55 protein-coding genes and 1 pseudogene (2 of these 56 running past the window's edge) are annotated in these 56,290 nt (G+C 62.6%); 32 read left to right on the forward strand and 24 right to left on the reverse strand.

The annotated features are described in order from the left end of the window. Positions 1-849: the 5' portion of an NAD-dependent epimerase/dehydratase family protein gene (locus QQ977_RS11800; RefSeq protein ID WP_285925956.1), read on the reverse strand. Its footprint begins 75 nt before the window's first position; only the first 849 of its 924 coding nucleotides appear in the window; it begins with the start codon at positions 847-849; its stop codon lies off the left edge, out of view. A 107-nt stretch (positions 850-956) separates the two neighbouring features. On the opposite strand from QQ977_RS11800, the gene QQ977_RS11805 reads away from it, so the two are divergent. Continuing rightward, positions 957-2,132 carry a glycosyltransferase gene (locus QQ977_RS11805; protein ID WP_285925957.1) on the forward strand — a complete coding sequence of 392 codons (1,176 nt, stop codon included), beginning with the start codon at positions 957-959 and terminating at the stop codon, positions 2,130-2,132. 43 nt (positions 2,133-2,175) lie between these two features. Here QQ977_RS11805 and QQ977_RS11810 read toward each other — a convergent pair whose 3' ends face one another. From QQ977_RS11810 to QQ977_RS11820, 3 genes are all read right to left on the reverse strand, one after another. After that, positions 2,176-3,429, reverse strand: coding sequence for a polysaccharide pyruvyl transferase family protein (locus QQ977_RS11810; RefSeq protein WP_285925958.1), 1,254 nt, complete (start codon positions 3,427-3,429; stop codon positions 2,176-2,178). A gap of 58 nt (positions 3,430-3,487) precedes the next feature. Beyond that, positions 3,488-4,621: a hypothetical protein gene (locus tag QQ977_RS11815; RefSeq protein WP_285925959.1), complete on the reverse strand. Its 1,134-nt coding sequence runs from the start codon at positions 4,619-4,621 to the stop codon at positions 3,488-3,490. A gap of 92 nt (positions 4,622-4,713) precedes the next feature. Next, the gene (locus QQ977_RS11820) at positions 4,714-4,896 is read right to left on the reverse strand and encodes a hypothetical protein (protein ID WP_285925960.1); all 183 of its coding nucleotides are present in this window, start codon (positions 4,894-4,896) and stop codon (positions 4,714-4,716) included. 781 nt (positions 4,897-5,677) lie between these two features. Here QQ977_RS11820 and QQ977_RS11825 point away from each other — a divergent pair. Further along, positions 5,678-6,412, forward strand: a complete 735-nt coding sequence (locus QQ977_RS11825) for a hypothetical protein (RefSeq protein ID WP_285925961.1) — start codon at positions 5,678-5,680, stop codon at positions 6,410-6,412. Between the two features lie 9 nt (positions 6,413-6,421). On the opposite strand, the gene QQ977_RS11830 is transcribed toward QQ977_RS11825, so the two are convergent. Further along, positions 6,422-7,297, reverse strand: coding sequence for a glycosyltransferase family 61 protein (locus QQ977_RS11830; protein ID WP_285925962.1), 876 nt, complete (start codon positions 7,295-7,297; stop codon positions 6,422-6,424). A gap of 440 nt (positions 7,298-7,737) precedes the next feature. Between QQ977_RS11830 and QQ977_RS11835 the strand changes: the two genes are divergently transcribed. Next, the gene (locus QQ977_RS11835) at positions 7,738-8,556 is read left to right on the forward strand and encodes a hypothetical protein (protein ID WP_285925963.1); all 819 of its coding nucleotides are present in this window, start codon (positions 7,738-7,740) and stop codon (positions 8,554-8,556) included. A gap of 57 nt (positions 8,557-8,613) precedes the next feature. Beyond that, positions 8,614-10,053 (forward strand): flippase, encoded by a 1,440-nt coding sequence (locus QQ977_RS11840; protein ID WP_285925964.1) that lies wholly within the window; start codon positions 8,614-8,616, stop codon positions 10,051-10,053. A gap of 2 nt (positions 10,054-10,055) precedes the next feature. Here QQ977_RS11840 and QQ977_RS17280 read toward each other — a convergent pair whose 3' ends face one another. Then, positions 10,056-10,226, reverse strand: a complete 171-nt coding sequence (locus tag QQ977_RS17280) for an HVO_A0556 family zinc finger protein (RefSeq protein ID WP_345783334.1) — start codon at positions 10,224-10,226, stop codon at positions 10,056-10,058. Between the two features lie 123 nt (positions 10,227-10,349). After that, positions 10,350-10,757: a hypothetical protein gene (locus tag QQ977_RS11845; protein ID WP_285925965.1), complete on the reverse strand. Its 408-nt coding sequence runs from the start codon at positions 10,755-10,757 to the stop codon at positions 10,350-10,352. A gap of 90 nt (positions 10,758-10,847) precedes the next feature. On the opposite strand from QQ977_RS11845, the gene QQ977_RS11850 reads away from it, so the two are divergent. The 3 genes from QQ977_RS11850 (at position 10,848) to QQ977_RS11860 (ending at position 13,020) form a co-directional block, all read left to right on the forward strand. Then, positions 10,848-11,099 carry an AbrB/MazE/SpoVT family DNA-binding domain-containing protein gene (locus QQ977_RS11850; protein ID WP_285925966.1) on the forward strand — a complete coding sequence of 84 codons (252 nt, stop codon included), beginning with the start codon at positions 10,848-10,850 and terminating at the stop codon, positions 11,097-11,099. Beyond that, complete coding sequence (locus QQ977_RS11855; protein ID WP_285925967.1) at positions 11,100-11,534, forward strand: PIN domain-containing protein; 435 nt, start codon at positions 11,100-11,102, stop codon at positions 11,532-11,534. 100 nt (positions 11,535-11,634) lie between these two features. Further along, positions 11,635-13,020: an ATP-binding protein gene (locus QQ977_RS11860; RefSeq protein ID WP_285928706.1), complete on the forward strand. Its 1,386-nt coding sequence runs from the start codon at positions 11,635-11,637 to the stop codon at positions 13,018-13,020. Between the two features lie 170 nt (positions 13,021-13,190). Here the strand turns inward: QQ977_RS11860 and QQ977_RS11865 are convergent, their stop codons facing one another. Then, positions 13,191-14,042, reverse strand: a complete 852-nt coding sequence (locus tag QQ977_RS11865; RefSeq protein WP_285925968.1) for an RNA ligase family protein — start codon at positions 14,040-14,042, stop codon at positions 13,191-13,193. An 86-nt stretch (positions 14,043-14,128) separates the two neighbouring features. Beyond that, complete coding sequence (locus QQ977_RS11870; RefSeq protein ID WP_285925970.1) at positions 14,129-15,064, reverse strand: hypothetical protein; 936 nt, start codon at positions 15,062-15,064, stop codon at positions 14,129-14,131. 209 nt (positions 15,065-15,273) lie between these two features. On the opposite strand from QQ977_RS11870, the gene QQ977_RS11875 reads away from it, so the two are divergent. The 3 genes from QQ977_RS11875 (at position 15,274) to QQ977_RS11885 (ending at position 20,132) form a co-directional block, all read left to right on the forward strand. After that, the gene (locus QQ977_RS11875) at positions 15,274-16,101 is read left to right on the forward strand and encodes a pantoate kinase (RefSeq protein WP_285925971.1); all 828 of its coding nucleotides are present in this window, start codon (positions 15,274-15,276) and stop codon (positions 16,099-16,101) included. A 333-nt stretch (positions 16,102-16,434) separates the two neighbouring features. Further along, positions 16,435-19,266, forward strand: a complete 2,832-nt coding sequence (locus tag QQ977_RS11880; protein WP_285925972.1) for a DUF1508 domain-containing protein — start codon at positions 16,435-16,437, stop codon at positions 19,264-19,266. 74 nt (positions 19,267-19,340) lie between these two features. Next, on the forward strand, positions 19,341-20,132 hold the full coding sequence (locus QQ977_RS11885) for a phosphopantothenate/pantothenate synthetase (RefSeq protein WP_285925973.1): 792 nt from the start codon (positions 19,341-19,343) through the stop codon (positions 20,130-20,132). Positions 20,133-20,146: 14 nt separating this feature from the next. Here QQ977_RS11885 and QQ977_RS11890 read toward each other — a convergent pair whose 3' ends face one another. From QQ977_RS11890 to QQ977_RS11910, 5 genes are all read right to left on the reverse strand, one after another. Then, the gene (locus QQ977_RS11890; protein ID WP_285925974.1) at positions 20,147-21,268 is read right to left on the reverse strand and encodes an ABC transporter substrate-binding protein; all 1,122 of its coding nucleotides are present in this window, start codon (positions 21,266-21,268) and stop codon (positions 20,147-20,149) included. A 240-nt stretch (positions 21,269-21,508) separates the two neighbouring features. Continuing rightward, positions 21,509-23,797, reverse strand: a complete 2,289-nt coding sequence (locus tag QQ977_RS11895) for an amino acid permease (protein WP_285925975.1) — start codon at positions 23,795-23,797, stop codon at positions 21,509-21,511. Between the two features lie 342 nt (positions 23,798-24,139). Further along, complete coding sequence (locus QQ977_RS11900; RefSeq protein ID WP_285925977.1) at positions 24,140-24,802, reverse strand: protein-L-isoaspartate(D-aspartate) O-methyltransferase; 663 nt, start codon at positions 24,800-24,802, stop codon at positions 24,140-24,142. Positions 24,803-24,809: 7 nt separating this feature from the next. Continuing rightward, the gene (locus QQ977_RS11905; protein ID WP_285925978.1) at positions 24,810-25,460 is read right to left on the reverse strand and encodes an HVO_0476 family zinc finger protein; all 651 of its coding nucleotides are present in this window, start codon (positions 25,458-25,460) and stop codon (positions 24,810-24,812) included. Between the two features lie 57 nt (positions 25,461-25,517). Further along, positions 25,518-26,372 carry a polymer-forming cytoskeletal protein gene (locus QQ977_RS11910; RefSeq protein WP_285925980.1) on the reverse strand — a complete coding sequence of 285 codons (855 nt, stop codon included), beginning with the start codon at positions 26,370-26,372 and terminating at the stop codon, positions 25,518-25,520. 116 nt (positions 26,373-26,488) lie between these two features. Between QQ977_RS11910 and QQ977_RS11915 the strand changes: the two genes are divergently transcribed. The 3 genes from QQ977_RS11915 (at position 26,489) to QQ977_RS11925 (ending at position 29,455) form a co-directional block, all read left to right on the forward strand. Next, complete coding sequence (locus QQ977_RS11915) at positions 26,489-26,686, forward strand: DUF5800 family protein (RefSeq protein WP_285925981.1); 198 nt, start codon at positions 26,489-26,491, stop codon at positions 26,684-26,686. A 103-nt stretch (positions 26,687-26,789) separates the two neighbouring features. Next, the gene (locus tag QQ977_RS11920; protein ID WP_285925982.1) at positions 26,790-28,376 is read left to right on the forward strand and encodes a succinic semialdehyde dehydrogenase; all 1,587 of its coding nucleotides are present in this window, start codon (positions 26,790-26,792) and stop codon (positions 28,374-28,376) included. Continuing rightward, complete coding sequence (locus tag QQ977_RS11925) at positions 28,364-29,455, forward strand: SDR family oxidoreductase (RefSeq protein WP_285925983.1); 1,092 nt, start codon at positions 28,364-28,366, stop codon at positions 29,453-29,455. Before QQ977_RS11920 ends, QQ977_RS11925 begins: the two co-directional genes overlap by 13 nt. 3 nt (positions 29,456-29,458) lie before the next feature. On the opposite strand, the gene QQ977_RS11930 is transcribed toward QQ977_RS11925, so the two are convergent. Beyond that, complete coding sequence (locus QQ977_RS11930) at positions 29,459-30,256, reverse strand: carbon-nitrogen hydrolase family protein (protein WP_285925984.1); 798 nt, start codon at positions 30,254-30,256, stop codon at positions 29,459-29,461. 120 nt (positions 30,257-30,376) lie between these two features. Here QQ977_RS11930 and QQ977_RS11935 point away from each other — a divergent pair, with 120 nt between their 5' ends. The 3 genes from QQ977_RS11935 to QQ977_RS11945 all read left to right on the forward strand — a co-directional run bounded on the left by QQ977_RS11935 (position 30,377) and on the right by QQ977_RS11945 (position 35,002). Then, complete coding sequence (locus QQ977_RS11935) at positions 30,377-33,238, forward strand: FAD-binding and (Fe-S)-binding domain-containing protein (protein ID WP_285925986.1); 2,862 nt, start codon at positions 30,377-30,379, stop codon at positions 33,236-33,238. Next, positions 33,235-34,110, forward strand: a complete 876-nt coding sequence (locus QQ977_RS11940; RefSeq protein WP_285925988.1) for a DUF6282 family protein — start codon at positions 33,235-33,237, stop codon at positions 34,108-34,110. Before QQ977_RS11935 ends, QQ977_RS11940 begins: the two co-directional genes overlap by 4 nt. Positions 34,111-34,186: 76 nt before the next feature. Next, positions 34,187-35,002, forward strand: a complete 816-nt coding sequence (locus QQ977_RS11945; RefSeq protein WP_285925990.1) for an amidohydrolase family protein — start codon at positions 34,187-34,189, stop codon at positions 35,000-35,002. Between the two features lie 173 nt (positions 35,003-35,175). Here the strand turns inward: QQ977_RS11945 and QQ977_RS11950 are convergent, their stop codons facing one another. After that, positions 35,176-36,660 (reverse strand): geranylgeranyl reductase family protein, encoded by a 1,485-nt coding sequence (locus tag QQ977_RS11950; RefSeq protein ID WP_285925991.1) that lies wholly within the window; start codon positions 36,658-36,660, stop codon positions 35,176-35,178. Between the two features lie 112 nt (positions 36,661-36,772). Between QQ977_RS11950 and QQ977_RS11955 the strand changes: the two genes are divergently transcribed. The 9 genes from QQ977_RS11955 to hpt all read left to right on the forward strand — a co-directional run bounded on the left by QQ977_RS11955 (position 36,773) and on the right by hpt (position 44,552). Next, entirely contained in the window at positions 36,773-37,471 is a 699-nt protein-coding gene (locus tag QQ977_RS11955; RefSeq protein WP_285925993.1) for a helix-turn-helix domain-containing protein, read from the forward strand. Positions 37,472-37,528: 57 nt separating this feature from the next. Then, on the forward strand, positions 37,529-37,981 hold the full coding sequence (locus QQ977_RS11960; protein ID WP_285925995.1) for a universal stress protein: 453 nt from the start codon (positions 37,529-37,531) through the stop codon (positions 37,979-37,981). A 136-nt stretch (positions 37,982-38,117) separates the two neighbouring features. After that, entirely contained in the window at positions 38,118-39,251 is a 1,134-nt protein-coding gene (locus tag QQ977_RS11965; protein WP_285925996.1) for an iron-containing alcohol dehydrogenase family protein, read from the forward strand. Between the two features lie 113 nt (positions 39,252-39,364). Continuing rightward, positions 39,365-40,327 (forward strand): glycine betaine ABC transporter substrate-binding protein, encoded by a 963-nt coding sequence (locus QQ977_RS11970; protein WP_285925997.1) that lies wholly within the window; start codon positions 39,365-39,367, stop codon positions 40,325-40,327. A 2-nt stretch (positions 40,328-40,329) separates the two neighbouring features. Then, positions 40,330-41,073: an ABC transporter permease gene (locus QQ977_RS11975; protein WP_285925998.1), complete on the forward strand. Its 744-nt coding sequence runs from the start codon at positions 40,330-40,332 to the stop codon at positions 41,071-41,073. Further along, the gene (locus tag QQ977_RS11980) at positions 41,070-42,074 is read left to right on the forward strand and encodes an ABC transporter ATP-binding protein (RefSeq protein WP_285926000.1); all 1,005 of its coding nucleotides are present in this window, start codon (positions 41,070-41,072) and stop codon (positions 42,072-42,074) included. Before QQ977_RS11975 ends, QQ977_RS11980 begins: the two co-directional genes overlap by 4 nt. A 50-nt stretch (positions 42,075-42,124) precedes the next feature. After that, positions 42,125-42,739, forward strand: coding sequence for an ABC transporter permease (locus tag QQ977_RS11985; RefSeq protein ID WP_345783362.1), 615 nt, complete (start codon positions 42,125-42,127; stop codon positions 42,737-42,739). Between the two features lie 210 nt (positions 42,740-42,949). Further along, complete coding sequence (gene hemB / locus QQ977_RS11990) at positions 42,950-43,942, forward strand: porphobilinogen synthase (RefSeq protein ID WP_285926004.1); 993 nt, start codon at positions 42,950-42,952, stop codon at positions 43,940-43,942. Between the two features lie 52 nt (positions 43,943-43,994). Further along, entirely contained in the window at positions 43,995-44,552 is a 558-nt protein-coding gene (gene hpt / locus QQ977_RS11995; protein ID WP_285926005.1) for a hypoxanthine/guanine phosphoribosyltransferase, read from the forward strand. An 83-nt stretch (positions 44,553-44,635) separates the two neighbouring features. Here hpt and QQ977_RS12000 read toward each other — a convergent pair whose 3' ends face one another. Beyond that, entirely contained in the window at positions 44,636-44,983 is a 348-nt protein-coding gene (locus QQ977_RS12000; RefSeq protein WP_345783335.1) for a DUF192 domain-containing protein, read from the reverse strand. A 97-nt stretch (positions 44,984-45,080) separates the two neighbouring features. Between QQ977_RS12000 and QQ977_RS12005 the strand changes: the two genes are divergently transcribed. The 3 genes and pseudogenes from QQ977_RS12005 to QQ977_RS12015 all read left to right on the forward strand — a co-directional run bounded on the left by QQ977_RS12005 (position 45,081) and on the right by QQ977_RS12015 (position 46,903). Further along, positions 45,081-45,623, forward strand: coding sequence for a hypothetical protein (locus tag QQ977_RS12005; protein ID WP_285926008.1), 543 nt, complete (start codon positions 45,081-45,083; stop codon positions 45,621-45,623). A 45-nt stretch (positions 45,624-45,668) separates the two neighbouring features. After that, a pseudogene (locus tag QQ977_RS12010) lies at positions 45,669-45,979 on the forward strand (IS6 family transposase); the annotation flags it as partial. Positions 45,980-46,495: 516 nt separating this feature from the next. Beyond that, positions 46,496-46,903 (forward strand): hypothetical protein, encoded by a 408-nt coding sequence (locus tag QQ977_RS12015; RefSeq protein ID WP_285926010.1) that lies wholly within the window; start codon positions 46,496-46,498, stop codon positions 46,901-46,903. 238 nt (positions 46,904-47,141) lie between these two features. Here QQ977_RS12015 and QQ977_RS12020 read toward each other — a convergent pair whose 3' ends face one another. After that, positions 47,142-47,549, reverse strand: a complete 408-nt coding sequence (locus QQ977_RS12020; RefSeq protein ID WP_285926011.1) for a hypothetical protein — start codon at positions 47,547-47,549, stop codon at positions 47,142-47,144. Positions 47,550-47,872: 323 nt separating this feature from the next. Between QQ977_RS12020 and QQ977_RS12025 the strand changes: the two genes are divergently transcribed. Beyond that, a complete protein-coding gene (locus QQ977_RS12025) occupies positions 47,873-48,427 on the forward strand; it encodes a DUF7097 family protein (RefSeq protein ID WP_285926013.1) in 555 nt (184 codons plus the stop codon). On the opposite strand, the gene QQ977_RS12030 is transcribed toward QQ977_RS12025, so the two are convergent. Next, the gene (locus tag QQ977_RS12030) at positions 48,424-50,607 is read right to left on the reverse strand and encodes a (Fe-S)-binding protein (protein ID WP_285926014.1); all 2,184 of its coding nucleotides are present in this window, start codon (positions 50,605-50,607) and stop codon (positions 48,424-48,426) included. The two genes, QQ977_RS12025 and QQ977_RS12030, sit on opposite strands and share 4 nt — an antisense overlap. A 208-nt stretch (positions 50,608-50,815) precedes the next feature. Between QQ977_RS12030 and QQ977_RS12035 the strand changes: the two genes are divergently transcribed. After that, positions 50,816-51,403: a conditioned medium-induced protein 4 gene (locus QQ977_RS12035; protein ID WP_285926015.1), complete on the forward strand. Its 588-nt coding sequence runs from the start codon at positions 50,816-50,818 to the stop codon at positions 51,401-51,403. A gap of 36 nt (positions 51,404-51,439) precedes the next feature. Next, complete coding sequence (locus QQ977_RS12040; protein WP_285926016.1) at positions 51,440-52,114, forward strand: CRISPR-associated protein Cas4; 675 nt, start codon at positions 51,440-51,442, stop codon at positions 52,112-52,114. A 9-nt stretch (positions 52,115-52,123) separates the two neighbouring features. Here QQ977_RS12040 and QQ977_RS12045 read toward each other — a convergent pair whose 3' ends face one another. Next, positions 52,124-52,468 carry a glutaredoxin family protein gene (locus tag QQ977_RS12045; protein WP_285926017.1) on the reverse strand — a complete coding sequence of 115 codons (345 nt, stop codon included), beginning with the start codon at positions 52,466-52,468 and terminating at the stop codon, positions 52,124-52,126. A 134-nt stretch (positions 52,469-52,602) separates the two neighbouring features. Here QQ977_RS12045 and QQ977_RS12050 point away from each other — a divergent pair, with 134 nt between their 5' ends. Further along, positions 52,603-53,133, forward strand: a complete 531-nt coding sequence (locus QQ977_RS12050; RefSeq protein WP_285926018.1) for an FKBP-type peptidyl-prolyl cis-trans isomerase — start codon at positions 52,603-52,605, stop codon at positions 53,131-53,133. Between the two features lie 54 nt (positions 53,134-53,187). On the opposite strand, the gene QQ977_RS12055 is transcribed toward QQ977_RS12050, so the two are convergent. The 4 genes from QQ977_RS12055 to QQ977_RS12070 all read right to left on the reverse strand — a co-directional run. Continuing rightward, positions 53,188-54,555, reverse strand: a complete 1,368-nt coding sequence (locus QQ977_RS12055; protein ID WP_285926019.1) for a molybdopterin-dependent oxidoreductase — start codon at positions 54,553-54,555, stop codon at positions 53,188-53,190. Between the two features lie 119 nt (positions 54,556-54,674). Next, the gene (locus tag QQ977_RS12060) at positions 54,675-55,184 is read right to left on the reverse strand and encodes a cupredoxin domain-containing protein (RefSeq protein ID WP_285926020.1); all 510 of its coding nucleotides are present in this window, start codon (positions 55,182-55,184) and stop codon (positions 54,675-54,677) included. Between the two features lie 199 nt (positions 55,185-55,383). Continuing rightward, positions 55,384-56,031, reverse strand: coding sequence for a transcriptional regulator GfcR (gene gfcR, locus QQ977_RS12065; RefSeq protein WP_285926021.1), 648 nt, complete (start codon positions 56,029-56,031; stop codon positions 55,384-55,386). Next, a protein-coding gene (locus QQ977_RS12070; protein WP_285926022.1) for a glucose 1-dehydrogenase crosses the window boundary here: on the reverse strand, positions 56,028-56,290 show its 3' end. Its footprint extends 805 nt past the window's final position; 263 of the gene's 1,068 nt are visible here — the last part of the coding sequence; its start codon lies off the right edge, out of view — the gene reads right to left on this strand; the stop codon is at positions 56,028-56,030. The genes gfcR and QQ977_RS12070 overlap by 4 nt, the downstream gene beginning before the upstream one ends.

Below are 56,290 nucleotides of genomic sequence, written 5' to 3' on the forward strand. Positions count from 1 at the left end.
GAGCGCAGAGGCCTTCTCAATCGAGAGGCGCATTTTCGGCACGTCACCTGTCCATCCTCGGTCTCCCCCTGTATATTGATACTCGGGATCACAATCCAGTTCCTCACTGACGATATCGGCGATTCTGTTTACAGAAGTCGTCGTTCGCGTCCCGAGGTTATATATATTCATCGGCTCGTCCGCTTGTTCAAAGACAGTGAGCATTCCCTCAATACAGTCGTCGATGTGCAAATACGACTTTTTCTGTCGACCGTTCCCAAGTATCTCTAGTTGCTCGGGGTCCCGTGTGAGTTTCTCGATAAAGTCTGGGATGACCGCGCCACGAAGCCGAGGGCCGACGACGTTAGCGAACCGGAATGCGTAGACGGATAGGTCGTGGGAGTGGCCATACGCCGAACACAGTCCCTCGTTAGCCAGTTTCGAGGAACCGTACAAACTGATCGGTTCGAGCGGGGCATAATCTTCGGGCGTCGGTCGAGGCGCTTCGCCGTATACCGTCGAAGAAGAGGTATAAACGAGTTCACCGACGTCATGTTCCCGCATAGCTTCGAGGATGTTGTACGTGATCTTCGTGTTGAATTCGAATTGTTTGCGCGGCTGATCTGAATTGACTGCCTTCGATGCGGCCAGGTGGAAGACGACGTCGAATCCCGACGAGAGGACATCCGACACAACAGTTTGATCACGGAGATCACCCCGGACCAGAGTCGCGTCGTCGGAAACCCAGTTCGCCTGTCCAGACGAGCAGTCATCGACGACAGTGACCTCGTTCGATTTGACCAGCCGTTCAACGAGGTGTGAGCCGACGAACCCCGCCCCACCGGTTACAAGTATGCGTTTATGTTTCATACGATCTTTCTCACCACTACGATAGCAAAGCGAACTATTGCGATTGAGAAAACAGTTATTATATCCCCGGAGTCAAATCGGTAACCCAGAGTGGAGAGAACGAAGCCGTGAACGTATTGTACTATCTCGACTGGTTTCCCAAGCTCTCGCAGAGTTTTGTCCTCAACGAGATCCACTACCTCGTCCAGAATGGACACAACGTCGCCGTATTCTCGCTAAACGAACCCGACACAGACGTCGAACACGACGAGTTGAACGACATTGATATCGAGGTTGTGTACGCTGACGAACCGTCGGTAACGTCCGTTCCCAAGACGCTCTCCCGGAGCATCGTCGACGATCGTGTCTCGTACGAACCGTTCTTTCGCCGTCCGCGGCGACGGTTCGGAACTCGATATCTCACGAAGCAGTGTCTGGACTTCATCGAGACACTTCCGTACGACATCGATCACGTCCACTCGCACTTCGCTCGGTGGAACAAGATTCCTGCCGCACTGGTTGCCGACGCCGGCGGCGCAACCTCGAGTCTTACGACGCACGCGTACGACCTTTACGCCTCGCCGGACGAGGAGGCATTGAAGTTCACGTGTGACGCGTTCGACTCAGTTTTCACGATCTCTGAATACAACAAACAATTTATTGACGCTGAAATTGATCCAGACGCCACTGTCGAAGTCGTCCGAATGGGAATTCGAACCGAAAAGTTCCAGCCGACAGAGACGCCGGACGAACCCCGACTCCTGACAATCGCACGGTTCGTGGAAAAGAAGGGAATCGAGTACGCGCTCTACGCGGTCGCCGCCGTCGTTGATGACTACCCGGAACTAGACTACCGAATCATCGGCTCGGGTCCTCGAAAGCAGCGATACCAGGAGATTATCGCGGAAGAGGGAATTGAGGACAACGTGACATTTCTCGGCTCGGTGAGTGATGACCAGTTAATCGACGAGCTTGACCGGGCAAAGGCATTTCTCCTCCCTTGTATCGTTGCCAAGGACGGTGACCGAGATGGGATCCCGGTTGTGCTTATGGAAGCAATGGCTATGAAGACACCCCCGATCACGACGAACGTTTCAGGAATTCCTGAACTAGTTAGTGACTCTGAAAATGGCTTCCTTGTTAATCCGAGAGATACTCATGCTATATCTTCGAAGATTTATACTGTACTACGTGGGGATGAAGAAATAAATAAAATCAGACGGAAGTCTAGAAAAACTATAGAAGAAACATACGACATCTATACCAAGGAAAAAGATCTTGGAAGATTATTTATGGCTACTTAACTGACGCCAACAATCATGTAAAACACATAGTTTCGAATTATAATCACGTCAATTCATTCAAGTACGAAGTGTTCTCTTTGGAAAGATTTGCAAGTTCCTTTGATCGGGGGCCCACATGATTGAAATCCGATTTGTCACAAATGTATTTCTCTGAAAGATCGATGATCGAATCAAGGTCATCTTTAATTTTGAATGGGTCGAATATGTCTATATCTAGGTTTAATAATTCCAAAACACCTTCTATCTTATGCGTATTTGCACGGAACGGTATTATCGGAACTCCCCCTTTGGCTGCGAATATAGTTGGGTGATATCTTCCACCGATATACACAGAAGCGTTCGACACGAGCGAAATTGTATGTGGGATTGATGTATTCAAACCAACTATATCTATACCTAACTGTTCCGCAACCGGTGTCAGTAACTCTTCGTCTGACTCTGCAGATACCACTAATAGGATATTTGGAACGACTTTCTGAAGCCGTTTACACAGATGAATGTATGATTCAACATCATATCTGGATTTAGTTGGATATATAGAGTTGCCAGCTACACATATGTACTGGCGTCTAGGATCAAAGCACTGGCTTGAATATGGTCGAATATTCACTTTGTCTGATTGTATGTCTTCATATAATTCCTCTTCACCAACTTGTTTATCATAATAGAAACCTGGATCAGCACTGACTCGATAGTTAGAACATAGTTCTTTGTGTTTTTTAGCCGACACTGGCTCTCTAAACACAACGCCATCCAACATCGGATAGATATTCTCGACCATATGATAAAGATCATTATCAGTGATATCTAGTGTATGGTTTGTCATAATACATTTGGTATTCAAATACTTTTTTGCTAAATAAGCAATAAAGAATAGCCCCCTAGTACATCGGTCATGGCTGGAATATGTCAATCCTTCTCCATTTATGACGACAACATCTGCTGATCGAATATTTTCTACTTCTTTTTGGAATAAATCCTCTTCAATTACCATATTTGCATATTTGCCGAACTTTTCATAGGACCGAGGTATAATATCACCGATTGTATTAAAAGATCGATAAGCAGATACTGGATCTCGGTTCATTAAATTAGCGATTGTGTCAATAATTTGGCGTCCTGAATATCTTATTGTTCGATTATTAATCCTCTTGTTAGGAATACGTAAACTCCTTTTATATGATGTTTCTACTATATTCCCACCTTCTTTCCTAATAAGTGTTCGGAGAGCCCTAGTGGTTGCTTGTGATCCCCAATTCAGCCCACTAGAAGTGTCGTTCACAAAGTATATATCCATGGTTGTACCTGTATCTTTCTGTTACGGAAAATTGTTTCGGTAAATTCGGAATGCGAATTCATAACCTGATATTGTAATCGGAAAGATTAACAACATACGTAATCGCTGCGGCCTGGAAAACAGAGTTCGTGGTTCCAGCCGATAGAAGGTTCGACATCACATCAAACTTCTCCTGAAAGTCTCGCTCAAGCCACTGCTGTACTCGCTTAGTATCCGCATCACATAAAACCTGAAGCGCAAGGGCAATGTCTATTCCTGGTGTCATAGCACCATAATGCCCATCGTACTCGGCTACCTGTGAAGTAGTATCTGTTGCACAGATTTCTTCAATGGGTAGTTCTGTATCTAGATCCGACCATAATCCCATCACAGCCAGATTCAACTTGAGTTGTGCTAACCCGAGTAGATTCACGGGATGATAGCCAATTTCCTTTTGCTTTCTACTAGGTGAGTATGAATAGAGCCGGGAGAGTACATCATTAGCCAATAAACGCCAGTGACGCGGTTCCTGAAGCACTGTTCGAACTATTCGACCGAATGGGGGTCGAATATAATGCTTGATAATTCCATCATCATGGAGACATATGTTGGACTCAAGTTGAGCAGTAAACTTAGTGACCGTGTTTTCGACCTCTTCATGCTCCTCCGCAAGGTGAGATGCCGCACCAGCAAACAGAATCTGATGGTTTAACGTTCGATCGAATGATAACACCGAACCGTCGATTTCGACCCGTTCCCAGAGGCCGAGGCCCTCGTCGAAAGGGTGGAGCAAAACCACGTCTTTTGCCGTCTCGAGTAATTCCGGCCGGCCGAGTGTCGGTCCAGCGTGCGCTAATCCACGGACTGGAGCTGCCTGTCCGACCAAGCCATCGCAGTGATCTTTTCCCTCGACCGTTCTCGAGTGAAACGTATACCCATACGGCCGTGCTTCGTCGCTGAGCAAATAGTCGGCCGCGTCGTTGGCCGCCTCGGCGAACACCTCGTCGCCGGTGATCTCGTACACCTTCGACAGCGTCGTCAGCCAGTGTGAGGTCGTCCGCACGGGCGTCTCCGGCTCGTCGTAGACCCCGTTTCGCCCCGGTGGAAACGACCCGTCCTCGCGCTGGAGCTCGAGCGCCGCCCGCGCGCTCCGTTCCAGCAGCTCGTGGAGCGTGATCGTCTCCCCCTCCGTATCCGAATCGGGCTCTGACATCCGTCGTGGTAATAGACTCGAGGCGACGCCGATATAAGTTCCTCGGGACCGACTTTGAGGCCATCCCTGAGCCCAGACCCCGCGGCCTCGAGTCACCCGCGGTCGACGTACTCCCGGTGACGAACGACGACCAGCACGGGAATCTCCTTGACGCCACACACCTTGGCGATGAACAGCCGGTGTTGTCCGTCGACCAGCAGGGGTTCGCCGTCACGTCCTCGATCGATCATCACCTCGTCGAGTGTGTACTTGTACGTCCGCGGGTAGTATCCCATTGGGTCGTTCGGTTGTGAATCGAAGACCTCTCGTTTGCTCTTGTATCCGTCTGTTTCGATTCGCTCGCACAACTCGTCGAGCTGTTCGCAACGCTCCCAGAGGTCCTCTTCGCTTCGAACGACCGCCCGCCACGTCTCGTCGTGTCCATCTTGGCGGAGTCGCTCGAGTGATTTCTCGACGTACTCCGTCTCTTTCCACGGAACGTCGCGCTCGAAGTGGCCTTCGATCGCCTGGTAAAGCAGTTCGTCGGCAATACGGTGTTCTGGTGACTTCGACTCGAGATCTCAGTCTCCGCCGACGATCCGGCCGACATCCTTCCATCGACTGCGGTTGGTTCGTTCGTGGCGAGCGGATCGATATCGAATGTCGGCCGGATCTACGTACTCGATCTCGTAGGGTTCCGGAACCGTCTCGTATCGGTGCCCATTGACGAACGAGCGGATTCGTAGCCACGCACGGGAGCCGAACACCCGTTCCGAACACTGATACGAGATCTGGTCCGCGGCTCTGAACAGTAGTTCTCGCGGGCCGCGTTCGGAATACACTTCTTTGGCGCGTTCGAACGGACTGGTCACACGATAGTAGAGTCACGGATAGGAGTTCAAATCTGTACTGATTCCGATTTGTGAACGAACGGAGGCGTCAGCGACGATTACGACGATGAAAGGACTCACTCGCAGGGCACGACGGGTTTACCGCGAGGAAGGGCTTGTTCCGACAGTCGAGAAAACGGCTCGTTTCGTTCCCCGATATGCTCGACACGTACTCGGGGAGAACGGAATGTACGGAAGCCCACGATATCGATGGCTGCTGATTTGGTGGAACTCCCGTCCCTACTCCGCCGTCGCCGACCCCTTCAAAATCGTCCGCGTCGATCCGACCGAGATCACCCACGTCACCGGTCGAGGACCGAACCCGGGCCGATTCCAGTGGCAGGATCTCGGAAACGTCCAGGGAGGTGACTGGGACCAAAGCGACGAACGCGTCGAAGACCTGCCTGTCGTCCAGGCACTCCGGCAGCGCTTCGAGGACGGTACGGACTGGGAGGACATCGAGTTCATCCAGCACGTCCTCGAGCAAGCCGAGCGCGGACACGTCATCTGGCGAGGCTGTGCGAACGAGGACGACGTGTGGGAGGCGTGTGCTCGAGTCGACCGCCTCTACGAGCGCATCCGAGACCAGGGATACCGAAGCAAGCAGGAACTCGTCCAGCAGGAGGGACTGTCCCCAGACAAGTACGCCGATGGCGACCGGTTCAACTGCTACGACGAGGTCGTCGTCGACGTCGGTCGCGACGGTCAGTTTCTCTTCGTCGACGGACGGCACCGGCTCGCGATCGCGAAGATTCTCGAGCTCGAGGAGATACCAGTTCGAATCTCGGCTCGACACGAGCAGTGGCAGCAAATACGGGAAACAGTCGCCGAAACGCCGCGGTCCGAACTCTCTGGAGAGGTCGAACAGCATCTCGACCATCCCGACTTGGAAAATCTTCTCGAGAGAGAGTGTTCCAGCTGACGACGTATATCACGTCTCGAGTACGTTCTCGAGCGTTCGCTCGAGATGACCGATGTCGACGACGATATCGGTCGAGTCGGGCTGGCACTGAATCGGTTGGTAGTCGACACCCACGGTGTCGGCCAGCCGTTCGTACGGGTCTTTGACCTTTGACCCGAACAGTTCGAACACGGTTGCGTCGTCACAGTAGATCAGGTCGGTCAGTCCGGCCCCATGTGCACCGACGACGGCGTCGGCCTCGTGGAACAGTTGGACGTTCTGTGCGACGCTCTGGTTCTCGAGGACGTAAGGCTCGAAGTCATACCGTGAAAGTGCGTCAACAACCTCCTGCTCGTTGACGACCTGCCGTTCGATCGCGTTCGAACGGGAAATGTAGACGTTACTCCCGGTGTCGATCGAGTCCGTATCCGGATCGGCGTTCTCGAGAATCGTTTCACGGATCCAGCGGTAGTCCGCCGTGGTCTGTTCCGGAAAGGACGGCACGATGACGTTCGACCCTCGGTATACCGTACTCGTCGCCCGTTCGATTTTCCGTTCCGGGACTCCGAGCAGCTCGAGCGTTTCGTCGACGTAGGCTGGGGCGTCCGACCAGACGATATACGTTACTTCGTCGTTCGTCTGTTCCTCGTATGCTCGGGCGTATCGAATCCGCGGCAGTGTCTCTATCGTCCAGTGATAGTAATTGATATAGCGGTAGGAAAGTGGACAGATCGTATCCAGCGTTCTCGCTCGCTCCTCGAGTGCATCCGTGTTCCCGGTGACGACGTTTCTGGCCAGGTCGACACCATCGACGAATCCGTGTCGGACGAGTGATTTGATCACGCCGTTTTTGTCATCGTCAGCAGGCCCGACTGACTCGTCGACAGGATTCCCCGCGTTGGTCAACACAAGTCCAGTTGTCGGAAAAACGTATCCCTGATTGATGTTCGCAGCAAAGGGGGTCGACACAGTGTTCGCCCCATCGAGATGAGCCACAACGCTTGCCCGCTCGAGTAATTCCTGACGGGAGACTGACCGGAGATCCCCCTGTTTGAATAGACGACGAAACACGGGTGGAGCAAGGACGCTTCTCGATACCAGTTCGAACGACGCTTTGACAGCACTAGCACCTCCTTCTTGATCTATTTTCCGCCTAAATTTCCGATACGAAAAGTCTCTCGGGGCCCACATCTAGTCGAGACTTCCGTTCGTGGCTCTTAAGTACACAGGTTTCTCAACAGTAGCTGATCCAAAATATGATCGAAACGTGTTTTACCGTACAAAATTCATAAAGTATCATTACCAGAGTTCCACGTAAGTCAATGTGAGAAGTGGTGGTGAATCACATGAAGAGAAATTCTGGGTTTCTATGTCTGGCAAAGCGTTCGTTGACGACGCTCCGCAATCAGGGCATAGATCGGCTTCTTTTATACGGAATACGGTATCTGAGCTGGAAGTTTCAATTTCATCGTCTTGTTCGATCGTTACCGCATCCAATAGCAACGACGATCTACCTGCTTATAAGAGGGGTAGCACGCCGCGCTTTTCGGATTCTTAATCTAATTTTCCAACACAAATATACCGATGCTGACCCGTACAAATTGATATTCGTCGATCCATCGGCAATCGAATTTACAAGTGGTGCTTCGAGACGACGTGGATGGGTTGTTGACGGAGAATGGGATGAAGGTGGAACTCCGTTTATGCACCGGACCTGTCCCAAAGCGATTGAACAACGCTTTGTTGAGGGTGTTGAGTGGGGTGAGACAGATCTCTCCGATAAATACGACAGGTCGAAATTTGAAGAACGGACTTCCGAAATCGAACAACTCTACAAGCAAATCCGTGATGATGAATACAAGTCACAGCGTCAGTTACTCGACAAGAACTCAGACGTGGCTTGGAGTGGACTCAATGACGCGATGCACCCACTAGCCAACGAAATAGCCGTCGATATCGGTCGAGATGGAGAACTATTATGGAATATGTGTGGTCAACATCGACTCGCTATTGCAAAGGTCCTCGATATTGACCGAATTCCTGTACAAGTCTTCCGTCGACATGCGGACTGGCAGGCAGTACGGGACCGCGCACGCCGAGGTGAGGACATCCCCGAAGAGCTTCGTGATCACCCGGACTTGACGGACGTTCTCGGGAGTCAGTAGCTCCCTCGGGAGTGATAATACCCTTAACCCACCACTCCAAAGCTTCCCAGTATCCGTATGCGCCTCGGTCAAACCTCCGTCATCTACCTCGTCTCAAAAATCGTTGCCTCCCTTCTTGGGTTTCTTGCCACCATCTACTTCACTCGAACCCTCGGTGAGGAGATCTACGGCTTCTACGCGATCACGCTCGCGCTCGTCTCGTGGCTGGGGATCGTCAAGAGCGTTGGCTTCGGGCAGGCGATCGTCAAGCGGATGAGCGAGGACGAGCAACCCGACGCCTACCTCGCGGCTGGAACGACGGTCAAGGCCGTGCTCACGGGAGTCGTGGCGGTCGGCGTCCTCGTGTTTCGCGAGCAGGTGAACGCCTACGTCGGCCAGCCCGTCGCCGAGTTCGTCGTCCTGTTGCTCGTCGTCTCGATTTTCAGCGGCCTGGTCAACTCCGCGCTTAAAGGGAGTCACCGGGTCCACGTCTACGCTCCACTGAGCACGGTCAAACAGGGTGCACGAAGCATCGCCATGGTCGCGCTCGTCTTCGTCGGCTGGGAACTGTCCGGGATGCTTCTCGGCCACGCCGTCGGGACTGCCGTGATCGCCGCAATCGGTCTCGCTATCGTGCGGCCGACGATTACGATCCCCCGATGGCGACACGTCCGCGAGTTGTTCGACTTCGCGAAGTTCTCCTGGCTCGGGAGTATGCGCAAGAAAACTTTCAGCGACATGGACATCGTCGTCCTCGGTGTGTTCGTCCCGGCAGGCCTCACCGGGATCTACGCGGTTGCGTACACGCTCGCGAAGTTCCTCGACATCTTCGGCAGCGCAATCCAGACGACGCTGTTTCCCGAACTAAGCAAGCGATCCGCCGCCGGCGACGCCGAGATGGTCCGGACGCTAACGACCGACGCGATCACCTACGCCGGATTGTTCCTGATCCCCGGCATCGTCGGTGCGACGATCCTCGGCGATCGCCTGATGCTCATTTACGGGGACGGCTTCGAGATCGGCGAGCAGGTGCTTCCCATCCTGCTCGTGGGCATCCTCGCGTACTCGTACAACAAACAGCTGCTCAACACCCTCAACGGGATCGACAGGCCGGATCTCGCTTTCCGGGCGAACGCCATCTTCATCGCCGCGAACCTCGTGCTCAACGTCGCGTTCGTCTACGCCATCGGCTGGCTCGGTGCCGCGATCGCGACGGCGTTGTCGGCCGGAATCGGGCTCGTCTTCGGCTTCTATTACGCGCGCGAACTCGTGCAGTTCACTGTCCCTTACGCCGAAATCGCCCGCCAGTGGCTCGCCGCCGGGTTCATGGGTGCGATCGTCTACGGTGCCCGCGAACTCGGCGAGACCCACTGGATCGCGACCTACAACGAGGTCTTCGTTGTGGCCCTGGTCGGTCTCGGGGCCGTAGTCTACTTCCTCGCGTTGCTCGCCATCTCGAGGACGTTCCGAACCACGGTCTCGAGAAATCTCCCCTTCGACGTGCCCTTCGCGCAGTAGGCTTACCAGACCTGTGCGGCGGGCGTTCCACAATTGTCACAGACGACGGCGTCGTTTCCGTCGAACATCATCTGATTGAGCGAACCGTCCGAACAGAATGCACAGTCACTGTGTTCGAGATACTCGAGAAGTGGTGCACGAGGAACCGTCGGTTCCGGCAGGCAAGCGGTCACGTGTGTTGGTCGGTGGTACGAGCAAGTCCTATATAATTTCTGTCATCTCGAAACGCACCCTCTCGTGGTCTCACGCTAGCCATCCACCGTTCTCCAGACGTCAGCTCGAGCTCGATCCAAGTCTCACACGTCCGGACTCCCCGAACTGGTAGCGTCTCGTCTTGACTGGTCCGAGCGGCGACTCGAGGCCGTCTCCCCGTCGAACAGAAGCGGCTCGGACAGCGCTCGAAGCGTCGTCCCGCCACTCAGCTCGTAGCCCGGGCAGAAGTTCGTCAGGAAGCTGCGATAGTACGCCGTCGTCGACAGCTCGACCCGCTCCGACGAGACCGACTCGAGTCTGACCGTGCGACCGTTCGTTCGATCCTCCCGGCGAAACAGTCTCCGTAGCTCGTCGGCGTCGGACTCGTAGAGTGCGGCGAGTTCGTCGGGGGCGCTGTAGTGGGCCGCCGTGGGTATGTCGCTCGAGTGGTCGTCGGTGGTCATCACGACGGACAGGGTTCGACGGAACGTCTGGAGACGACAGGTGTCCATGGAAAACCCACCAGTTTCGTCGACGGTCCTCGTCGATCGGTAGTGTGGCTGCACACTAGGCTTTTGGAGCCGGGGAACCTACCGGTTGATATGAGTAGCGAACGGATCGACGCCGAAAGTAAAGTTTCAGGAAATCAAGCGAACATACCCGCCCGAATTCGACGTGAACTTGGAATCGACGACGGCGACCAACTTCAGTGGCAACTCGAAGATGATGGGAGTCTTCGTGTCCAAGTTGTCCGACAACAAACGGGGACATTCGCCGATTTCGATGGCTACGACGGCGAAGAGACGACGGATGTGACTACCGAACACGACGCATGGGGCGTCGACGACACGTGAATGCCACGCGCACTACTCGATACGTCCGTTCTCTTTGCAGCAGCATACCGGCGGGACACTGCTCACGATGCTGCGCTCCCAATTCTCCAGGGAGTTGATGATGGATTGCTCCCAGAAGCTGTCGTCCTCGATTACGTTCTTGCAGAGACACTCAATGGTCTGACGACCCATGCCGGCCATGATGCGTCTGTTGATTTCCTCGATCGGATCGAGGAGAATACACACTTCCACATCGAGTCACTCACTGCCGACGCTCTCGCAACTGGAAAGGCCTTGTTCAGACAGCACGAACCGTTCTCGTTCGTCGACGCGTGCATCGTTGCGTATATGCAGACCGAAGGGCTCGGCTACCTCTACGCATTTGACGGTGACTTCGATGCGGCCGAGGACGTATACCGGCTCAACACAGCCACAAATCCGTACGATCCAGATTGAAACCGAGATTATACCGGATACCAATTATGATACTTTAGAGTATGATACTTCAGAGTATGATCATCCAAAGTACTATAATCGTGATTTCCGTACTGAGTCTATGGCCAAATTCGTTAATCGAACGGAGGAGCTTCGTCGACTCCACGAACTCTATGAGTCCGACGAGCCAGAGCTTGCAGTAATATTTGGCCGGCGGCGTCTCGGCAAGACAGAACTCGTCAAGCAATCGCTCACAGAATATGACGAGGCGATAATTTACCAGGCAAAGCAGAAAACGAGCGCGTTACAACTCCAGCAGTTCATCGAGGTCGCAGCAGACACGTATCCTGGAATTACCCGGATCCGCGAAGACTGGGAAGCTGTTCTCGGCTATCTCGCTGACCAGGATTCGATCGTCGTCCTCGACGAATTCCCGTATCTCGTCGAACAAGACGAGAGTCTCCCGTCAGTACTACAGGCGATGTTCGACCACGAACTCGAGGGGTCCCAGGCAACCATCGTCCTCGTCGGCTCTTCGATTAGCATGATGGAGGAGGCTGCCTTACTCGGGAATAGCCCACTGTACGGCCGGTCGTCTTTGAAACTGGATATCAGACAACTCCCGTTTGACGCTGCAGTGGAGTTTTTCTCCGATAGCTACGCTCCAGAAGATCACGTTTTCACGTGGGGTGTCTTTGGCGGTGTCCCGTACTACCTCGAAGACGTATCACCGGACGCGAGCCTGGGAGAAAACATCCATCGGACAATCCTCTCACGACACGGATCCCTGCACAACGAACCTGACTACGTCCTCCGGATGGAACTCACCGAACCGACGCGGTACTTCTCGATACTCGAGGCGATTGCCGGCGGGAAGACGAGCCGAAACGAGATCGCCGGTGCGACCGGAATCGATTACAATCAACTGTCGAAATATCTGAACCGCCTCGAGCGGCTTCGGCTGATCGACCAGCACGTACCGATTACCGAGCGGAAAGAACGAACCAAGCGAAGCAAGTATCGAATTCGCGATCACTTCTTCCGGTTCTGGTTCCACTTCGTCTATGGAACTGGGGACAGGTACGACGAACTCGGCACAGAGGCCTATGAGGTGCTTATTGAGCCCGAACTCGCTGACTTCGTAAGTCCGGCGTTCGAAGAGCTGTGTTGTGCTGCCCTGCGAACGCTCTATCCCGAGTATACGATTACGGATACAGGGAAGTGGTGGTACCAAGACCACGAAATCGACGTCGTTGGACTGACAAACAGCGAGACGCTGCTCGTCGGTGAATGTAAATTCCAGGAGTCGCCGCTGAACTACGAGGCGTTCTCGAAGCTGCAAGACCACGTCGAGGAACTACGATGGACTCCACCAGCGGGCGGAAGCCGAGACCACGAGTATGCGCTGTTTTCACGGAGCGGTTTCACTTCATCTATCAAAGAGGCAGCCACCCAACGAGATGACCTGCGTCTATTTACTGTCGATGACGTCGTCAAAGCGCTGTGAAAGGACCCTTACGAATCGAATTCACGAGTTTGGCGAACTTCTACCGGTTGGTGATAATACGTCGGGAACTCTTCGTGGACAAGCAGCAAACATCGCTCGTTCGCATCCCACACCTCCGATACATATCTCAAAAGATACGAATTAGACGAGAACGGTTTCGACGACCACCACTACTCGCCGTCTCTCCACTCCTCGAGAAACTCCCGCGTTAACGCAGAGACTTCAGACCGAAACGTCCCCATCTCGAGTGACCCCTCACCGTCGTACAACTGCTTGTGCTCTTCACGGACGATGTCCTCGAGGACACGTTCATACAGCGTCTCGAAGGTCACGGGCTGGCCACGGTCCTCGAGTGTCGCTGCGACCGTCTCGAACCGCCGTCGCGTCGCGTACGTCGCCGCTAGCTCTTCGGCCGACGCATCCACGGGAGTGGTCTCGTCGACGTCCTGGAAGTCAGGATGGAGCAACTTCGCGCGATCGCCCTGTTTGTTCCGAATCACCACTCCCTTGGCAGGCCCGTTGTACCACGCAGAGTCCGGAATCGTGTACGAGTCCGGATCGAAATCCCGCGTGTGGAGTTCCCGTTCGACGGCGTTTACGGCCTCGAGGCCGATCCCCTCGAAGATCCCTTCGACGGCATCCGGTGGGCGGAACGCGCCCACCTCGGCCGACCAGACATCGAAGCCCAGAAACGACGGCGTGCGCTCCCAGTCGTACTCGATCGTGTGACGATGCATGGCCTCGCCGAAGAAGACGACGTCCTCCACGTCGTCGACGGCACTGCGGAGCGCGTCGCGCTCGAGGTTCTCCTGGACGTGGCGGACGGCATGCTGGTATGGCTCCGGGACGTCGTCGGGATCATCGTAGACGCGGCTTCGATCGCCGAAGCGAATCAGCCCCGACTCCTGAAGCTGGAAACGAAAGTTCGCCCCGTCGACTTTCTCGAGGAGCCACAGGTGGCCCGAGTCGAAGAGTCGGTCGGGAGCGTTTTCGACGCGTGGAATCGATGGATATGCTTTCATTCGTGGTAGGAATCGCTCGAGCGGCGAATAGACCCGGACTCGAGTTTCGTACGACGTTGCTCTCCAAAAGCATCAAAGCAGTGCTATCACCACCGGAGCTCGAGGTCCTCGAGCGTCCAGTCCTCGGGCAGCCGTTCGTCGTAGCCGATTTCGGTGATCGCTTCCCGGAGCTGGTTCTCGGTTGACTCCTCGAGCGAGAGGGTGAAGTGACGGTCGAATTCGGCGTCGACGTCCCAGCCACGCGGGAACACGCTCCAGTTGGGTATTCCTTCGAGATGTGCGAGTCGATCGAGCACGAATCCGACGTCGTCGGCGCGCCGGATGACTTCGGCGTAAAGCGGCGCTGCAGCTTCCTGGTCGGTGTGGAGTGCCCTGAACGTGGCCGCCCCTGCCCAGATGTCGTCGTCTTCGACGGCCTCGAGAACGGTCTCCTCCAGCGAGTACTCGGGATGACCGATCGCCCAGCCGACGTGCTGGGACTCTTCCCAGGCGATTTCGAACGAGCCGTCGTCGAACGTCGGGATCGATCCGAGGTAGGTCAGGGCCGCGACGGGAATTGCGTCGACGCCCTCGGTGAGACGAGCGCGGATCACGCTCCGGGCGACGACGTTGGCGACGACCGCGGTCGCGTCCGAGAGCGTCCCGTCCTCGCGGTGGTCGTAGGCTTCGGCGACCTCGAGCAGGAACGGCCAGCCATCTTCCCGGGCGACGGCGTCGATGGACTCGACAACTGGTTCGTAGTACGTCCAGAAGACGGCGCGGTAGGACTCCCCGCCGTCGTCGCGTTCCAGCGCGGCCTCGAGTTCGCGCTCGTATCGAGCCAGTGCCGTGACGGCGGCGGCCGGATCGGGCGATCGTGTTCGCTCGAGGGCCTCCTCGAACTCGTCGTCGACGACGCGTGCGGCCATCCGCTCGCGTTCCCGGCGACGCGATCGGCCGCGATCTTCGAGCCAGTCGTTGCCGATCGACTCTTCGTCGGCGGCGTCATCGCCGGGACAGTCGTGCAGTCGGAGGCTGCTCAACGTCTCGAAACGCTGCCGCAGTCGTCACACTCGTGAGCCATACGGCTACTGGGTTCGATGGGAAAATCAAGGTCGGGGAACGGAGAGCGGACGACGGCGTCTCGAGTGCGATCGGCGTGTGACCTGTGCCGAGAGCGTCGTTCCCCTGCAGGCTGGTCGACACCACAAATCTTCAAGGTTATATCGCCGCGGCCGAAACGACGGGTGTAATGACCGACGAGGCGACGGCGTTCGTTCCCGGGCACATCACGGGGTTTTTCAGTGCTCACCACGCCGACGACCCGACGAAAGCCGGCTCTCGAGGGGCCGGACTCACGCTCACGGACGGGGTAACGGTGACGGTGCGACCGGCAGAGAAAAGCGAACTACTGCTCGAGGGCGAGCCGATCGACGTCGAGCCGGTGTGGACGGTACTGGAGACCCTCGAGGTCCGGGCACGGGTAGCCGTCGAGTCGGAGCTGCCACTCGGGGCAGGCTTTGGCGTCTCTGGGGCGATGGCGCTTGGAACGGCGCTGGCGGCGAATCGCGTCTTCGACCGGAAGCTCTCGGCGAACGAACTGGTGACGATCGCCCACGGCGCGGAGGTGAAGGCGGGAACGGGACTCGGCGACGTCGTCGCACAGGCCCACGGCGGGGTGCCGATTCGTCTCGAGCCGGGCGGTCCACAGCACAACGCTCTCGATGCGGTCCCGGCGCGAGCGCGCGTCGAGTACGTCTCCTTCGGCGAGCTCTCGACGGCCGACGTGCTCTCGGGTGACACCGACCAGCTGACGGCGGCGGGACGACAGGCGCTGTCGCGGATCGTCGAGGAGCCGACGCTGCCGTCGTTCATCTACGCCTCGCGGCGGTTCGCTCGGGAGGCAGAGCTGTTGACCCCGCGCGTTCGCGAGGCGCTCGAGGACGTCGCCGCGGTCGACGGTCACGCGTCGATGGCGATGCTCGGCGAGACGGTCTTCGCGCTCGGGATGGGGCTGTCGGATGCGGGCTACGAGCCGTCGGTGTGTGCGACTCATCCGGCTGGCGCGACGCTGAAGTGAGCCGACGGCCGTCGGGGGGGAGCCGGGGCGGATTGAAGTAGCTACCGGCACATTTTTCAGTTGACATACTGCAACCGACGAGTCCGAGACCGCACCCTGATACGAGAGATCCTGCCCAAGAGAACGCTCGAGGCCACGACCGGAAAACCCGGAAAGGCGCGCTCGGTCGCTCGATCGCCGCCGATCACGGCCGGTGCAGTCCGATCGGATGGTGTGTCATCGAGGGTAATGACGTGACTCCAAGCAGGAATAGATAGATTCGATACAAATATTAGTTTATATTTGGCCAGAAGCTTATTATCCGTCGTTCTAGTTATCGGTTCGGGTTAGGGAATGTCAGGACTTTCGGACGCTCACGACAAGCTGTTTCGGTTGTACGAACACTACGTCGGCGAGCCCGACTCCGCGAAAGACGTCTACGGCTACTGGCTGTTCATCGTCGGCTACGTCGTCGGAGCGGCGGGCGTGTTCACGTTCGTCGTCGGCTACGCCGCCGAGGTCGATTCGTTCTTTCACATCAGGGTCTCCGCCGTCACGGCAGCGGCAGGGCTGTCGATCGGACTGTTCGGGATCGTCCTCATGTTGCCGGTACGTCGACGCGGCATCCAGGCGGGCGTCGTCGGCCTCCTCGTCGCGCTCGTCGGCGTCGGCTCGTTCGGCGTCGTCTATCCCAGCGACTGGCGAGGCCACGGCGCGGACTACAGCGTGGAGGTGATCATGATCTACACGACCGGTCTCGTGATCATCGCGGGCGTCACCGCGCTCGTGCCCGTCGTGACCGGCCGAAAGGGGATGTTCGTCGAGGAAGAAGGCGTCACGGACGATCCGCCGATCCTCACGGGCGACGCCCTCGAGGGCGCCCAGTTCGCGGTCTTTCGTGACGAGAACGGCGACTGGGTCTGGCACGTGCTCCACCTCGAGGCGCTTGCCCGAAGCGAAGAGCGCGCGATAAACAGGCCGGCGGCCGAGTCGGACATCGACGACGTCAGATCGAAGATCGGAAGCGCCGGTTTGATGGAGATCACGACGTCGGCGTTTCGGCTGTACGAAGACGAGACCGGTCGCTGGCGGTGGCTGCTCATGCGAGAGGACGGCAGCGTCGTCGCCGACGCCACACGCGAGTTCGACGACCGCGACGGCGTCGAGGAGTCGGTGAGCTTTCTCAAGGATCGCGGCCCCGAAGCCGACGTCGTCGACATCGACGGTGCCGCGTTCAACTACTACGAGGACGACGGCGAGTGGCGCTGGCGGCTGCTCGACGACGACCGATCGGTGCTCGCGACCGACGAGTCCGGCTATCGAACCCAGGCCGGGGCCGAAGACGCCGCGTCCGCGTTCGCCGATCAGTTCGACGAGGCCCGGCTGCTCACCATCTCACACCTCGGCGTCGAACTCCGCGAACGCGGGGAGGGCTGGCACTGGCGGTTCGTCGACGAACGGGACGACGTCGTCGCCGAGAGCACCGTCACCTTCGAGACGCGTCGGGACGCCGAGGACGCCACCGAGGCGTTGCTGTCCGCTCTCGGGTCGGCGTCGGTCACGGTCGCCGGCGAGCCGACGTTCGAGCTGTACGAACGCGGCGAGAACTGGCGCTGGCGGCTCGTCGACGCCGGCGAACAGGTGGTTGCCCGATCCCCGTCCGACCTCGAGTCCGACCGCCACGGTGAACGCCAGATCGACCGGTTCGGCTCGAGCGCCGCCGACGCGGACGTCGTCGAGATCGACGGTGCGGAGTACGAGGTGTACCCGGAGATGGGCGAGAAGAGCCGCGCGAGCGGGGATGAAGACGACGAGGGCGACACGCAATGGCGCTGGCGGCTGGTGACGGACGGTCGCGACGTCGTCGCCGACAGCACGACCCCCCACGCCGATCCGGCGGACGCCCGGGACGCGATCGACCGGATGCGACGCCAGGCGAGCGAGGCGGACCTCATCGAGTTCGAAAACGCCGCGTTCCAGGTCTACGAGGCCGACGACGGCGAGTGGCGCTGGCGGCTCATCGACGAGGACGGCACCGTCCTCGCCGACAGCGGCGAGGAACACACCTCGCGAGACGAAGCCGCCCAGGCGATGATGACGCTGAAAGAACAGGCCCCCGACGCCGAACTGCTCGAGATCGATACGGCCGCCTTCGAGCTGTTCAGAGACGAGGACGACCGCTGGGGGTGGCGGCTCATCGACGAGGGCGGCAAGCTGGTCGCCGAGGACCCGACCACGCACCCGACCCGCGGGGCCGCAAAGCAGGCGATGGACCGGCTGGTCGACCACCTCGAGGCGGACGTGCGAACGATGGAGCGTGCGATCTTCCAGCTCGAAAGCGACGAAGAAGGCTGGCACTGGCGGTTCGTCCTTCCCACCAACGACACCGTCGCGAGAGGCGAGGGCACGCACCCGACGCGGGACGAACTCCTCGAGAGCCTCGGTCGCGTCCGCGAGACGGCCGAAAACGGGAGTCGGCACACGATCGGCGACGTGACCGTCCAGCTCTACGGCGACGACGAGTGGCGCTGGCGGCTGCTCGAACGCGATCGGTCCGTCGTCGCGGAGTCGGCCGACGCCTACGCCGGCCGGGACGTCACCCTCGACGCCGTCGAACGAGTCACGCGCCACGCCGCGGACGCCCCAATCTTCACCATCGAGACGGCAGCCATCCGGCTCTCCGATCGCGACGGCTGGGCGTGGGAACTGATCGAAGCCGACCGCGAGACCCTCGGCGTCTGTGGCGAAACGTACGCCGGCCGCGAGGCTGCAGTCGACGAGATCGATCGAATCCGCCGACTCGCACCCGCAGCCGGCCGGGTCGAGTTCGACGTGGCGTCGTTCGAGTTGTACGAGAGCGACGACGGGTGGCGCTGGCGGCTCATCGACGCGAACGGGACGACGGTCGCGACGGGCGTCGAACGCTACGCGACGGGCGAGAAGCTCAGAGACGACCTCGAGAACGTTCGGGAGTTGATCGACCACGCGAGCATCCTCGAGATCGACGGTGCTGCCTTCGAGTTACACGCCACGGACGACGACGGCTGGATCTGGAAACTGGTGGACGAACACGGCGCGACGATGGCCGAGAGCACCCGGGTATACGAGACCCGGACGGACGCACGGGAAGCGATGAACGACGTCAAGTCTCACGCACCCGACGGCTGGATCACGTTTACCGAGTGACCGCCGTCGGCTCCCGTCGGGGGGTCACTCGAGCGAATCACGAGGTTTTTCCTCGGCCACACGGACGATGACTCATGAGCGACCACGAGACCGCCCCGCCAGAGGTCGACCACGAGGACGAGATTCCGGCGGATCATCCCCGGTACACCGACCTGCTCACCCGCCACCGGATCGAGGCTGGCGTCGAGAAGGGGATCACCCACCTCCAGGGGATGCACGCCGAGGGACGGGGCAGCGCGTTCGATTACCTGCTCGGCGAACAGACGCTCCCGACGGCCGATGAGGCGGAACGGGCGGCAGCCGCCCACCTGCTGTTAGCGGACCATCCCGTCCTCTCGATCAACGGCAACGTCGCGGCGCTCGTCCCCGGGGAGATCGTCATCCTCGCCGAGACCGTTGAGGCCGACCTCGAGATCAACCTCTTCAACCGAACGCCCGAACGGATCGAGGCGATCGCCGACCACCTCCGCGAGCACGGTGCCGACGCCGGGGAGATCAAGGGCCTCGAGGCGGACGCCCGACTCCCGAACCTCGAGCACGAACGCGCGAAAGTCGACGCCGACGGCATCTACGCAGCCGACGTCGTGATGGTGCCACTCGAGGACGGCGATCGCGCGGAGGCGCTCGACGAACTGGGCAAAACCGAGATCGTCATCGACCTCAACCCACTCTCGCGCTCGCCCCAGGTCGCCGACGTACCGATCGTCGACAACATCGTCCGGGCGGTGCCGAACGTCACCGACCACGCTCGCGAGCTGGCCGACGCCGATCCGGCCGACCTCGAGGCCGTCGTCGAGTCGTTCGACCCCGACGACGCGCTCGCGGAGGCAGAAGAACGGATCCGACGCGGTGCGGTCGACGACTGATACGGGGAACCCGGTCAGGGCTCGGACTCGAGCAGATCGACCTGTGCGAGGGCGGTCTCCAGTCGGGTCCACGTCTCGCGGTCGTGCCACCCCCAGCCGTGTTTTCTGACCGCCTCCGTCGAGCCGAACCTCGCGACCGCACGGTCGAAGACGCGTTCGATCCACGCCGCGGCGGCGTCCGTTCGCGCCGCGACGCACTCGATGGCGTCGGCCGGCGACTGGGTGGCGACGGTCCAGCCTTCGACCGTTCCGCCGACGATCGCCCGGAGGAGCCGACGGCGGTTCGGTACCGCGTCCTCGCGCGTGACGAGCGCCGGGCCGTAGACCGGGAACCGGTCGGCGACGTGGACGACGTCGACGGTCGCGCCCGCCTCTTCGAGCCGGAGCGGATCGAAGAACATGCCCGTGACGGCGTCGACCGACTCCGATTCGAGCGCCGCGAGTTCCTCGCCCGCCAGGTCGACGCACTCGACGTCCTCGAGAACGCCCGCCTGCGTGAGAAAGAGCCGACCGAGCAGGCTGGTCTCCGAGGCGGCCGGCATGCCGACGCGACGACCCTCGAGTTGACCGACGCGCTCGAACGCGTCGCCGAACGTCTCCCGCGTCGTGTAGCTCCCGGCCGTCATCGCAGCATAAATCGGGAGCTGGAGACCGTTTGGCTGCCAGTTGAGCCCGATCGTGACGTCGACAGTGGAGTCGTCGGAATCGCCATCGTCGACTCCCAGATCGTCGACTTCTCGCTCGTCGCCCTCGCGTCCGTTTTCGCTGTCGTCTGCATCGCCACAGAGCCGCCGTCCCTGGGCGAGTAATCGCTCGGCGTGTCCGTCGTGGACCCGGCGGACCACCTCCTGCCGGTCTCCCGATTCCGACGCGTGCCAGGCGGTGGGCGGCCGGCCGGGCGTCTCGGTCCGGACGGTCGTCTCGACCACCAGATTTCTCTCGTCCAGGGTGTCGAGCGCGTCCCCGACCCGACTCCGGTTGAGCCCCGTCCCGATCTGGACGACCGTCTCAGTCGGCGGATCGGCGTCCGGATACTGTTCCGAACGCAAGACCAGGAACGCCAGCACCCGGGCGGGCTCGTCGCCGAGTCCCGCGGCGAGGCGATCGACGAACGGCCGATCGGCCTCGGACAGCACCGGGGAACTCCCTGGTATCCATAGGAAAGCCACGTCGTGATCGATAAAAAGCGTGGGGTGATACTGTCGGACGGAAGTACGTGAACGAAAGAGACGGATATCCAGACTGTCGACGAAACAGAGGGCGCGAAGAACGGGACCGCTGTCCCGTGATGAGCGCCCGGACACTGAAAAACCGCGGTCAATACTGGCGGGCGAAAATCTCACAGATTTTCGCCCGACAGTATGAGATGAGCAGGACTACTCGCGTCGGAACAGCCGTTCCCAGAGCGTCCGCTCGGTCGGTCGCTCGGTCAGCAACACCGAACAGTCGACCTCGTCGACGACGTCGAACACGAGTGAACGCTTGACGAGTCGTGAGAGCAGCCCGCGTTCGGTCGCCCCGATCACGACCAGCGTCCGGTCGTCGGCTTCGCGGGCGATCGCTCCCTCGACGTCGCCGGTGGTGTCCACGGTCAGGTCGGCGTCGGCGAGGTCGTGGTCGTCGGCCCACTCCGCGAGGAACGTCTCGCCGGCCGCCTGCTCGTGCTCGTCGTCGACGACGTGGAGCAGGCGGACGTCGGCGCCGACCGCCGACTGCAGCGACCGGACGACCTCCGCGCCCAGATCCGAGTCCGGACCGCCGGCGGTCGGCAACAGGATGCGGGAGGCGTCGAAGTCCCGGTCTCGCAAGACGAGGAAATCACAGGGCAAGTCCATCGCGAGCTCGTCGAGCGGGCGCTCGGCACGTCCCGCGCTCCACGGTCGGTCCTCGCCCCAGCCCATCACGACGGTGTCGGCGTCGTACCGACGGGCGGCGTCGAAGACCTCCTCGAAGGAGCGATGCGAGAGGATCGTGGTGGTCTCGATCTCGACGCCACGATCTGTGACGCGTTCGCGTGCCTGCTCGAGGAGCCGTTCGGATTCGGCGTCGATGGCTCCGGCGGCCTTGGCCCGCTCGAGGGCGGTCTGGTCGGGGACCTCGACGATGTGGACGGCGTGGACCACGCCGTCGCGTTCGTCCGCGAGCGTGCTCGCGACGTCGATCAACGCCCCCTCAGTGCGGGGGTTCGCGACCGGGACCATGATCCGGTCGGGGCCGCCCTGCTCCGGGCTGGCGACCTCGACGGCCGAGACGGCGGCGTCGGGCATCGCTTCGGTGCGCTCTAAGACGTACCGGCTCAAGACGCCCGAATCGGTCGTGGTCTGACGGCCGTATAGCCCGTACCAGAGCAACGAGCCGACGACGAACGCGAAGCTCAACAGGATGACGTGTGGCTCCATGAACGCGATCAACCCGATCGACAGGGTCGCCCCGAGGATCGGCGTGATCGGATACAGCGGCACCCGGAAGTCGGGATCGTACTCGGGCACGTCGGCCTCTCTGAAGACGATCAACGCGGCGTTCATCAGCGCGTAGACGATCAGGTGGAGGATGCTCGCGGCCGTCGCCAGCACCTCGAGATCCTGTCCCAGAGCGACGATGAAGGCGATGATGAGTCCGCCGGTGAGTGCGATCGACCGATACGGCGTTGCGAAGCTGGGGTGGATCTCGTTGAGCCAGTCGGTGACGATTCGATCCCGACCCATCGCGAAGTTGATCCGGGCCGACGAGAGGATCGAGGCGTTCGCGCTCGAGGCCGTTGCGAGCAACGCCGCAAAGGAGATGGCACCAACGCCGATCACCTCGAGGACGGGCAGTCCGGCGAACGTACGCTCGGCGACCTGGGAGACGGGCGTCTCGTCGTCGAGGATGTCCCAGGGAACGATTCCGACCATCAACCCGACGAGGATGGCGTAGATGACCGTGACGATGGCGACGCTGCCGATCACGGCGAGCGGCAAGTTCCGCCCAGGGTTTTTCAGCTCCTCTGCGACGGTGGCGATCTTTGCGTAACCCAGAAAGGAGACGAACACGAGCGCCGTCGCGGGAAGAACGGCGCCGTAGCCGTCTTCCGTGGGAGCGAAACCGTCGGTAGTCAGCGTCCCCCAGTCGAAGTGCAACAGTCCCGACGCGGCGAAGACGGTGAGGATACCGAGTAACAGCAACACGATGACGGTCTGGATGCCGCCGGTCTCTTTGGCGCCGATGTAATTGACTCCGACGAAGATGACGCCGGCAATCAACGCCCCGAGTTGAATGTCCGTCACCACGAACAGCCAGAGTTCGAGCGTCGGGAGTGCGAAGGCCGTCCCCTCGAGCATACCGACGAGGTAGCCACCGAAGCCGATGCAGTAGAACGCGGATGCGAAAGCCAGTCCCATCCAGTCGCCGAGTCCGGAGATCGAGCCGAACGCCGGCCCGAGCGCGCGGTTGATGTAGTAGTAGCCGCCGCCGGCTTTCGGCATCGCGGTCCCGAGTTCGCTGACCGCCAAGGCGTTGATCATGGCGATCAGCCCACCGATGAGAAACGAGACGACGACGATCGGTCCCGCCTCCTGGGCCGCGACGCCCGGCAACACGAAGATACCCGCGCCGATCATCGTCCCGATACCGATCGTCAACGCCGAGAGCAGTCCGAGGTCTTTCGCGAGTTCCTCCTCGCTCATCGACGCTCACCTCGCCACGGCGTCGGACAGCCGCTTGGGAGAGTCCACCTCGAGCGTCCGCGATCGATACGCGTCGTCGGTGGATGATGATATCGGACAGTCATACGAATCCGAACGGTCTCGATCGAACGGTGTCGTCGAACGCGACCGTTGCCACTCGAGCGACGATTGGAGCCGGTTTCATAGCCGAATCGTTCTGTCCAGCGGTCTTAATAGTTCTGAGATAGCTCCGCCCGACCGTCGTTTTACGGGCCATTTTTCCGAGAAGGTGTGAACGGACGTCCAACCCAGTGGCAGAACTCACAGACATTGTAAATATAATGGTCTTGGTGCTGGTGCGAGCTACCCCCGCATCCGGACGAACCGGACCGCGCCGTGGTCGGTTCGCTCGAGCGTCCCGTCCTCGCGTTTGCGGGCGTGGACGAGCGTCTGCTGAACCCTCCCGACCGGCGCGAGCAGTCGCCCGCCGGTCCGGACCTGGTCGACGACGGGGTCGGGGAGGTCGGCCGTCGCACAGGTGACGTAGGCGGCGTCGTAGGGTGCGTGTTCGGCCCACCCCTCGCGACCGTCTCCGATCCGCACCGAGACGTCCTCGTATCCGAGCTCCGCGAGCCGGTCGCGTGCCCCCTCGGCGAGTTCCTCGCCGTACTCGACGGTGTAGACGTGGTCCGGACCGACGAGTTCGGCCGTCACCGCGGCGTGGTAGCCACAGCCGGTGCCGACCTCGAGGACGTCCTCGCCGGGCTCGAGCGCGAGCAGCTCGGCCATGACGGCGACCATGTGCGGCGCGCTGATCGTCTGGCCGTCGCCGATCGGCAGCGGCCGATCCGCGTAGGCGCTATCTCGGCGCTCGTCGGGGACGAACGCGTGTCGTGGGACGGCGGCCATCGCCTCGAGCACGCGCTCGTCGTCGACGCGCCGCTCGAGGCCGGCGACCAGCCGCTCGCGGGCGCGCTCGAGGTCGACCTCGGGGTCGGGGTCGGGTCCGGGTCCGGGAACGGGCATGGGACCACTACCAGGCGGACCAGGCGGAGGTCTGCTGGTCGTAGGCGTAGACCCGTTTCGCGTCCTTCGCGAGGACGGCGTCACCCTCGAGTTCGTACCGGTCGCGATCGTAACCGGCCGCGTCGTCGCGGACGACGACGGCGTCGATCTCGAACTCGTCGTCGCCGAACGCCTCGACCGATCCGACCTCGAACTCGTCGTCGCCGGGGACGTACACCGTCGTGCTCCGGCTGTCCTCTCGCGAGCCGTCCTGTGGGTGGATCGTCACGTTGACGCCGACGTTGTCGACCTCGCGGCTCCAGACGGTGACGACGTCGTCTGCGGTGGCCTCCTCGACGCGTTTCTCGTCGCCGACCTGGACGCTCGTCACTCGAACGGTCGCGAGCATCTCCTCGGTCTCGACGATGAACTCGTCGCCGACCGCGATCGTCTCGCCTTCGGGCGTCGTCACGTTCGCGGTCACGGACTCCCCGTCCTGGGAGATGACGACGTCGACGGTCACCTCGCGTTCGGGTTCGGGCTGTACCTTGTGGACGTGGCCACACTCGCTACAGCGGACCGTCACCGCGCCGCCGGTCGAGAGAACCTCGTGGACCGTCTCGAGCTCCGGCGAACAGGCCGGACAGGGCGTCGGAATGCGGTCCTGTGTCTCGTTCATACCGTCTCGTACACGCCGTGACCGTAAAAGACGATTGGACCGCTCCGGCCACCGCTGTCACTCGATGTCGCGTTCGCCCGTCGCCATCGTGATCTCGCCGTCTGCCCGAATCGTCCCGTCGACCTCGGCACCGGGCCCGAGCTCGAGGTCGACGGCAGAGACGTCGCCGAGGACGCGGGCTCCCTCGGCGACGGTGACCGATCCGTCGCGGGTCGTCACGTCGCCGTGGATTCTGGTTTCGGAACCGATGGCGACGTCGCCGCGGGCTCGCAGGCTACCGAAGATGTTACAGCCCGCACCAACGTCGACCGTCTCGGCGCGGACGTTCCCGTAGAGCCGACAGTCGTCGCCGATCGTCGCCGGCGTCGAGACGCGCCAGGCGTCGTCGCTGACCGTCGCGTTCCGAGGGATCACGAGCGGGTCGACGTCGTCGTCTGCGTCGTCCTCGAGTAGCTCCGAGACGAGCTGTCGGGCGGTGTCTTCGTCGCCGACCAGAAGCAGGTGTTTCAGGTAGACGAACAGAAAGACGATCGTCGGCATCGGGTTGCGGATGACGATCCAGCCGTTTGCCTCGAATCCCTCCTCGACCTCGACGTCGTCGCCGATGTCCAAATCGCCGGCGACTTTCAACTCGCCGCCGACGTGGACCCGTTCGCCGATGTAGGCATCCTCGCCGACGAGAACGTTCCCGTCGGCTTCACACCACATGTCGAGCCGGCAGTCGCCGTCTGCCTCGATGTCGCCCGCGAAGCGCGCTCCTTCTCCCGCGATCACGTTTCGCCCGCGAACGCCGAAGTCGACGCTCGAGCGCGCGCCGACGAGGACGTCCCCGTCGGTCACGAGATCGCGCTCCTGGGCTTCGGTGCCCGACGGAACGACGAGTTCGGTGAACGGATCCCTGCTGAACGCCACACTCCAATCGATGCGACGCGGCCGTAATAAACCCCGCGCGACGTCTGACGGACGGCAGACGGCGACCGACGATCGCATCCGCCCCCCTTTTGACCCCCCACCGTCTAGAACTCGCCATGACTACGCTCGCGTTCGACGAGGACGGCGTCGACGTCGTCTACGAAGGAACCGAGTTCCGCCTCGAGCGAGATCTCGTCGAGGAAGCGATCGACAAACCCTACTACGAGGTAACCGACCACGAGGTGTTGAAGATGGTCGCCGAACAGCCGAACCTGAAAGGCGAGCCGCGACGGATCGGAGATATTCTCGACTGAGCGCTCGCCCCGGTCGCCGTCGGCCGGCGAACCGCCCTCCCGGCGCGTTCGCCGATCGAACCGTTGCCAAAGCTACAGGTGACTCGAGGTCGACCTCGAACGTATGTCACACGTGTCGGTGCCTCCGATTCTCGACGAGACCCGTCTGTCGTCCGGTCGCCTCGAGAACCTTTCTGCCCGCGTCGAGACGACCGGCGGTCGCGAGTCGATCTCCGTCTGTGCCCCCGCGACGGACGACGAGATCGGTACGATCCCGGCCTGCACCGCGACCGACGTCGAGGTCGCCGCCTCCCGTGCCCGGTCCGCCCAGTCCGCGTGGGCGGAGACGCCGGTCGAGCAGCGGGCGTCGATTCTCCGGCGGTTCGGCGACCTGGTCTCCGAGCGTCGGGAGGCGTTGCTCGACCTCGTGCAACTCGAGACGGGCAAGTCGCGTCGCCACGCCGTCGAGGAGGTGCTGGACGTGTCACTTACCTGTTCGTACTACGCCGCGTACGGTCCCGACGCGATCGCCGAGGAGGGCCGCCGCGGCGCGATCCCACTCGCCGCCGACGCCCGTGTCAGCTACGATCCCGTCGGCGTCGTCGGGATCATCTCGCCGTGGAACTACCCGCTGACGCTTTCGATGACCGACGCCATCCCCGCCTTGCTCGCGGGCAACGCCGTCGTTTGCAAACCCGACGAGAAGACGCCCTACGTCGCACTCGCGCTCGCGGAACTGCTCGAGGCGGCCGGGCTCCCCCCGGACGTCTTCCAGATCGTCACCGGCGACGGCCCGACGATCGGCCCGGCGTTGATCGACCGGGTCGACTACGTCGCCTTCACCGGCAGCACCGAGACGGGCCGGGCCGTCGCCGAGCAGGCCGGCCAGAACCTGATCGACTGCTCGCTCGAACTCGGCGGGAAGAACCCAATGCTCGTGCTGGCCGACGCCGACGTCGAGACCGCCGCCCGCGGGGCCGTCCAGGGCGCGTTCACGAACGCGGGCCAGCTCTGTCTCGCGCCCGAACGGATCTACGTCGACGACGCCCGGTACGACGCGTTCCTCGACGCCTTCGTCGGCGCAACCCGGGGGCTCACGCTCGGCCTCGCGTTCGAGTACGGCCCGGACGTCGGCTCGCTGATCGACGGCGACCACACGGAACGCGTCGCCGCAGCCGTCGAGGCGGCCGTCGACGACGGCGCGTCGGTCGTCTCGGGCGGTCGCCGTCGTCCCGACGTCGGCCCGTTCTGTTACGAGCCGACGATCCTGACGGAGGTCGACCCCGACTCGCAAATCGCTTGCGAGGAGACGTTCGGCCCGGTCGTCTCGGTGACCCCCGTCTCGGGGACCGACGAGGCGATCGAGCGGGCGAACGACTCGCCGTACGGGCTGAACGCGAGCGTCTGGACCCGGGATCGAGAGCGCGGCCGCGAGGTCGCCCGCGAGATCGACTGTGGCACCGTCTGTGTCAACGACGCCTACATGGCCGGCTGGGCGGCCGTCGACGCCCCGATGGGTGGCGTCGGCGACTCGGGGCTCGGCCGCCGGCACGGTCCCGAGGGGATCCGCCGCTACGTCGAGGCACAGACGATCGCAACGTCGCGGATCGGTCCGCTCGAGCCACCTTCCGGGGTGCCGACGCGCTGGTTCGTCCGCGCCCTGTCGGGACTGACCGCGCTGCAGCGACGGCTCCTGCGGTGGTCGCGGTGACCGATCCCGAAATCGTGCTGACGGGCTTTCCCGGCTTCCTCGGCTCGGCGCTGCTCGAGCGCCTGCTCGCCCGCGGCGACGGCCCCGTCGCCTGTCTCGTCCAGCCCGCCTATCGCGAAGTCGCCGAGCGACGGGCGGCCCGGATCGTCGAGGACGTCGGGGCCACGGGAGAGGCCATCCGGCTGTACGAGGGCGACATCACCGAGCCCGACCTGGGGCTCGACGGCCTCGCCGACCTCGCGTCCGTCACGGAGCTGTACCACCTCGCGGCGGTCTACGACCTCGGCGTCGACGCCGACCTCGCCGAGATAGTCAACGTCCAGGGGACCGACCACGTGCTCGACGTCGCCGAGGAGCTGGACGTCGACCGGTTCCAGTACGTCAGCACGTGCTACGTCAGCGGCCGCTACGACGGCGTCTTCACCGCCGATCACCTCCGGGAGGGCCAGTCGTTCAACAACCACTACGAACGCACGAAGTACCTCGCCGAGGTCGCCGTCCAGGAACGGATGGCCGCGGGGCTTCCCGCGACGATCTACCGACCGGCGATCGTCGTTGGCGACAGCGAGACCGGCGAGACCGACAAGTACGACGGCCCGTACTACCTGCTTCGACTGCTGCTATCCCAGCCGACACGGCTCTCGGTGACGTTCGCGCTTCCGGGCTCGAGCGAGGCCGAACTCAACGTCGTCCCACGGGACTTCGTCGTCGACGCCATCGCGCACCTGAGTGGGCGCGCGGACACGGTCGGCGAGGTCTTCCAGCTCTGCGATCCCGCACCCCTCACCGTTCCCCGGTTCGTCGACGCACTCGCCGAGGCGGCCGGCCACCGGACGATCACCGTGCCGACGACGCGGACACTCGCCGAACCCGTGATGGCCGCACTCGAGGCCCGCGAGGTTCTCCTCGAGCCCGAGACGCTCGCGTACCTCGATCACCCGACGCGATACGCCTGTCCAAACACGCGGCGGGCACTCGCCGGGACCGGCATCGCGTGTCCACCGTTTTCGTCCTACGTCGACGACCTGGTCGCGTTCGTCCAGGATAACCCCGACGTGGATGACGAGGCGATGGCCTGAGAGTTACCAGTCACCACGCGCTCGTCGAGTCTCTCGAACCGGATTCCGTTCGCGTTCGCACTCGAGGTCGTCCGCCGGGACGGCTGCAGTCACGACGCCCTGGCGCTCGTCGGCTTCGGCACGGACCGTCCCGTCGGGGCCGGCGACCAGGCTGTGGCCGGCGTGGTCACGGCCCTGCTGGTCACCCGTGTGGTTCGACGCGACGACGTAACAGGGGCCGTCGCGGGCGCGAGTCCGCGAGAAGAGCCGCCAGTCCGCGAGAAACGACGTCCGCCAGGCGGCAGTCACCGCGAGAACGTCACAGCCACGGCGTGCGTACTCGAGTGCGGCCTCCGGGAAGTTGAGGTCGTAACAACAGAGGAGTCCGATCGTTCCGGCCGACGTCTCGACCGTCACCGGCCCCTCGCCGGCGTCGAACACGTCCCGCTCGTCGCCCCAGGCGTACTGCTTGCGGTAGACGCCCTCGAGACCGTCCGGCGAGACCACCGCCGTCGCGTTGTAGACGGCGTCGCCGACTCGCTCGGGCAGTCCGAGGACGAGCGTCGTGTCGACCTCGCGGGCGAGCGAGACGGCTCGATCCGTCAGCGGACCCGGGATCGGCTCGGCGAGGTCGGCGACGACCTCGAGGTCGTAGCCGGTGAGCGACAGCTCCGGGAAGACCGCGAGGGCGACCCCCGCCTCGAGGTCGCCGGCGAGGTCCCGGACGGCCGCGAGGTTCGCGTCGACATCGCCGATCGTCGGTTCGAACTGGCAGGCGGCGACGTGGGCGGTCCTCGTCTCGGTCCCGGAATCGTCGGTCATGTCTCGAGATGTCGGCCGACGCGCCTTGACGGTTCCGCCGGACTCGTTCCGGGCTTTATCAAGGCTGGTCTATGTGTGACTCGAGGGTTAACGGACTCGCGTGCGAACGGACGCCTACGAATGGCCACGAACACGGACCCCACGTCGGACCCACTCGCCGGCCTTGCGGGCGAGGTCGACTTCGGCGAGCCGGCGCGGACGCTGTACGCGACCGACGCCAGCATCTACGAGGTGAAACCGGCGGGCGTCGTCGCCCCCGCCGACCGCGAGGACGTCCGCCGGGTCGTCGCCTACGCACGCGACCACGGCGTCAGCATCACGCCCCGCGGGGCGGGCAGCAGTTTGACGGGCAACGCCGTCGGCGAGGGGATCGTCCTCGACTGCGAACGTCACATGGACGACGTCCTCGCCGTCGACCCCGAGGGAAAGACCGCAACGGTCCAGCCGGGCGTCGTCCTCGAGGACCTCAACGACCGTCTCGCCGAACACGACCGCTACTTCCCGCCCGACCCGAGCACGTCGAGCACCTGCACGATCGGCGGGATGGTCGCAAACGACGCGGCGGGCGCACACTCCGTTCGCCACGGCACGACCCGGGACAACGTCCGGAGCCTCGAGTGCGTCCTCGCCGACGGGACGGTCACGACGCTCGAACGGGTCGAGGGCGAGGCTCTCGAGCGGGCCTGCGAACGCGACGATCGGGCCGGTGAACTCCACCGAACAGTTCGAGCAGTCGCCCGGGACCACGCCGACGAGATCGACGCCCGCTACCCCGGCCTCGAGCGCAACTCCAGCGGCTACGACCTCGCGGGCAGCGCCGCCGCGGACGGCTCCTGGCTCGACCTCTCGAGGCTCGTCGTCGGCAGCGAGGGAACCCTCGGGGTGATCACGGAGGTCACGCTCGAGCTGACCGAACGCCCCGAGCGCCGGGCCGCCGCGCTGGTCTTCTACGAGGACGTGATCGCGGCCGCGGCGGCGGTCGAGTCGACGCTGTCGGCCGACCCGAGCGCGGTCGAACTCGTCGACGCGGACGTGCTCGGCTACGCCCGTGATGCGTGGGGGTTCGACCTCGTCCCGGAGACGGCGGGGGCGGCACTGCTCGTCGAGGTCGAGGGCGACGCCGACGCGATCGACGAACGGCTCGAGGAAGCGATCACGGCGGCGCGGACGGACGCAACGGTCGACCTCGAGCGGGCGGTCGACGACGACGCCCGGGAGGGGCTCTGGACGATCCGGAAAGCGTCGAACCCCTTGCTCAACCGCCGGCCGGGCGACGAACAGGCCCTCTCGTTCGTCGAGGACGCCGCGGTCCCGCCAGCACGGCTGCCCGAGTACCTCGAGCGCGTCGCAGACATCCTCCGCGACCACGACCTCGAGGCGAGCGTCTTCGGCCACGCCGGCCAGGGCGTCTTGCACGTCAAGCCGTTCCTGAACCTCAAGTCCGAACGCGACCGCGAGCGCCTCCGGGCCGTCAGCGAGGCGATCCACGAGGTCGTCCTCGACCTCGGCGGCTGTGTCAGCGGCGAACACGGCGACGGCCGGCTCCGCTCGGCCTACCTCGAGGAGATGTACGGCGAGACGCTGTACGGGGCGTTCCAGCGGGTCAAGCGGGCGGCCGATCCGGACGACGTCTTCAACCCGGCGAAGGTCGTCCCCGACTCGGAGGGGCGGCTGGCGGCCGTCGACGACGACCTCCGGTTCGAGGGCTACGATCCGGAACGGCTCGAGACCGCGCTCTCGTTCGAGGACGAGGGCGGCTTCGGGTCGCTCGTCGAGCAGTGCAACGGCTGTTCGAACTGTCGGACGACCGGCGACGGCGTGATGTGTCCGTCCTACCGCGGGCTCGAGGCGGAGGTGACGAGCACCCGCGGCCGGGCGAACGCCCTCCGGGCGGCACTCGACGGCCGCCTCGGCGAGGACGCGATCACGAGCGACTGGTTCCAGGCGGAGGTGCTCGACCTCTGTCTCGGCTGCAAGGCCTGCGAGACGGAGTGTCCGACCGGCGTCGACTTAGCGAAGCTCAAGACCGAGGCGAAACACCGCAAACACCAGGCTGACGGCACGCCGCTTCGCTCGCGGCTGTTCGCGAACGTCCGGACGCTCAACCGCCTCGGCAGCGCGCTGGCTCCCGTGGCGAACCGTCTCGCCTCGTTCGGTCCCGGACGGGCCGCCCTCGAGCGGACCCTCGGAATCGACCGTCGTCGCTCGCTCCCCGAATTCGCCGCGGAGTCGTTCCTCGAGTGGGTCGAGCGCCACGACGCCCACCCGCGGGCCGGCGACCGTGGCCGGGTCGTCCTCGTGCCGGACTGTTACATGGCCTACAACCACCCCGAGGTCGGCCGGGCCGCCGTCTCCCTTCTCGAGCGCTGTGGCTACGCCGTCGCGGTCCCCGACGTGGCCTGCTGTGGCCGGCCGGCGCTCTCCCAGGGGATGGTCGAGCACGCCCGCGCGGACGCCGCCGAGAACGCCGCGACGCTTTCGCCCTACGCCGACGACGACGTCCCGATCCTCTCGGGCGAACCCTCCTGTGTCAGCGCCTTCCGGGAGTACGGCGACCTGCTCGAGGACCCTGGCGGGGTGCCCGACGCCGCCGCGACCGTCGCCAGTTTCCTGCTCGCGGAGATTCGGGCGGGCGAACTCGAGCTTCCCGTCCCGGGCCGACCCGACGACCACGTCGCCGTCCACACCCACTGTCACGCGACGGCGAAGGGGTTCGACGAGGCCGCGCCGGCGCTGCTCCGTGCGGCCGGTTACGAGGTCGACGTCGTCGAGGCCACCTGCTGTGGGATGGCCGGAGCGTTCGGCTACGAGGCCGACCACTACGATCTCTCGCGGTCGCTCGGTGAGGACCTCGCGTCGAAGATCACGGCCCTCGGGCCCGACGTCGTGGCGACGACCGGCGCGTCCTGCAGTCAGCAACTCGCCGACCTCGGTCGAGAGACGGTCCATCCGCTGGTGTTGCTCGCGGAGGTGCTCGAATGACCGCCGACGGAGCGGGAACCCGCGACTGGCTCGAGGACGCAATCGACGTCCACGTCCACACCGCCCCCGACCTGGTCGAGCGCGCCCAGGACGACCTCGCACTCGCTCGCGACGCGCTCGCGGCCGGGATGGACGGCGTCGTCGTCAAGAGCCACGTCCTGCCGACGGCCGACCGCGTGGCCGCGGTCAACCGGGCCGTCGGCGAGGACGTTCTCGCCGGCGGCATCGCGCTCAACGGCACGGTCGGCGGCATCAATCCCGATGCGGTCGAGACGGCGCTGGAACTGGGCGCGGCGATCGTCTGGCTGCCGACGCTGTGGGCGGCGAATCACGCCTCGCGGGCGCGTGCCGCCGGCGAGACCCACTTCGTCGGCCAGCGGGTGCCGAGCGCGGACGAGGAACTGGTCGTCGCCCGCGACGGCGAGGTCGTCCCCGAAATGCGAGCCGTGATCGACCTCGTCGCCGAGTACGACGCCGTGGTGGCGACCGGCCACGTCTCGCCGGCCGAGATCGAGGCCGTCGTCGACGCCTGTGTGGACGCGGGCGCGACGCCGATGATCAACCACCCGTTCTTCCGGGTGACCGACCTCTCGATCGACCGGCAGGCCGACCTCGCCGACAGCGGGGCCGTGATGGAGTACTGTGCCTACGCGATCGAGAGCACACCGGGACACACCGTCGAGCGCGTCGCCGAGGCGATAGAGCGGCTCGGCCCCGACAGCTGTGTGCTGGCGACCGACTACGGCCAGGCCGACAATCCGGCGGTTCCCGGACTCGCGTCCTTCGGCCAGGCCGTCTACGAGGGGGGCGTTCCCGAGTCGACGGTCCGGACGTGTCTCACGGAGACGCCGTCGGAACTGCTCGAGCGCTGATTCGGCCCCTCACTTATACCCTACAACATGTCTCTGTGAACGCTCATGCCCAGGTTTGCTCTACGACAGGATGGAAATGACGGACTATCCGGTCGTCAATGGACACCACCACATTGGCAACGACAACGCTGAACAGGATCGGACCTTCGAGTGGTCCGAGAGTGTCGAGTCGGTGATCGAGGCGATGGACGAGAACGGCGTGGACGCGACCATCCTCCAGCCACTCGGCGGCGAGAACGACCGCTCCGTGACCGAGGTCCACGACCAGATCTACGAGGCCTCCCAGGAGTACGAGGGGCGCATCTTCGGTACCGCCGCAGTCAACCCCCACCTCGGCACCGACTTCGTCCACGACGAGATCACGCGCTGTGTGCAGGAACTGGACTTCAAGTTCGTGAAACTGCACACGCTCGCGTGGGGCGTCGACCCGACCTCGGACATCGCCTACGACGTCTTCGACGCCTGCGAAGAGAACGACGTTCCCGTGATGGTCCACACCGGCCCCCACGGGATGCCGTTCTCGGTCCCCGGGATGTACATGCCCGTCGCCGAGGACTACCCCGACCTGCCGATCATCTTCGCGCACATGGGCGGCGCTTACACGCTCACCCAAGAGGCGATCTTCATGGCCGAACGCTACGACAACATCTACCTCGACACCACGCTCGTGCTCAACATGTACCTCAAGCGCGCGATGGAAGCCGTCGGTGCTGATCGGCTCCTGATGGCGGCCGAACACTCCTCGAACATCCCCGTCGCGCTCACGAAAGTCGACTGCATCGGCGCGAGCGAGGAACAGAAAGCGAAGATCCTCGGCGGCAACGCCATCGACCTCTACGACCTCGACGTCGAGAAACAGTCCTTCGAGGAACAGGTTCCCGCCGACGACTGATACTGACTGCTGTACGTCATTTCCGGCGCGACCGCGACCCGTCCGGCGGTCGCACCGGGACATCGGTACCGCATTCCGTATGAGCGCCCGACCCTCGTTTTCCGGCCGTGAACGGCCACAGCAACACCGCTTTGAGCCCCCTCGAGTGTCTCGCGACGGTCGCCTATACACGTTCAGTACTTCCGGTCTTCGGGGGCCAGGTCGAGGTCGTCGTAAAACTCCTCGTCGATGCGGTCGCGGTCGGCGAGCCACCGGTCGAACGTCGAGGGGTCTTCCGGATAGGCCTCGTACTGCCGGTCGTACGCGGCGACGTAGTCCCGCGTTTTCCTGACGGCGCGGATGGCGTCGTACAGCTCCCCGACGCTCACGCCGAGCGTCTCGAACGTGTCCGTACGATACGCCGCGACGAAATTCGTGAGGACGCCGGTGCCCACGAGAATCTTGCTCGTGAGGCTGTCCACCTCCGTCGAGGTGCCGACGATCTCCCGGAGTTCCTGTTCGGGAAGCAACGCGGCGAGCGCCCGGAGCAGGTTCACCTCGAGAGAACTCGCGGCGACGTTGTAGGCGTCCCACGAGGCGAGTTTCGCGGCCTCGCCGTGCTCGCGGTAGAGCCAGCGGTTGTGCTCCCAGAGTCCCGCCTCGGAGACGTCGCCGTCTGCGACAGCCTCGGCGGCGGCGCGTCCGGCGGAGTAGCCGGAGTAGGCCGCCCCGCGGATACCTTTGCCCGTGATCGGATGTGTCGTCCCCGCCGCGCCGCCGGCGGCCAGGTAGCCGGGTGCGACCATCGAATCCAGGGGGCGACGGAGCGCGATTGCCGACCCGAGCTTGTTCTTTTTGCCGAACCTCTCTGTGACGGTCGCGCCCTGGTACTCCGGTCGGTTCTCGATGTCCCGACGCACGCGGTCGGCGAGCGGGATCGGCTCCTTGTTCATCTGAAAGCCCAGGCCGACGTTGATCACCGTCGGCGTTCGCGGGAAGTACCAGATGTAGCCCATCTCCTCGAGGGGTTTCCCGACGATGGCGTTGTGGTACTCGACCGGCTCCTCGGTCTCGATAATCTCGCGGTAGGCCGACCCGAAGTGGGTGTAGTGGGGCACCTCGAACGTCGGCTCGCCGGGCGTCTCGAGGTCCTCGAAGTCGACCATCTCCTGCAGGATCGACTGTGCGCCCGCGGCGTCGATCACCACGTCACACTCGTAGCTAACCGGCTCGCCGTCTCGAACCGCGTCGACGCCGGTGACGCGACCGTCCTGGCGTACCTCGGTGACCACCGTGTCGAAGTGCTGGTCCACGCCGCAGTCGGCGGCCTGCTCGAGCAGGCGCTGGCCGAACTCGTAGCGGTCGACGACGTTGCTGCCCGTCTCGTAGGGCAGTACTTTCCGCACGCCGACGTCCTCGTCCCAGAACTCGATCTGATCGATGTTGTTGTCGACGAGGACGGACTCGTCGCGTGCGACCGCGTCCATGTCGATCGGTCCCGGGTAGTTGTTCGGATCTCGCGGGCTCTTGATCGCGTCGCCACAGGCGATGAACCCGCCCTGTTCGCGTGGTTTGCGCTCCAGTTGGACCACGTCGAGCCCGTCGGCCGCTGCCGTCGCCGCCGCAAAGCAGCCCGCTACCCCGCCCCCGACGACGACGACATCCTGGTTGTCCGCCATTGGGTACTGTTCCTGCGTTCGGAGATGGGGAACGTAACTCTTGCTTTCGTGGTACAGCGAGCGGGGCGGCAACTGCAGGCTACTTGTACCCGTGTGAAAGAGTTACGATCATATGCTCACCGCGGAACTGTGCGTTCGCTACGAGGGGGACTGGACGGCCGAACTCGTGAAATACGACGTGTTCGGTGAGTTTCTCGCGTCGACGTTTCGCAACCGGGAGTACATCGGGATCATGGCGCTCGAGACCCGGGACCTCGAGGCGACGCTCGAGATCATCCGCGAGCACCACATGGTCGAGTCCGTCGAGGTCGTCGAACGGTACTCGCCAAACGCCAGCGGGAAGATGGCAGCGACGCTTTTCATCGAGGGCCGTCTCAGCGAATTCACTCCCTTGCAGACGCTGCTGTACGAGGGATATCTCCCGATCGGGCCAACGGCGCTCGAGGACGGACGGGAGTGTTTCGACCTCCTGCTTGCAGACCGCGAAGAGCTCTCACAGGCGGTCGAGTTGCTCGAGGAGTTCGGGCCGGTCTCGATCGAACGCATCTCGCGGGACTTCAGCCGACAGGTGATGCCGAGTGCGGCGGGCTGGCAGGAGCTGCTCGCTTCCGTTCCGTCGCGCCAGCGGGAGGTGTTGAACACCGCGTACGAACGTGGCTACTACGAAATTCCACGGGAGACGACCCTCGAAGAGATCGCAGACGACGTTGGCATCACCAAGACGACGGCCTCGAATCACCTCCGGAAGGCCGAGCGACGGGTCATCGAATTTCTCGTCACGTACCTCAACCTCGCGGCTGCGGGGGAGTGAAAAACACGCCACATGTACTCCCGTACAGCTACCACGGAGCAATCCCGATACTCGAGTATGGATACGTTTCTCGTTCCGGTGACGAGCCATCCCGGCTGGGCGCGTGACGTCGCGACCGCCGCGACGGAGATCGAATCGCCCGAAGACGCGGAAGGGATCGTCGCCCACGTCTTCGAGGACGGCGAGGTCGAGTCGACGCGGTCGAATCTGGAGTTACCAGCCGACGAGACGGCCACGCTCGACGAACTCGCTGCCCGAAAGTCGGGCGTCTCCACGACGGTCGCCGAACTCGAGGATGCAGGTATCGACGCTCGCGTCCGCGGCGTTCGGGCCGGTGACGAACCGGGCGATGCGATCGTTTCGGCCGCGGAGCGAGCGGGCGTAGACCGGATCTACCTCTACAGTCGAAAGCGCAGCCCGGCAGGGAAAGCGGTGTTCGGGAGTACGGTACAGCGCGTGCTCCTCTCGGCGTCGTGTCCCGTCGTCGTGCTCCCGTACGGGGCACGCTGACGTATATACTCCGGGACTCGTTGGTGTCATCGCTTACAGACGTCCCGCTCGAGGTCGTCGGTACGATGGAGCGACGCACGTCCCGACCCGACGGGAACGCCGTGGCCGGGAGCGCAATAGGAGGACACGCCTAACCATGCAGGAGTTCGTCCCGCCGCCACGGACGTACGCGGGTCCGGGATCCCGGTCGGCGCTCTCACGCGTCGTCGACGACGGGAACGTCCACGTCGTCACCGACGAGGGCGTCGTCGACGCCGGCGTTCTCGAGGCCGTACTCGATCACCTCCCCGCCGAGCCGACGGTCCACGCTACGGTGTCGGAAAACCCCGACCGGGAGACCGTCGCGGCACTCGCCGCTCGAGTCGGGGACGCAGACCTCGTCGTCGGCGTCGGGGGCGGAAGCCCGATGGACGCCACGAAAGCCGCGTGTACGCTGCCTGCCTTCCACGCCGACGTCGCGAGCGACCTCGCGATCACCGCGGAAACGCCACTCGCACATCCCGACCGTGCGGTGCCGTTCGTCCTCGTACCGACGACGGCTGGTACGGGGACGGAGACCGGCTACTGGGCGGTTATCTCCGATCACGACCGAAGCGAGAAAGTCAGCGTCGGTCACCCGGCGATGCTCGCCGAGGCCGCCGTCCTCGACCCCGAACTCACGACGTCGTTGCCACCGACTCTGACGGCCGGGACGGGATTCGACGTAATCACACACGCGGTCGAGTCGCTCGTCGCCGACGGGGCGACGGCGTTGACGATCCCGTACAGCCGTCAGGCGTACGCCCTCGCCGCGTCGTCGCTTCGAACGGCGACGACAGACGGCGAGAACCTCGAGACACGGGAACGGCTGCTCGAGGCCAGCTATCTCGCCGGCGTGGCGATGAACAACGCGGGCCTCGGAGCCGTCCACGCGATCAGCCACGCGATCAGCGGTCGGTACGACCTTCCACACGGACACACGAACGCCCGCCTGCTTCCCGCCGTCGTCCGTCACAACGGCGAGCGCTCGCCGCAGGCACGCGAGCGATACGCCACCCTCGTCGAGACGACAGAGCCCGCTCACGAGGCCGTCGCCGCTCGACTGACGCGGCTGCGACGCGACGTCGGACTGGACGAGGACCCGCCCGGAACGCCCGACGCCTGGGCGCTCGAGGCGGTCGCCGACTCGGCCATCGAGAATGTCAACATGGACACGAATCCGGCGTCGTATACCGAATCCGACGTCGTCGACAGCTGTCGACGTGCGTTCGACACAGGTCGGCATAACTGACAGTTCGCTTCGCCAATCGGAAGATTCGAAAAACCTACAGCTTAAACCGTTATAAACCCTGCTACTAGTTGGAGCTAGTCGTTAATGTCGCACTCTCCGACCAACACTCTGTGATGACGGGACACACGTCACGACGGACCTTACTGAAGACGACCGGTGCTGCCATCGGGACGGCGGGTCTCACCGGCCTCGCCGGCTGTACCGGTATGCTCGGCGGTGGTGACGTCGCCATCGGCTCGAAAGACTTCACGGAACAGCACGTCCTCGGACAGCTCGCTATCGAGGCTATCGAGGCCAACACCGATCTCGGGGTCGCCGACGAAACGGGTCTCGGCGGGACGATTCCCAACTTCGAGGCACTCGATGCGGGGGAGATCGACCTCTACTGGGAGTACACGGGGACGATGTGGCTCGCGATTCCGCCGGAGCAAGACGGTATCATCGAAGATCCCGACGAACTCTACGAGGAGGCCAGCGAGATCATGGACGAACAACACGACGTCGCCGTCCTCGAGAAGGCACCGCTTAACAACACCTACCAGATCCTCGCCACTTCGGAGTGGCACGACGAACACGGCGTCGAAACGTTGAGCGAGTTCGCCGAGTTCGCAGACGACGGCGACGTCGAGGACACGGATCTCGTGCTCGGCCCCGAGTTCCAGGAACGGGAGGACGACGGCTGGCCCGGACTCATCGAGCACTACGACTTCTCCGAGGCGGCGATCGAAACGCTCGATGACAACACGGAGACCGTCAACGAAGACGTCGTCTACGCGGCTATCGGGGAGGAAGACCAGGGCGACATCGGCATGGGCTTTGCGACCGACCCCCGGATTCCCCTGTACGACCTCCAGATACTGGAAGACGACGAGAGTTTCTTCCCCACGTACAACGCTGCACCGATGGTCCGAAACGACACGCTCGATGACCACCCCGAGATCGCCGATGCCCTCGAGGAAATTCCGCCACTGCTTGACAACGACACGATCTCGGAGCTGAACATGGAAGTCGCCGAGGAGGGTCGCAGTGCCAGTGCCGTCGCGACGGAGTTCCTCGACGAACACGATCTCATCTGACGATGACCCTCTCGATCGGCACTGCCGCGACGACGAACGCCCTGCTGGCTGACGTCTTCCGTCTGGTCGCATACGTCGACTTCGCGACGGGCCACGCCGACCAGCTGGTGTTTCGGACCCTCGAGCACGTCGAGATCATCGCCTTCGCGATCGCGCTTGCGGTCCCGATCGGCGTCGGGCTGGGCTTTCTGATCACGTTCGACGAGCGACTCGCGACGGTCGTCATCTGGCTCGCCGGCATCATGATGACGATCCCAAGCCTCGCCCTGTTCGGACTGTTGATCCCCTACTTCGGCATCGGTGCACCGTCTGTTATCGTCGCGCTCATCCTGTACAGCCAGCTTCCGGTCATCCGGAACACCTACGTCGGGCTGAACGACGTCGATCCGGCGGCGCTCGAGGCCGGCAGGGCGATGGGGATGACGAAACTGCAGCTACTCCTGAAAGTCCAGCTGCCGTCGGCGCTGCCGGTCATCATGGCTGGCGTCAGAAACGCCGTCGTCATCCTCATCGGCATCGCGGCGATCGGCGCGTTCATCGGTGCCGGGGGACTCGGCCAGTTCCTCTTCGACGGCGTCGGGTGGAACAACCAGGAGATGCTCGTCGTCTCGACGCTCGTCCTGGCCCTACTCGCGCTGGTCGTCGACTACGCCTTCGGCGTCAGCGAACAGCTGTTCCGACTCAACAACGGCGAACGGATCGAGCCCTCGGCCGGGACACGACTCCTCCAGCGGGTGATAGCATGATTACGTTCGAACACGTGACGAAACAGTACGCGGACGGTACCGTCGCGATCGAAGACGTCTCCTTTACGGTCGAAGAGGGAACGACGACCGTCCTCGTCGGCCCCTCTGGCTGTGGAAAGACGACGACGATGAAACTCGTCAACCGCCTCGAGGACCCGACCGAGGGGACGGTCTACCGGGACGGGACGCCAATCTCGGAGTTCGACCCGATCGAACTCAGACGCAACACGGGCTACGTCATCCAGGAGATCGGCCTGTTCGATCACATGACCGTCGGCGATAACGTCGCGACCGTCCCGAAACTCAACGACTGGGACGAGGAAGCGATCGACGCTCGTGTCGACGAGCTGCTCGAGTTGATGGACCTGCCGCCGGCGAAGTACCGCAACCAGCACCCGACGGAGCTCTCGGGCGGCCAGCGCCAGCGCGTCGGCGTCGCCCGCGCGCTCGCTTCGGATCCCGACGTCCTGTTGATGGACGAACCCTTCGGCGCGCTCGATCCGATCACCCGCGAGAGTCTGCAAGACGAGTTCCTGAAGATTCAGGACGAACTCGAGACGACCATCCTCTTTGTCACCCACAGCATCGACGAGGCGTTGAAGATGGGCGATCGGATCGCCATCTTCGACGTCGGCGAGGTCGTCCAGTACGACACGCCACAGACGATTCTCGACGAACCGAAAAGCGAGTTCGTCGAGGACTTCATCGGCTCGGACCGGCCGCTGAAGAAGCTCAAGGTAACTCGCGTCGAGGACGTGATGAGCGCGACGACCGAGGGGTTCACTGCCGCGGCCGACGGTGGAACGGGGACCACTGCGACCGTCCAGGGCAACGGCGGGAGCACGGTCGACGCCCTCGAGCCCACCGACACCGCCCTCTCTGCGCTCTCTAGACTCGTCGCGAGTGACGTCGGACGACTGCCGGTCGTCGAGGACGGTGAGGTCGTCGGGACGGTCTCAAACGAGGAGATCAGCCGCTCTAACGAGGGTGCCCGTCCGTGAGCGAGCTCCTCGAGGGAATCCGGTTTCTCGTCGAGAACAGCGACGAGGCGATGGTCCAGTTTTGGGAACACCTCGTGTTGGTCGCCGTCTCGGAGTTTGCTGCACTCGCAGTCGCGATCCCGGCGGCGATACTGGCCGTCCGCAACGACCGGGCCAGATCGATCGTCCTCGGTTTCGGAAACGCCGCCCAGACGATCCCGACGATTGCGATTCTCTTTCTCGCGTTCCCGTTGATCGGGCTCGGCTTCTGGCCGTCGATCGTGGGGCTGTGGGCCTACGCTATCCTGCCGATCATCGTCAACACGATCAAGGGGATCGAGAACGTCGACGAGGGGACCGTCGAGGCCGCCCGCGGGATGGGGATGACCGACTGGGAGATCCTCCGGTCGATACAGCTCCCGCTCGCACTACCGGTTATCTTCGCCGGCATACGGACGAGCATCGTCCTCGTCATCGGCACCGCCTATCTGGCCGTGTTCATCGGCGGCGGTGGCCTCGGTTACTGGGTCGTCGCCGGCATCCAGGGCTACAACGTGCCGATGATCATCGCCGGCGCGCTCCCCGGTGCCTTTCTCGCGATCGGGGCCGACCTGCTGCTTGCCAGAATCGAACGCTACATCGGCGGCGAAGGCGGCGTCGGCGACCTCACGCCGGACGCGGCCTGATACGGACCGTTGTACGTCTGTACCGGCGCAACCGCGACCGTTCTGCGGTTGCACCGGTCAATCGTTACAGCAATCCGTATGAGCCGTCTCCCCCTCCAGAGGCACCCGTTTCGTCGGCCCGACGGGGCGATTCCTCGTTCGCTCGAGATCGTCACGCTGCCGGGCCAGACGAACGCGAGGTTTTTTCGCCCGCCACCGATAGCACCGGACATGGATCTCACCCATCGTCCCCGGCGGCTTCGCCAGGATCGCATCCGCGAGCTCGTCACCGAGACGAGTCTCGAGCCGACGGACTTCATCGCACCCGTCTTCGTCGACGCGACGGCAGACGAGCGTCTCGAGATCGAGTCGATGCCCGGCCACGAACGGGTACCACTCGAGGAAAGCGTCGCCCGCGTCGAGGAGGTGCTCGAGACGGGCGTCGAGGCCGTCATGCTCTTTGGCATCCCGGCGTCGAAAGACGCCGAGGGAACCCGGGCGTGGGCCGACGACGGCGTGATCCAGGAGGCGACCCGCCGGATCACTGCCGCAACCGACGCCTACGTGGTCACCGACGTCTGTCTCTGTGAGTACACCGACCACGGCCACTGTGGAACCCTCGAGGCGAGCCTCCGTGAGGACCCGGGCTGTGCTACTCACACCGTCGACAACGACGCGACGCTGTCGAGCCTCGAGCGAATCGCCGTTTCCCACGCCGAGGCAGGCGCGGACATGGTCGCACCCAGCGGGATGATGGACGGGATGGTCGGGACGATCCGGGGCGCGCTCGATCGCGAGGGATTCGAGAACGTGCCCGTGATGAGTTACGCGGCGAAATACGAGAGCGCGTTCTACGGCCCGTTCCGGGACGCCGCCGACGGCGCGCCCGCCTTCGGCGACCGGCGACACTACCAGATGGATCCCGCGAACGCCCGCGAGGCGCTCCGGGAGGTCCGCCTCGACGTCGAGCAGGGTGCGGACGTGTTAATGGTCAAGCCCGCGCTGCCGTATCTCGACATCGTCGCCTCGCTCCGGCGGGAGTTCGATCACCCCATCGCCGCCTACAACGTCTCCGGTGAGTACGCCATGCTCTACGCCGCCGCCGAGAAGGGCTGGCTCGACGCAGAGGAGACAGCCCTCGAGTCGCTGCTGTCGATCAAACGCGCTGGCGCGGACCTGATTCTCACCTACTTCGCCGAGGAGGTCGCCGAGCGACTGTCCTGACCTGCGCCGCCGGAACACCCTTGCCGGTTCCGGTCGTGGGTCTCACACGAGCATGGACGATACCCTCCGACCGCTCGCGCGCTCGCTCCGAGAGGCACCCGTCGTCGATCGGGACGGCTACGAGTACTTCGTCCACGGCGTCACCGATGGGGTCCCGCCGATCGAACCCGACGTACTCCGGGCGGTCGCCGACGGCATCCGCGAGCGGGTCGACATGGACGCGATCGACACCATCGTCGCACCGGAGGCGATGGGTATCCACCACGCGACGGCGCTGTCGCTTGCGACCGACACGCCGTTCGTCGTCGTGCGCAAACGCTCCTACGGCTTCGAGGACGAGGTTGCCGTCCACCAGGAAACGAGTTACGGCGAGAGCGAACTCCACCTCAACGGCGTCGAAGCCGGCGATCGGGTGTTGCTCGTCGATGACGTCTTCTCTTCCGGCGGAACGATCCGGGCCGTCTACGCCGCCCTCGAGGAGGCCGACGCCGAACTGGTCGACGTCGTCGTCGTCCTCCGCCGGACCGACACCGACCCGCCAGAGCTGCCGGTCACGGTGACGAGCCTGCTCGAGGTTCGCATCGAAGAGGGCGCGGTCGTCGTCGAATGAGTCATACGGACCGTTGTAAGTCTGTACCGGTGCAACCGCAGAACGGTCGCGGTTGCGCCGGTAAATCGTTACAGCAATCCGTATCAGGTCTCGAGGACGAGCCGATCCCCGACGCCGACGTCCGCAGCCGCGTCGGCGGGAAGTTCGACGAGCAGATCGGCCTCCGCGCGGGCGAACCCGAGCCAGGGACGGAGCCGTTCGACCCGGCGGACGGTGTCGTCGACGACCCAGACGACGTCGATGGGGAAGGGGACGAACAGCATGTGGACGTATCGGATCTTCGCCCGGTCGAACCGGAACGCGAGCGCGTAGTCGTCGGGAATCGATCGGCGGAACGTCAGCCCCCGGAGCTGGCTGGGGATCGAGTCGGCGGTGTCGACGTCGGTCGCCAGCACCTCGGCGTCGCCGTCCGGATCCGTAACCACTCGCACGACCTCGAGTCGGCAGGCCGGGGCGAAAAAGCTCCCGACTCGAGCGATCTGCATAGGAAGGGAGCAACAGCATTGCTGCTGGAAGCCAACCAGAACCATGAGAATTGCACACATAGCAGCTCTGGAAGATTTCGGCACACGGTCACTCGCGGTCCACGGAATCATGGTCCTCGCGTTTGCAAACGCCGTGTTGGTGGGGCTGTTCGTCCAGGGACAGCTCGGCCTCGTCTCGTTCGTTGCACTGCTCAGCTTCACTGCCGGGCTGTGGGTTGCACACTCGATTCACTCGCTTGGCACCGCCGTCGCTGGCGACGAGTACGCGGGCGTCCTGAACGAGCTGTTCGAGACCGAAAACGACGAACCCGGTGACGGACTCGATGTCGGTCGTTTCGGTCGCCTGCTCACGCTCATCGCGGCCGTGACCGCGGTGTCGCTTCTGACCTCGGCGCAGGCCCTGCCGGGGGCGGTCCTCTCGATCGCCGTCGTGGCCGTCGGCGCGATCGCGGTCGTGACCGCCATCATCGGGTTCCTGATCGCGGTCGGCGCGTCCTACGACGCGACAGAGAAACGTCGGATCGCCGAACTGGACCGGAGCACGGACGCAGTCGACGTCGACACACAGACTGCAAGCGACCGATAAGGAGACGGCGACTGCTCGGGTCACGCACGCCCGCCGACACGTTAAAACGAATTACTCCATACAAAGCTTGAACCAACTATAACAAAGTTATCGCTAGTGTTCTATTACGCGGGAAACACGATGTCGACGACGCCGTGTTTCTCGTCAATGGAGATAAGTCACTGAACCATGCTTGTCAACGACATGGCCTCGATTTCAGATACGAACGACATGGAAATCGGAACAGTGTCGAACGTGTTTTTCGTGAAATAAAACGTCGGATTTCATCCTTCTCAAACTGCTTTAGCAACGCCTACGCAGAAACTGCTGATCAGTGGCTTAGACCGTTCGCCTTCGCATGGAATCAGCTTATCTGAACACGATGATATATCCGGACATACTGCAAGGAGTTCACTGAGGCACGTGACGCCTTTGAGCACGGGGGTTCGGAGAGGTGATCGTCGACTCGTCGTACCTGTTCGATCTGGTGACGAACGATCCGGATGCATTCGCCAAGGAAACCGAACTTGTCGAACGTGGGGAAATACAGTGGCTTACCCACCCCGATCGTCGCCGAGGCCGATCTCAGCGCCCTTGCTCGAACAGATTTCGACGGCAAACTCAATTATTTCGGCAGAACACCGTCGGGAAACTGTTTCAGGACAACCCAGTGTGGATTAATCGGTCCCACGAAACCTGTAACGCCAGTCAGGCCAGCACCGAGCGCTGGCTGATGGACTTCATCCACGACGACGATCATCACCGGAGTCACCAAGCACTCGCCAATCAGCCATCGGCGAAAGAAATATGTATTCGGTTCGACACTAATCGAAGTGATATTTTACAGTACCTTATTGTTCAATAGATACAAATGTACGGTTGATCCAATAACGATGACTACCCGCAGAGCGTTCCTTGGAACCTGGAGCATCGTCGGTATTACTGCCCTGGCAGGGTGCCTCGAGGACGACCCGACGGAGTATCACATCACGATCGAAGCCGATGGTGAAGTACTCCACGACGACGAGAGCAGCGTTCCCGACGACGAGTACGAAGCCTATCACTTCGAGCTGGACGAACCGGCGACTATCGAACTGTCGACCGACGTTCACGAAGGGGAGGCCATCAACGTGCCGACGATGACGCAGACCCAATACGAGGAGGAGTTTGTCTCGTGGAACGAACCGACCCTGCACGAGCCGGGTAGCGAGATGGAAATCGAAGAGCAAGCGAACATCTCGTATGATCTCGATGCCGGCGAGTGGACGGTCGTTGTCTCGCGACGGCCCGGAAGCTGCTGACTGCAGTACTGTGGTTCGCGTCGGTCAGTCCGAGCGGAGACCAGCAGGCGAGTCGGTCGGTACCCGTCGTTTGCCGTGACTGTCCGATCTCCCTGCGTGCGGTACTGATGGCACTGGCAAGTATCTGTGGTAACAGTGGCGATACGGACAGCTGTACGTCAGTGCCAGCGAAACCACGCCCATCTGTGGTTTCGCCGATAAATCGTTACAGCAGACCGTAGAGCGGTCGCCCGGAGTGCTATGCGTCCGCACTCCAGTTCCGGAGCAAGCCGATGATGAAAATAAAGGATACGATCACGGTGAATGCCGTTGTGACCGTCTGAAAGATGGCCGTACTCGTATCGGCACGAAGGGTGATCAGCACGAACCCGTTAAATGGCGGCGCCCATTGACCGATGACTGCCAGGATTGAGAATTCCAGTTGCCTGCTCGTGAAGGCTTTATCGAGGAAGATCGAATAAAAGAGCACGAGTAAGCTCCACATACCGAGGTGGACGTGGGCGTTGGTATACATTAGCCGTCCGATGACGTCCGTATTGACGATGCCCGCCGGGTTCAGCTCGAGCATCAGCGTGTATCCGATGACCATTGTCACGGCGATTCCAAGGAAGCCCGACACTTCCAGGAGGTATTTTGGGTTTGTCATGCGTTGGCAATGAATACAATACACACAAGTGATATAATGATGATGGTTGGTTTCTATCCCATATTAGTAAATTTAATATATAGCATTGTTCAATCATCACAATTTTCTACAACTGTGTAGGAGGCAATTGTTAATGAAGTTATATCCAATGCCGACAATCGTAGCGAAAATTTCGACGAGTATGACGCCGCTTGCTCCGGACGCAAATCTTCGATTTTCGTGACTCGAAATTCCACGGCGTTCACACCGGGGGGTGTCAACGGAGTGGGGTGGCCGTACACAGCGCAGGATTCAACCCATCTCCCGTCCAACCCGCGCGTAGAATGGAGAAAACGCCGCGTGGAACCGCAGTCGGCGTCGACGACCCCTACGCGTTCGCCGGACGCTGTGATCACCTCACGAGCGAGGGACGGTGTCGGTACGCCTCCGACCACGCCGAGCACGACCCCGCGTTCGCCCGGGAGCGAGCCGACGCCGACTACAGGTGTCTCGCCGTCGATCGCGAGCCCGATGCCGAAGGGACGGTCGGTGACGACGACCCCTGCTGGGCCGACTGCCCACACTTTCGCTCACGCACCCGCGACCGGGAGTGTCGCCGCTGTGGCCTCGCGGAGAAACGGATGGCCCACGGCGACGAGCGACCGCTGCTCGAGGAACATCACCTCTCGTACGCGAGCGACGGCGAAACCGTCTCACACTCTCACGAGATCACGATCTATCTCTGTCGGTGGTGTCACGCGAAGGTCCACGACTCGTGGGCCCGGATCACCGACGACGTCGCGCCCGATCCCGAGGCGGTCGCCACGCTCGAGGAGCGTCGCGGTCGCGAACTGGACGAACTCGGCTTCGAGTCGGCGGCGGATCGCGACGGGGACTAGTCGGCAGCCGCCTCGACTGCGTTCCGCTCGCGTGCGTCGATCGCCTCGACGATCAGTTCGGCGACGTCGACGATCTCGATCTCGTCTTCGAAGTCGCCGGTCTTGCGCCCGTCCTCGTACATCGTCATACACATCGGACAGGCGACGACGAACTTCTCGATCGCGGAGCCGGCGTCGGTGTCCTCGAGTGCCTCCCGCAGGCGTTCCTCGCTCGGTTTCGGCTCTTCCTCGAAGTCCATCCAGAGACCGCCACCGCCGCCGCCACAGCAGAACGAATCGGCATGGGACCGTGGCATCTCGTGGAGGTCGGCACCCGTGGCCCGGATGAGCTCCCGTGGAGCCTCGTACTCGTCGTTGTACCGACCCAGGTGACAGGGGTCGTGGTAGGTGACGGTGTACTCGAGTTCGTCGCCGTCTAACTCGAGGCTGCCCTCGGCGACGAGTTCTTCGACGGCCTGACTCCAGTGGTAGACCTCGATCTCGCCGTCTGCGTTCCAGTACTCGTCGTACTCGAACGGCATCATCGGGTCGTCAGCGAACTCCTCGAAGTCGACCTCTGGATACTCGTTTTTGAACGTGTTGTAGGAGTGAGGGTCCGTACAGACGATCTTCTCGAACTCACAATCCTCGAAGGACTCGACGTGATGGCCCGCGAGCTCGACGTAGAGGAACTCCTCGCCGACCCGGCGGATGTCGTTGCCGTCGTACTTCTCGTCCTCGAAGAGGATGCCAAAGGAGACGTCGGCCGCCTCGAGGATTCGTGCAAGCGAGCGGGCGACCTGCTTGTTGCGCTCGTCGTAGCTCGGGTAGTCGCCGACGTACCAGAGGTACTCGACCTCCTCCTCGCGGGCGTCGGTGAGGTCGAACTCGAGGTCGTCGGCCCAGTCCGCACGCGACCGGGGCGAGTCGCCGAAGGTGTTGCCGTTTTGCATGACGTTCTGGAAGACGTCTTGCATGCTGGGAGCGACGTCGCCCTGATCTGCCATCTGGCGGTTGAGTCGGGTGAACGAGTTGAGGTGTTCGATCTCGACCGGACAGGCGTCCATGCAGGCCATACAGGCCATACAGGACTCCATCGTCTCGGTGTCGATGACACCGCCGCCGTCGGCGACGATGGGAACCTCCTCGCCACCGGCGTCACGTTCCTCGCGGTAGGCTTTCAGATCGAGGATGACGTCACGCGGATCGAGCGGCCGGTCGGAGGCCTTCGCGGGACAGACCGACGAACAGCGACCGCACTTGGTACAGGCGTCCTGGTCGAGCAGTTCCTTCCAGGTGAAGTCGTCGATCGATTCGGCGTTCGTGGCGTCTAAGTCGGCTGGCACGCCGGGCAGTCGCGCCCCTGCTTTCTCATCGCGCGTGACGACGTTCGCGAACGACGAGAGCATGTGAAACGGTTTGGCGTAGGGGATCCACGCGATGAAAAAGAACGCGAGAATCGAGTGCGACCACCAGGAGAGCCAGTGGAGGTTCTCGGCGGTGAGCAGCCCCGCAGACAGTCCCAGGCCCGCCTCTCCGGCCACGGGGAGTCCGATCGCATCGAAGACCATCGCCAGCCCGTAGCCGACGAAACTGACGACCTCGTGGTCGGGCATGCCGGTCGCGTAGATACGCAGTCCCTCGAGGACGAAGCCACCGACGCCGAGCAGAAACAGCGTCCAGATGAAGATATCGTCCTCGCGGGAGGTGTGTCTCCCCCACAGCCGCCCGTTGCGTACCCAGTACCGACGGTACATGGCCATCCCGATCCCGACGACGAACAGCAGTCCCATCGCGTCGACCATGAACTGGTAGGCGAGATAGAAATCACCCTCCCAGAACGTCATATTGAGAACCATCTCGGTGGCGTACTGCTCGAACCCGATGATCGCCGTCGCGATCAAAAGCGTCAGAAAGCCCCAGAGGATGAAGGCGTGCATCACCCCGCCGTAGAGGTCGCGGTTGAACTGCTTCTCGTTCGAGAGCGCGATCGTCGCCGCCGTACGGACCCGGGATCCGAGGTCGTCGAGTCGATCGAACCACTCTTCCTCGCCCGCTGTGTATCGTGCGAACCGCCGATATACGCCGTACAGAAATACGAGGATGGTCACAGCTGCGAGATAGTAAAAGACCGCCGTACCGGTGCTGGTGATGCCCCAGTAGGTTTCTCTCGTCACCTCCGTCTGGGCTACGCCGAACATGTACTACAACCGGAAGAGAAGTAACTTAATTCTTGTTACACTCTTTCACACATATCACGCCTTCTTCCGGCAATTATTCCCACAGGTAGAATATATCGCGTTCTGTCATAGGTCGCGACCGACAGTTTCTTCCATCGAATACCGCGTGGTTTTGCCCGACGTCATCTGGCAACAGGCTTATATAGCCACCCGTCACCAGTGTCCAGTCATGAACGAGAAAACCGAAGAGCTTCGGAACATCTTCACAAGCGTCACCGACGAAGAGACAGTCACCGAATCCCAGGAGGACACGCGCGGCTCGCTCGAGCAGGACGAACGGACCGTCGAAGAGCGACTCGAAGGGCTCGTCGCCCGAATGCGCGACCGCTACGAGTTCGAGACGCCGCTTTCGGATGCGGAACTCGTCATCCTCGCAAAGCGGTTCTACGAGGACGACACCGACGAGGCGATCGCCGACGAACTCGGCGTCGACGAGGAGGACGTCTTCGAGGGACGACTCGCCGTACACCTCGTCCGCGACGACGATGCCGACGAGGTAGACCTCGCCGCGATCCGAAGCCGGGAGGAAGACGATGCGACGCTCGCAGCCGAGTACGGCGTCGACGAAGGTCAGATCCGTCGTTACCGCCGCGTCGCCGCCGCCGTGGACGAATCGCGGGCGGCGAACGACCGCTACCGCGACGAGTTCGACGCCATTCTGGCCGACGCCGACCTCTCCAAGCGGATGGCCAAAGACGTTCGCGAGGACGGCCTCGAGGACGCCACCGAGGGGATGGAGACCGACGTCGAGTTCTGACGTGGCTTTTTACGGGATGAACCGGCGAGACGCCCCGTGTCGTTCGTCTCGTTCAGCGATCTACGCACAGCGGCGTACTGTCCACGAAAACTGTACTACCGCCGGCGCGACGACGATCGTGAGCCACCCGAGGAGGTCGAGCGCGTTCGCGATCTCGCCTACCGATACGACGACGTACTCGAGGCGAGCAACGCCGCGCTTTCGGCCGAACCGATCGCCGTTTCGCCTGCGAGCTACCGCGATCGCCTCGAGCGAACCCGGACGCGTCTCGAGCGGACCGGCCGCTGGGAGTCGATTCGCGACCCCGTCGCCCGGGACCGGCTGGTGACGGGCCGTCACTGTCGGGGAATCGTCCACAAGGTGCTCGCCGATCCACTCGAGCCGTCTGTGGTCTCGCCTGGTCGGCCACCAGAACGTGGCGTCTGGGAGCCCCACACCGTCCAGGCCGTCGCGGCCGCGAAAGCACTCGCCTGGGAACACGAGACGGCTGTCGAGACCGCCGTCCTCGAGTATCCGGCCTACGGCGTGATCCGTCGGATCGAGCTCACGACCCGTCGAAAGGCGCTGTACCGACGGACGCTCCGGACAGTCAGAGCACTCGACGGACCACCTGCCCGCGTGAGAAATCGATCGAAGTGTGAGTCCTGTGCGTACGCCAGCGACTGTGGCGTCACCACGCGGACGTTACGCTCGTTGCTCGGACTCGAGTAACCGTACTCGCTACTCGGCACCGAGCGTCTCGCCGAGTTCGCCCCGTTCCTCGAGTTCGACGAGGATGTCCGAACCGCCGACGAACTCGCCGTCGACGAACGTCTGGGGAATCGTCTCCCAGCCGCTGTGTCGCTCGAGTGCGACCCGGTACTCCTCGAGCGAGTCGAGCACGTCGACCGTCTCGAACTCCTCGCGGTGGGCGGCGATCAACCCGAGTGCGCGCTTGGAGTAGCCACACTGGGGCATGAGCTCGTTACCTTTCATGAAGAGGACGATCTCGTTCTCTTCGATCGCCTCGTCGACGAGCTCGTTGACGTCTTCCTGTTCGAGTCCAGGGTCGGGTGGGAAGTCCATGTGCGTGGGTTGGCAATGCGTCCGGATAGCCTTTGTGCCCTCGGAAGCGTCGAAGACGGAGACGACACGGCAGGGAATCCGTCCGCAGTTCGGGGTGCGGAGGACTTTTACTGTCGTGTCACAACGCCTCAACCATGGTCGAAGACGGACAGATCGCGACGGTGCGATACACCACTCGCTTGGTCGACGGGCCAGACGCAGGCGAGGTCGTCGACACGACAGACGTCGACGTCGCCAAAGAGAGCGGGATCTATCACGACGAGGGGGATTACAAACCGCTCGAGTTTCGGGTCGGCGAGGGTAACGTCGTGCCCGCCCTCGAGGAGATCGTCAAGACGCTCGAGCGAGGCGAAACGGCGACCGAGATCGTCGAACCCGAGCGGGCATTCGGCGAACACGACGAGTCGAAGGTCGAGGAGTTCGACCGCGAGACGTTCGACGAACTCGCCGGCGGCGAGCCCGAACCCGATTCGATGGTCACGGTACGAGACGGCCGGTACGGCTGGGTGACGGCTGTCGATGCCGACCGCGTCGTCGTCGATTTCAACCACGAGCTAGCGGGGAAACGTCTCGAACTCGAGGTCGAGCTGCTCGACGTACACGGCAAGCCGGGCGAGGAATCGGGACGAAACTGGGAGAAAAAGTACGGCCGTCGACAGGAGTAGCTGTCGGGGTACGACGATAAAAACACGGCTGTCGCGGAGTGGTCGTCGGGCGTTCTACTCGACGTCGACTTCGACGCGGTGGGGCCAGTACGCGTTGTTTCCGTAGCCACCGGCCTCCCACGGGAAGGCGTCGTCTTCGACTGTCTCGAGTTCGTCGTCTTGGTGAGCGACGTCTCGCGGCTGGGAACGTCCCTGATCGTCGGTTGCGCGCGAGACGATCGTGTACTCGCCGTCGTCGTCCGGAGTCCACATGTACCGGAACTGGACCCACGATGCCGTGGTGTCGACGCCTGGCATCGCGGGACCGAAGAGTTCGGCAGTGTCCCACGTCTCGCCGCCGTCGGTCGACACTTCGACCTGTTCGATCTCGTTGTCGCCGGCCCACGCGACGCCAGTGATTTCGACCTGCCCGTCGGACGTTCGTGGGGTAACGGTGTCACCTTCGCCCGGATAGCCGATCACGGACTTCGCGAGCATGTCCCACGCGTACGCGAGTGGCTCGTCATCTGCTGCGGCGTTGTCCATCATCTGCCACGTGTCGAACACGTCCACTTCCTCGTGGTGTTCGGCGTCCTGACCGGCGACCTCGAATCGGTAGGAGTTTTGCTGCCAGTTGTAGTATCGCTCCCACTCGTCGCCGTACATCATCGTGTCCATGACTTCCAGCTCGCCGAGCCACTTGATGCTGTTACAGCCGTACCAGCCGGGGACGAGGAGTCGGACCGGGTGGCCGTGTTCGATGGTCAGGTCGTGTCCGTTCATCTGGTAGACGAGCAGACAGTCCTCCATCACCTTCTGCATGGGGATCGACCGCGCGAACACCCGGTCGTCCTCGCTGGGGACCTCGTCACCGGCGGCCATCAGCCACATGTCGTCGCTGGTATCGGCACCGTACTCCTCGAGGACTTCGCTGACCGGAGTCCCCGTCCAGACCGCGTTACCGACCGCGCCGAACGCCCACGGGTTGCCACCGACCTGCGGTTCGAAGTAGGATCGGCCGTTACCCGTACACTGCATCGTGTGGGCGACCGACTCGGTGCTGTAGCCGTGTTTGATCTCCTCGACCGAGAGGTCGATCGTCTCGTCGGCAAGTCGGAGCTCGACCGTGTGGTCGTCTTCGTCGATGGCGGGCGAGAGATACCGGTTCCGCATGAAGTGCTCTTCTGCCGGTGTGACGAAGTTGATGTACGTCCCTCGCTCGGCGGCTTCCGCGTTTTCCGGATCGGCGGAGTGGACCTCGAGGCCGGGGTACTTGTTCTCGAGGTACTCCATCGTCCCCTGCTCTGGCTCGTCGTCGGTAGGCTCGGGATCGTCGCCGTCGTCGTCTGCGCCGGTGTCGTCTGCGCCGGTGTCGTCTGCACCGTTATCGCCGCCGGCACAGCCGGCGAGGGCGACGCCCGCGGAAACGCCTGCTGCCGCCATAAATCGACGCCGGTTCAGGAAGCGCTTCGCGTCGGACAGTTCGGTTTCTCGGCTCGATACGTCGGTCGTTTCGGTTGGTGAATCGTTGGTAGACATGTTGGTTTATCGTAAGGGGTTGTTCACTCTTCGACAATTATTGTGCCAATCATACTTCCGTCGTGGGGGGTGCACACGTACGTGTATTCTCCCGGAACCTCGAACGTGTGTTCGAACTCTGTATCTGGGTCGTCCAGATCGAAGTGATCTTCCCCCTCGTAGGAGGCGAACGGCTCTGCACCGTCCGGGTTCTCGTTTACGTCCGATGCATCAGGATGGGACGACACGTTGTGGCCCGGTGCATCGAAGTACCACGTCACCGTTTCGCCGACCGAGATCGTGAGTTCCTCGGGCTCGAACGTCCAGTCGCCGTCTGGCGCGACGATGACTCGGTTCTCGTCGTCGCCGTTGCCGTCTTCCTCTCCCGAATCGTCGTTCGATTCCGAGTCGTCCCGACCATCGTCGGCCGCCTCGGTACCTTGGTTGTCGCCGTTCGATCCGTCGTCTCCCTCGAGACAACCTGCAAACCCGACTGCTCCGGTTAGTCCGACATACTTCAAGTACCGTCTCCGGCTATGACCGTCGTCTGCCATCCACGTTCACTTCAATATACAGAATTCATAATGGCACCGAAGTAGGCAATACTGTCCGATACTTCCCAACAATAATTGCAGATAGTTGGGTGTGTGAATGGTTTATTGACACGATGGGTGCGTCCCCGAACCGGTAGACGTCACGGCTGGCCTGTCTCTCGCAGTCGAGTCCGGAGCGCGACAGTGACGAACTCTCCCGCTACTCGTCTTTACCGACGCTTATGACCTGTAACAGCGAGTAGATGGGGACGCCCTCGAGTTCGTCGACGCCCTGTTTGTCGGCGAGGACGACACAGGCGAGCGGCTCACCGCCTCTGGCACGGATCGCTCCGATCGTCTCGCGCATCGTCGTACCGCTCGTGATAGTGTCGTCGACGATGTAACACTCCCGGTCGCGGATAGTCGCGAAGTTCCGGGAAAACGTGCCGCCATCCTGTTCGACGTCGCCTTCTTCCTCCCACTGGTGTTTCGATGGGGTGTAGGTGGCGAGGTCGGTCTCGAGTTCACGGGCGACGAGGGTGGCGATCGGGCCGCCTGCCTTCTCGATGCCGACCGTGAGATCGACGTCCTCGCCGTGTTTCACCAGCAGGTCGGCCATCGCCTCCGCGATCGCGCTCATCCGCTTGCTGTCTCTGCCGATCGCGGACCAGTCGACGTGGATGTCCTGGGGACCGCCGGCCACCGTCGTCGCCGGTGTGCTCGTTGCCTGTGTCGCCGTGTCGCTGCGCTCGACGAGCCAGCTCGCCGTTTCCCGGGAGACGTTCAACTCGTCTGCGATCTCGCCTTTCGAGAGCCCCCGATCCGCCAGCTCGGCCGCGCTCTCGATCAGGTCGTCGACGTTTTTCATATACGATCGAATTCGACCGCTGTTTTTATAGTCGTGTCGTCGTCCACAAACGCACGCTCGAACTCGTCGAGTCCGTAGACGCCTGTCACGAGATCGTCCGCGATCCACGCCGGCAACGCCGCGAGCGTCTCGGCGGCCGACTCGAAGTGCTCACGACTCGAGTTGACGCTGCCGATCAGCGCCTTGTTGTGCAAGACGAGCTCCCGGTGAAGCCTGCCGCCGTCGATCTCGAACGTCCAGTCGTCGGGAACGCCGAGCA

The sequence above is a fragment of the Natrialbaceae archaeon AArc-T1-2 genome (assembly GCF_030273315.1).
In the GTDB taxonomy this organism is placed as follows: Archaea; Halobacteriota; Halobacteria; order Halobacteriales; family Natrialbaceae; genus Tc-Br11-E2g1.

What these genes read in the sequence shown, in the direction of transcription:
- QQ977_RS11810 (WP_285925958.1), bottom strand. Translation starts at nt 3,429, where the DNA reads ATGGATATATACTTTGTGAACGACACTTCTAGTGGGCTGAATTGGGGA.
- QQ977_RS11815 (WP_285925959.1), bottom strand. Translation starts at nt 4,621, where the DNA reads ATGTCAGAGCCCGATTCGGATACGGAGGGGGAGACGATCACGCTCCAC.
- QQ977_RS11820 (WP_285925960.1), bottom strand. Translation starts at nt 4,896, where the DNA reads ATGGGATACTACCCGCGGACGTACAAGTACACACTCGACGAGGTGATG.
- QQ977_RS11825 (WP_285925961.1), top strand. Translation starts at nt 5,678, where the DNA reads ATGTACGGAAGCCCACGATATCGATGGCTGCTGATTTGGTGGAACTCC.
- QQ977_RS11835 (WP_285925963.1), top strand. Translation starts at nt 7,738, where the DNA reads ATGAAGAGAAATTCTGGGTTTCTATGTCTGGCAAAGCGTTCGTTGACG.
- QQ977_RS11840 (WP_285925964.1), top strand. Translation starts at nt 8,614, where the DNA reads ATGCGCCTCGGTCAAACCTCCGTCATCTACCTCGTCTCAAAAATCGTT.
- QQ977_RS11845 (WP_285925965.1), bottom strand. Translation starts at nt 10,757, where the DNA reads ATGGACACCTGTCGTCTCCAGACGTTCCGTCGAACCCTGTCCGTCGTG.
- QQ977_RS11850 (WP_285925966.1), top strand. Translation starts at nt 10,848, where the DNA reads ATGAGTAGCGAACGGATCGACGCCGAAAGTAAAGTTTCAGGAAATCAA.
- QQ977_RS11855 (WP_285925967.1), top strand. Translation starts at nt 11,100, where the DNA reads ATGCCACGCGCACTACTCGATACGTCCGTTCTCTTTGCAGCAGCATAC.
- QQ977_RS11860 (WP_285928706.1), top strand. Translation starts at nt 11,635, where the DNA reads ATGGCCAAATTCGTTAATCGAACGGAGGAGCTTCGTCGACTCCACGAA.
- QQ977_RS11865 (WP_285925968.1), bottom strand. Translation starts at nt 14,042, where the DNA reads ATGAAAGCATATCCATCGATTCCACGCGTCGAAAACGCTCCCGACCGA.
- QQ977_RS11875 (WP_285925971.1), top strand. Translation starts at nt 15,274, where the DNA reads ATGACCGACGAGGCGACGGCGTTCGTTCCCGGGCACATCACGGGGTTT.
- QQ977_RS11880 (WP_285925972.1), top strand. Translation starts at nt 16,435, where the DNA reads ATGTCAGGACTTTCGGACGCTCACGACAAGCTGTTTCGGTTGTACGAA.
- QQ977_RS11885 (WP_285925973.1), top strand. Translation starts at nt 19,341, where the DNA reads ATGAGCGACCACGAGACCGCCCCGCCAGAGGTCGACCACGAGGACGAG.
- QQ977_RS11895 (WP_285925975.1), bottom strand. Translation starts at nt 23,797, where the DNA reads ATGAGCGAGGAGGAACTCGCGAAAGACCTCGGACTGCTCTCGGCGTTG.
- QQ977_RS11900 (WP_285925977.1), bottom strand. Translation starts at nt 24,802, where the DNA reads ATGCCCGTTCCCGGACCCGGACCCGACCCCGACCCCGAGGTCGACCTC.
- QQ977_RS11905 (WP_285925978.1), bottom strand. Translation starts at nt 25,460, where the DNA reads ATGAACGAGACACAGGACCGCATTCCGACGCCCTGTCCGGCCTGTTCG.
- QQ977_RS11915 (WP_285925981.1), top strand. Translation starts at nt 26,489, where the DNA reads ATGACTACGCTCGCGTTCGACGAGGACGGCGTCGACGTCGTCTACGAA.
- QQ977_RS11920 (WP_285925982.1), top strand. Translation starts at nt 26,790, where the DNA reads ATGTCACACGTGTCGGTGCCTCCGATTCTCGACGAGACCCGTCTGTCG.
- QQ977_RS11930 (WP_285925984.1), bottom strand. Translation starts at nt 30,256, where the DNA reads ATGACCGACGATTCCGGGACCGAGACGAGGACCGCCCACGTCGCCGCC.
- QQ977_RS11935 (WP_285925986.1), top strand. Translation starts at nt 30,377, where the DNA reads ATGGCCACGAACACGGACCCCACGTCGGACCCACTCGCCGGCCTTGCG.
- QQ977_RS11940 (WP_285925988.1), top strand. Translation starts at nt 33,235, where the DNA reads ATGACCGCCGACGGAGCGGGAACCCGCGACTGGCTCGAGGACGCAATC.
- QQ977_RS11945 (WP_285925990.1), top strand. Translation starts at nt 34,187, where the DNA reads ATGACGGACTATCCGGTCGTCAATGGACACCACCACATTGGCAACGAC.
- QQ977_RS11950 (WP_285925991.1), bottom strand. Translation starts at nt 36,660, where the DNA reads ATGGCGGACAACCAGGATGTCGTCGTCGTCGGGGGCGGGGTAGCGGGC.
- QQ977_RS11955 (WP_285925993.1), top strand. Translation starts at nt 36,773, where the DNA reads ATGCTCACCGCGGAACTGTGCGTTCGCTACGAGGGGGACTGGACGGCC.
- QQ977_RS11960 (WP_285925995.1), top strand. Translation starts at nt 37,529, where the DNA reads ATGGATACGTTTCTCGTTCCGGTGACGAGCCATCCCGGCTGGGCGCGT.
- QQ977_RS11965 (WP_285925996.1), top strand. Translation starts at nt 38,118, where the DNA reads ATGCAGGAGTTCGTCCCGCCGCCACGGACGTACGCGGGTCCGGGATCC.
- QQ977_RS11970 (WP_285925997.1), top strand. Translation starts at nt 39,365, where the DNA reads ATGACGGGACACACGTCACGACGGACCTTACTGAAGACGACCGGTGCT.
- QQ977_RS11975 (WP_285925998.1), top strand. Translation starts at nt 40,330, where the DNA reads ATGACCCTCTCGATCGGCACTGCCGCGACGACGAACGCCCTGCTGGCT.
- QQ977_RS11980 (WP_285926000.1), top strand. Translation starts at nt 41,070, where the DNA reads ATGATTACGTTCGAACACGTGACGAAACAGTACGCGGACGGTACCGTC.
- QQ977_RS11985 (WP_345783362.1), top strand. Translation starts at nt 42,125, where the DNA reads ATGGTCCAGTTTTGGGAACACCTCGTGTTGGTCGCCGTCTCGGAGTTT.
- hemB (WP_285926004.1), top strand. Translation starts at nt 42,950, where the DNA reads ATGGATCTCACCCATCGTCCCCGGCGGCTTCGCCAGGATCGCATCCGC.
- hpt (WP_285926005.1), top strand. Translation starts at nt 43,995, where the DNA reads ATGGACGATACCCTCCGACCGCTCGCGCGCTCGCTCCGAGAGGCACCC.
- QQ977_RS12005 (WP_285926008.1), top strand. Translation starts at nt 45,081, where the DNA reads ATGAGAATTGCACACATAGCAGCTCTGGAAGATTTCGGCACACGGTCA.
- QQ977_RS12015 (WP_285926010.1), top strand. Translation starts at nt 46,496, where the DNA reads ATGACTACCCGCAGAGCGTTCCTTGGAACCTGGAGCATCGTCGGTATT.
- QQ977_RS12020 (WP_285926011.1), bottom strand. Translation starts at nt 47,549, where the DNA reads ATGACAAACCCAAAATACCTCCTGGAAGTGTCGGGCTTCCTTGGAATC.
- QQ977_RS12025 (WP_285926013.1), top strand. Translation starts at nt 47,873, where the DNA reads ATGGAGAAAACGCCGCGTGGAACCGCAGTCGGCGTCGACGACCCCTAC.
- QQ977_RS12030 (WP_285926014.1), bottom strand. Translation starts at nt 50,607, where the DNA reads ATGTTCGGCGTAGCCCAGACGGAGGTGACGAGAGAAACCTACTGGGGC.
- QQ977_RS12035 (WP_285926015.1), top strand. Translation starts at nt 50,816, where the DNA reads ATGAACGAGAAAACCGAAGAGCTTCGGAACATCTTCACAAGCGTCACC.
- QQ977_RS12045 (WP_285926017.1), bottom strand. Translation starts at nt 52,468, where the DNA reads ATGGACTTCCCACCCGACCCTGGACTCGAACAGGAAGACGTCAACGAG.
- QQ977_RS12050 (WP_285926018.1), top strand. Translation starts at nt 52,603, where the DNA reads ATGGTCGAAGACGGACAGATCGCGACGGTGCGATACACCACTCGCTTG.
- QQ977_RS12055 (WP_285926019.1), bottom strand. Translation starts at nt 54,555, where the DNA reads ATGGCGGCAGCAGGCGTTTCCGCGGGCGTCGCCCTCGCCGGCTGTGCC.
- QQ977_RS12060 (WP_285926020.1), bottom strand. Translation starts at nt 55,184, where the DNA reads ATGGCAGACGACGGTCATAGCCGGAGACGGTACTTGAAGTATGTCGGA.
- gfcR (WP_285926021.1), bottom strand. Translation starts at nt 56,031, where the DNA reads ATGAAAAACGTCGACGACCTGATCGAGAGCGCGGCCGAGCTGGCGGAT.